The 57671-nt window shown below is 60.0% G+C and carries 54 protein-coding genes (1 of these 54 running past the window's edge); 11 read left to right on the top strand and 43 right to left on the bottom strand.

Annotation, left to right across the window (positions count from 1 at the left end; all coding sequences use genetic code 11):
- A partial coding sequence (locus tag VNM72_01685) for a carboxypeptidase-like regulatory domain-containing protein (protein ID HXF04109.1) occupies positions 1–2086 on the bottom strand: 2086 nt, incomplete at its 3' end.
- A 424-nt stretch (positions 2087–2510) separates the two neighbouring features.
- Here VNM72_01685 and VNM72_01690 point away from each other — a divergent pair.
- The gene (locus tag VNM72_01690) at positions 2511–3218 is read left to right on the top strand and encodes a helix-turn-helix transcriptional regulator (protein ID HXF04110.1); all 708 of its coding nucleotides are present in this window, start codon (positions 2511–2513) and stop codon (positions 3216–3218) included.
- 282 nt (positions 3219–3500) lie between these two features.
- Positions 3501–3710: a hypothetical protein gene (locus VNM72_01695; protein ID HXF04111.1), complete on the top strand. Its 210-nt coding sequence runs from the start codon at positions 3501–3503 to the stop codon at positions 3708–3710.
- A gap of 481 nt (positions 3711–4191) precedes the next feature.
- Here VNM72_01695 and VNM72_01700 read toward each other — a convergent pair whose 3' ends face one another.
- From VNM72_01700 to VNM72_01775, 16 genes are all read right to left on the bottom strand, one after another.
- A complete protein-coding gene (locus tag VNM72_01700; protein ID HXF04112.1) occupies positions 4192–5205 on the bottom strand; it encodes a tetratricopeptide repeat protein in 1014 nt (337 codons plus the stop codon).
- A gap of 96 nt (positions 5206–5301) precedes the next feature.
- A complete protein-coding gene (locus VNM72_01705) occupies positions 5302–5790 on the bottom strand; it encodes an HIT domain-containing protein (GenBank protein ID HXF04113.1) in 489 nt (162 codons plus the stop codon).
- 5 nt (positions 5791–5795) lie between these two features.
- Positions 5796–6125, bottom strand: a complete 330-nt coding sequence (locus VNM72_01710; protein ID HXF04114.1) for an HU family DNA-binding protein — start codon at positions 6123–6125, stop codon at positions 5796–5798.
- A 55-nt stretch (positions 6126–6180) separates the two neighbouring features.
- On the bottom strand, positions 6181–6507 hold the full coding sequence (gene cutA, locus VNM72_01715) for a divalent-cation tolerance protein CutA (GenBank protein ID HXF04115.1): 327 nt from the start codon (positions 6505–6507) through the stop codon (positions 6181–6183).
- 13 nt (positions 6508–6520) lie between these two features.
- Positions 6521–7261, bottom strand: a complete 741-nt coding sequence (gene bshB1, locus VNM72_01720; GenBank protein HXF04116.1) for a bacillithiol biosynthesis deacetylase BshB1 — start codon at positions 7259–7261, stop codon at positions 6521–6523.
- A 54-nt stretch (positions 7262–7315) separates the two neighbouring features.
- Positions 7316–8452 carry a hypothetical protein gene (locus tag VNM72_01725; GenBank protein ID HXF04117.1) on the bottom strand — a complete coding sequence of 379 codons (1137 nt, stop codon included), beginning with the start codon at positions 8450–8452 and terminating at the stop codon, positions 7316–7318.
- A 74-nt stretch (positions 8453–8526) separates the two neighbouring features.
- Positions 8527–9972, bottom strand: coding sequence for an AmmeMemoRadiSam system protein A (gene amrA, locus VNM72_01730; protein ID HXF04118.1), 1446 nt, complete (start codon positions 9970–9972; stop codon positions 8527–8529).
- Positions 9973–10061: 89 nt separating this feature from the next.
- Complete coding sequence (ftsH, locus tag VNM72_01735; GenBank protein ID HXF04119.1) at positions 10062–11939, bottom strand: ATP-dependent zinc metalloprotease FtsH; 1878 nt, start codon at positions 11937–11939, stop codon at positions 10062–10064.
- Positions 11940–12101: 162 nt separating this feature from the next.
- The gene (locus tag VNM72_01740; GenBank protein ID HXF04120.1) at positions 12102–12398 is read right to left on the bottom strand and encodes a hypothetical protein; all 297 of its coding nucleotides are present in this window, start codon (positions 12396–12398) and stop codon (positions 12102–12104) included.
- Positions 12399–12561: 163 nt separating this feature from the next.
- Positions 12562–14178 carry a DegQ family serine endoprotease gene (locus VNM72_01745; protein HXF04121.1) on the bottom strand — a complete coding sequence of 539 codons (1617 nt, stop codon included), beginning with the start codon at positions 14176–14178 and terminating at the stop codon, positions 12562–12564.
- Between the two features lie 100 nt (positions 14179–14278).
- Positions 14279–16927 carry an ATP-dependent chaperone ClpB gene (clpB, locus tag VNM72_01750; GenBank protein ID HXF04122.1) on the bottom strand — a complete coding sequence of 883 codons (2649 nt, stop codon included), beginning with the start codon at positions 16925–16927 and terminating at the stop codon, positions 14279–14281.
- Between the two features lie 3 nt (positions 16928–16930).
- On the bottom strand, positions 16931–17869 hold the full coding sequence (locus tag VNM72_01755) for a J domain-containing protein (GenBank protein HXF04123.1): 939 nt from the start codon (positions 17867–17869) through the stop codon (positions 16931–16933).
- A gap of 88 nt (positions 17870–17957) precedes the next feature.
- A complete protein-coding gene (locus VNM72_01760; GenBank protein ID HXF04124.1) occupies positions 17958–18440 on the bottom strand; it encodes a hypothetical protein in 483 nt (160 codons plus the stop codon).
- A gap of 31 nt (positions 18441–18471) precedes the next feature.
- On the bottom strand, positions 18472–20361 hold the full coding sequence (gene dnaK, locus VNM72_01765) for a molecular chaperone DnaK (protein HXF04125.1): 1890 nt from the start codon (positions 20359–20361) through the stop codon (positions 18472–18474).
- Positions 20362–20410: 49 nt separating this feature from the next.
- Entirely contained in the window at positions 20411–20653 is a 243-nt protein-coding gene (locus VNM72_01770; GenBank protein HXF04126.1) for a DNA-directed RNA polymerase subunit omega, read from the bottom strand.
- Positions 20654–20722: 69 nt separating this feature from the next.
- Positions 20723–21166 (bottom strand): Hsp20/alpha crystallin family protein, encoded by a 444-nt coding sequence (locus VNM72_01775; GenBank protein ID HXF04127.1) that lies wholly within the window; start codon positions 21164–21166, stop codon positions 20723–20725.
- A gap of 217 nt (positions 21167–21383) precedes the next feature.
- Here VNM72_01775 and VNM72_01780 point away from each other — a divergent pair, with 217 nt between their 5' ends.
- Together VNM72_01780 and infA are read left to right on the top strand one after the other, a co-directional pair.
- Entirely contained in the window at positions 21384–21869 is a 486-nt protein-coding gene (locus VNM72_01780) for a helix-turn-helix transcriptional regulator (protein ID HXF04128.1), read from the top strand.
- Positions 21866–22075 (top strand): translation initiation factor IF-1, encoded by a 210-nt coding sequence (gene infA / locus VNM72_01785; protein HXF04129.1) that lies wholly within the window; start codon positions 21866–21868, stop codon positions 22073–22075. The genes VNM72_01780 and infA overlap by 4 nt, the downstream gene beginning before the upstream one ends.
- 2 nt (positions 22076–22077) lie before the next feature.
- On the opposite strand, the gene VNM72_01790 is transcribed toward infA, so the two are convergent.
- Together VNM72_01790 and VNM72_01795 are read right to left on the bottom strand one after the other, a co-directional pair.
- Positions 22078–22830, bottom strand: coding sequence for a Sir2 family NAD-dependent protein deacetylase (locus VNM72_01790; protein HXF04130.1), 753 nt, complete (start codon positions 22828–22830; stop codon positions 22078–22080).
- Between the two features lie 39 nt (positions 22831–22869).
- Positions 22870–24123: an amidohydrolase family protein gene (locus VNM72_01795; GenBank protein HXF04131.1), complete on the bottom strand. Its 1254-nt coding sequence runs from the start codon at positions 24121–24123 to the stop codon at positions 22870–22872.
- Positions 24124–24480: 357 nt separating this feature from the next.
- Here VNM72_01795 and pncA point away from each other — a divergent pair, with 357 nt between their 5' ends.
- Both pncA and VNM72_01805 read left to right on the top strand, forming a co-directional pair.
- Positions 24481–25089 carry a bifunctional nicotinamidase/pyrazinamidase gene (gene pncA / locus VNM72_01800; GenBank protein ID HXF04132.1) on the top strand — a complete coding sequence of 203 codons (609 nt, stop codon included), beginning with the start codon at positions 24481–24483 and terminating at the stop codon, positions 25087–25089.
- A gap of 188 nt (positions 25090–25277) precedes the next feature.
- Entirely contained in the window at positions 25278–27086 is a 1809-nt protein-coding gene (locus VNM72_01805; GenBank protein HXF04133.1) for a 30S ribosomal protein S1, read from the top strand.
- Positions 27087–27483: 397 nt separating this feature from the next.
- On the opposite strand, the gene VNM72_01810 is transcribed toward VNM72_01805, so the two are convergent.
- Both VNM72_01810 and VNM72_01815 read right to left on the bottom strand, forming a co-directional pair.
- Positions 27484–28782: an aspartate aminotransferase family protein gene (locus tag VNM72_01810; protein ID HXF04134.1), complete on the bottom strand. Its 1299-nt coding sequence runs from the start codon at positions 28780–28782 to the stop codon at positions 27484–27486.
- Positions 28783–28785: 3 nt separating this feature from the next.
- Positions 28786–29622 carry a methyltransferase domain-containing protein gene (locus tag VNM72_01815; GenBank protein HXF04135.1) on the bottom strand — a complete coding sequence of 279 codons (837 nt, stop codon included), beginning with the start codon at positions 29620–29622 and terminating at the stop codon, positions 28786–28788.
- A gap of 94 nt (positions 29623–29716) precedes the next feature.
- On the opposite strand from VNM72_01815, the gene VNM72_01820 reads away from it, so the two are divergent.
- The 4 genes from VNM72_01820 (at position 29717) to thiE (ending at position 32538) form a co-directional block, all read left to right on the top strand.
- On the top strand, positions 29717–30214 hold the full coding sequence (locus tag VNM72_01820) for an NfeD family protein (GenBank protein HXF04136.1): 498 nt from the start codon (positions 29717–29719) through the stop codon (positions 30212–30214).
- Between the two features lie 29 nt (positions 30215–30243).
- The gene (locus VNM72_01825; GenBank protein ID HXF04137.1) at positions 30244–31254 is read left to right on the top strand and encodes an SPFH domain-containing protein; all 1011 of its coding nucleotides are present in this window, start codon (positions 30244–30246) and stop codon (positions 31252–31254) included.
- Between the two features lie 323 nt (positions 31255–31577).
- Positions 31578–31961 (top strand): hypothetical protein, encoded by a 384-nt coding sequence (locus tag VNM72_01830; protein ID HXF04138.1) that lies wholly within the window; start codon positions 31578–31580, stop codon positions 31959–31961.
- Positions 31903–32538 (top strand): thiamine phosphate synthase, encoded by a 636-nt coding sequence (gene thiE, locus VNM72_01835; protein ID HXF04139.1) that lies wholly within the window; start codon positions 31903–31905, stop codon positions 32536–32538. The genes VNM72_01830 and thiE overlap by 59 nt, the downstream gene beginning before the upstream one ends.
- Before the next feature lie 129 nt (positions 32539–32667).
- On the opposite strand, the gene VNM72_01840 is transcribed toward thiE, so the two are convergent.
- The 10 genes from VNM72_01840 to VNM72_01885 all read right to left on the bottom strand — a co-directional run bounded on the left by VNM72_01840 (position 32668) and on the right by VNM72_01885 (position 43379).
- The gene (locus tag VNM72_01840) at positions 32668–33831 is read right to left on the bottom strand and encodes a cytochrome c peroxidase (GenBank protein ID HXF04140.1); all 1164 of its coding nucleotides are present in this window, start codon (positions 33829–33831) and stop codon (positions 32668–32670) included.
- The gene (locus VNM72_01845; GenBank protein ID HXF04141.1) at positions 33828–34550 is read right to left on the bottom strand and encodes a hypothetical protein; all 723 of its coding nucleotides are present in this window, start codon (positions 34548–34550) and stop codon (positions 33828–33830) included. Before VNM72_01845 ends, VNM72_01840 begins: the two co-directional genes overlap by 4 nt.
- A gap of 172 nt (positions 34551–34722) precedes the next feature.
- Positions 34723–35397 (bottom strand): DUF1326 domain-containing protein, encoded by a 675-nt coding sequence (locus VNM72_01850; GenBank protein ID HXF04142.1) that lies wholly within the window; start codon positions 35395–35397, stop codon positions 34723–34725.
- A 298-nt stretch (positions 35398–35695) separates the two neighbouring features.
- Positions 35696–36685: a xanthine dehydrogenase family protein subunit M gene (locus VNM72_01855; protein HXF04143.1), complete on the bottom strand. Its 990-nt coding sequence runs from the start codon at positions 36683–36685 to the stop codon at positions 35696–35698.
- Between the two features lie 2 nt (positions 36686–36687).
- Positions 36688–38826 carry a xanthine dehydrogenase family protein molybdopterin-binding subunit gene (locus VNM72_01860; protein ID HXF04144.1) on the bottom strand — a complete coding sequence of 713 codons (2139 nt, stop codon included), beginning with the start codon at positions 38824–38826 and terminating at the stop codon, positions 36688–36690.
- Between the two features lie 3 nt (positions 38827–38829).
- Positions 38830–39453: a (2Fe-2S)-binding protein gene (locus VNM72_01865; GenBank protein HXF04145.1), complete on the bottom strand. Its 624-nt coding sequence runs from the start codon at positions 39451–39453 to the stop codon at positions 38830–38832.
- 36 nt (positions 39454–39489) lie between these two features.
- Entirely contained in the window at positions 39490–39981 is a 492-nt protein-coding gene (locus VNM72_01870; protein HXF04146.1) for a hypothetical protein, read from the bottom strand.
- Between the two features lie 64 nt (positions 39982–40045).
- Entirely contained in the window at positions 40046–41167 is a 1122-nt protein-coding gene (locus VNM72_01875; protein ID HXF04147.1) for a site-2 protease family protein, read from the bottom strand.
- A gap of 83 nt (positions 41168–41250) precedes the next feature.
- Positions 41251–41739, bottom strand: a complete 489-nt coding sequence (locus tag VNM72_01880; GenBank protein HXF04148.1) for a peptidoglycan-binding domain-containing protein — start codon at positions 41737–41739, stop codon at positions 41251–41253.
- Positions 41740–41807: 68 nt separating this feature from the next.
- On the bottom strand, positions 41808–43379 hold the full coding sequence (locus tag VNM72_01885; protein HXF04149.1) for a trypsin-like peptidase domain-containing protein: 1572 nt from the start codon (positions 43377–43379) through the stop codon (positions 41808–41810).
- A 585-nt stretch (positions 43380–43964) separates the two neighbouring features.
- Between VNM72_01885 and VNM72_01890 the strand changes: the two genes are divergently transcribed.
- Positions 43965–44741 (top strand): glycosyltransferase family 2 protein, encoded by a 777-nt coding sequence (locus VNM72_01890; protein HXF04150.1) that lies wholly within the window; start codon positions 43965–43967, stop codon positions 44739–44741.
- A 58-nt stretch (positions 44742–44799) separates the two neighbouring features.
- Here the strand turns inward: VNM72_01890 and VNM72_01895 are convergent, their stop codons facing one another.
- From VNM72_01895 to glnE, 12 genes are all read right to left on the bottom strand, one after another.
- Positions 44800–45615 (bottom strand): alpha/beta fold hydrolase, encoded by an 816-nt coding sequence (locus VNM72_01895; GenBank protein ID HXF04151.1) that lies wholly within the window; start codon positions 45613–45615, stop codon positions 44800–44802.
- A 192-nt stretch (positions 45616–45807) separates the two neighbouring features.
- Positions 45808–47976 carry a hypothetical protein gene (locus VNM72_01900; protein ID HXF04152.1) on the bottom strand — a complete coding sequence of 723 codons (2169 nt, stop codon included), beginning with the start codon at positions 47974–47976 and terminating at the stop codon, positions 45808–45810.
- Between the two features lie 17 nt (positions 47977–47993).
- On the bottom strand, positions 47994–49679 hold the full coding sequence (locus tag VNM72_01905) for a hypothetical protein (protein ID HXF04153.1): 1686 nt from the start codon (positions 49677–49679) through the stop codon (positions 47994–47996).
- Positions 49661–50146, bottom strand: coding sequence for a cyclic pyranopterin monophosphate synthase MoaC (moaC, locus tag VNM72_01910; GenBank protein HXF04154.1), 486 nt, complete (start codon positions 50144–50146; stop codon positions 49661–49663). Before moaC ends, VNM72_01905 begins: the two co-directional genes overlap by 19 nt.
- Positions 50131–51360, bottom strand: a complete 1230-nt coding sequence (gene glp / locus VNM72_01915; protein HXF04155.1) for a gephyrin-like molybdotransferase Glp — start codon at positions 51358–51360, stop codon at positions 50131–50133. Before glp ends, moaC begins: the two co-directional genes overlap by 16 nt.
- A 97-nt stretch (positions 51361–51457) precedes the next feature.
- A complete protein-coding gene (locus VNM72_01920) occupies positions 51458–52837 on the bottom strand; it encodes an 8-oxoguanine deaminase (GenBank protein ID HXF04156.1) in 1380 nt (459 codons plus the stop codon).
- 322 nt (positions 52838–53159) lie between these two features.
- Positions 53160–54533 carry an FAD-dependent oxidoreductase gene (locus VNM72_01925; GenBank protein HXF04157.1) on the bottom strand — a complete coding sequence of 458 codons (1374 nt, stop codon included), beginning with the start codon at positions 54531–54533 and terminating at the stop codon, positions 53160–53162.
- Positions 54534–54547: 14 nt separating this feature from the next.
- Positions 54548–55021 carry a cytidine deaminase gene (locus VNM72_01930; protein HXF04158.1) on the bottom strand — a complete coding sequence of 158 codons (474 nt, stop codon included), beginning with the start codon at positions 55019–55021 and terminating at the stop codon, positions 54548–54550.
- A complete protein-coding gene (udk, locus tag VNM72_01935) occupies positions 55018–55662 on the bottom strand; it encodes a uridine kinase (protein ID HXF04159.1) in 645 nt (214 codons plus the stop codon). Before udk ends, VNM72_01930 begins: the two co-directional genes overlap by 4 nt.
- Positions 55659–56516, bottom strand: a complete 858-nt coding sequence (locus VNM72_01940) for a purine-nucleoside phosphorylase (GenBank protein ID HXF04160.1) — start codon at positions 56514–56516, stop codon at positions 55659–55661. The genes udk and VNM72_01940 overlap by 4 nt, the downstream gene beginning before the upstream one ends.
- A gap of 185 nt (positions 56517–56701) precedes the next feature.
- Positions 56702–57172, bottom strand: coding sequence for a thioredoxin-dependent thiol peroxidase (gene bcp, locus VNM72_01945; protein ID HXF04161.1), 471 nt, complete (start codon positions 57170–57172; stop codon positions 56702–56704).
- A gap of 267 nt (positions 57173–57439) precedes the next feature.
- A protein-coding gene (glnE, locus tag VNM72_01950; GenBank protein HXF04162.1) for a bifunctional [glutamate--ammonia ligase]-adenylyl-L-tyrosine phosphorylase/[glutamate--ammonia-ligase] adenylyltransferase crosses the window boundary here: on the bottom strand, positions 57440–57671 show its final stretch. It continues 2666 nt past the right edge of the window; only the last 232 of its 2898 coding nucleotides appear in the window; the start codon falls outside the window, past its right edge; its stop codon occupies positions 57440–57442.

Here is a 57671-nt window from a genome sequence, read left to right on the forward strand (position 1 = left end):
GGCCCGGATAGTTGGAGGAAACAACAAATCCCGCCAGCGTTCCCTCGGCAGGCGGAGTGGCGACAGCCCGTCCGGTATCGAAGACGGCATTGCGGCCTTGATCCTCACCGAGATGACCCAACCGTTCATACCGCAGGCCCAAATTGAGCGTCAGCCGGGAAAAGAGTTTGAAATCATCCTGAATGTAACCGGCTGCTTCCCAGACGCGCCAGTTGCGGTCGGACAATCCGATGAAATCAACCGAGGCAATGATATTGCTGAAATCGGGCACCGGCGCCGGTCCTGTCCCATTACGTGCGGCATCCAGTCCCATGAGAAAGTCAGGCCAGCTCAGGAAATTGAGTTGCCCGACAAACCGGAAATCCCTGACGTTGTATTGAAGGCGGCTGACACTGCCGCCCAGACGAATCGTGTGACGTCCTTTCACCCACGAGAGTGAATCCTGAATGGTATAGGTGTTCTGGATATGTGTGATGGGACTCCCGCCACCGAGATTGCAGCAACCCGAAATGATGATGTAGGGCAAATCGTCATAAAAAGACGACACCGTCGCCCCAACGCTGGAATAACTGAAGGCCGAAGACTGCCGGACCCGACTGGCTACGCGATGAAAACCGACGACCAGCTCGTTGAAGAGGTTCGAACTGAGTGAGTAATTGTACGAGAGGGTCAGGTTTTGGAACCGTTGATACATCTGTTGAGGGAAGCCAGGCAGCGATCCCGCCGGCATCGTGACCCGTTGCGTCGAATCGGCGATGAAGTACCGGCCAGAGATCGTACCTCGGTCCGATTGGATATAGTCAAAATTGAACATCCCTTGATCTTCATCAAAGCGGCAGGGATCGGAGAAAACGGCAAAGCCGCGAGAATCCAGCGGGCGAGATGGATCAAGTCCTTGAGGCGTCGGAATGACGTAGCCACCATCCGGACGCTTCACCTGCAAGATTTTCAGCGCCACGGGGTTGATGTTCGAGCCATCAGCTTGAATCGTCGGACCGACCCCAAACTGAGTCGGGAAAACGCCGCGCCGGCCGGCAAAAAGCGCCCCGATGGCTGCCGGCGAGCGATCATCGGTAAACGGTGGAAGCAAGGCTGAACTGGAACACCCCGCAGCGGCTCCGTTTCTCTGCCGCGTCCCTTGATAAGACGTGAAGAAAAGTAGTTTGTCTTTTCTGACAGGACCTCCCAGAGTCCCTCCAAATTGATTCTGATTCAAGACGGGCTTTGGTTGACCCGCCAGGTTGAAGAAAAAGTCGTTGGCATTCAGCGCTCGGTTTCGGAAGAAGTGAAAGAGATTGCCATGGAAATCGTTGCTGCCGCTTTTGGTCACGACGTTCACATTGGCCCCTCCACCCCGACCGAACGCCGCATCGTAGAGGGCCGTCTGAACCTTGAATTCTCGAATGGTGTCGGGATTCGGTATGGCCACACCCCCAGAGGCGCTTCCAGCTCCCGCGAGATCGTTGATCTGAACTCCATTCATCTGAAAGTTATTGTCGGCTGTGCGTCCGCCGTTGGCGTGAACGTCTCCGGCAGCCCCGGAGAGGCCACTACTGCCGCGTCCCAGCTCGGTCGCATTCGTCACGTTGGTGATGATCCCCGGTGACAGTCCCAGGATCTGAGTGTAATTTCGCGTGACCAGTGGAAGATCCCTCACCTCACGTTCACTTGTCACCCGTCCCAAAGTCACCGACTGAATCTGCACTAACTCCTCGCCCGCTTCCACCGTCACCGACTCAACCGTCTCGCCCACATCAAGCTGAACGTTGAGCGTCGTCACCTCCGTGACAACCACTGCCACTCCGGTGCGTGTGGCCAGCTTAAACCCCGCTCGATTCACCTGGACGGTATATGAACCTGGCGGGAGCAAGGCAATGCGATAACTCCCATCGGGACCTGAGAGAACCGACCGCGTCTCTCCCGTTGACTCATTCGTCGCCGTCACAGTCGCCTCCGAAACGACAGCTCCTCGCGGGTCAAAGATGGTCCCTGCCAGTGCTCCCGTTGAAGCAGTCTGAGCCCAACCGGGACCCGGTGCGAGGACGGCAACAAAGAGGGAAGCGGCGAAGATAACCGTCCGTATCATGGTGTTTCCTCCCTATCTTGCTTTAACTATATGATGACCAACGTCAGTAACCGCTGCCTTCCCTAAGGATTGGCCGGATGTGCCATTATACCGAGAAAATTTTTCATGTCAACTGAAATTTACAAAATCTTTTGAAAAAACAGTTGCCTTCCCCCCAATCTGCCCGCAGGCAAGCGCCAGAGGCTTTCGGCCAGGGGATACGGGGATCCTCATTGAACATTATAACTCTCGATATTCTAAGTAATTGCACGTTACAGCCAACAGGCTTGAACTGATTGCACCGGAATCACCCAAGGGTGTCTAATGTAAGAGGGTAATCCACAGGGGGAATGTTACATAATTTTTGGCTCATACGTCAAAACACTTTGGTTCACTCAAAAGAAAAATTGACACCACCAGGCGGACTCCACTAGAATGGCAGGCGATGAATGCCGAGCAGAAAAAGCAGCTCCTTACTTTTCTGACATCGCTTGTGGAGGCTCTGGGGAAAGCTCTCGGACCGAACTGCGAGATTGTGCTTCACGATTTCGACCACCCGGAAAGCTCCATTATTGCCATCGCCAATGGACACATTACTGGGCGCAAGGTGGGAGACACACTCGATGTACTGGGGTTCCAGTTATTGCGACAGGGACCAACATCTGACCTGTTCAACTATCGAACGACCACCAAGACGGGGAAAGTCCTGCGATCATCCTCGATTTTCCTCCGCGACGAATCGGGCGAAATCTTTGGCTCGATCTGCATTAACTACGACATTTCGGGCCTGCTGAATCTTCAGGAATGGATAAACCGGGAGCTGCAGACGTCCGACGTTGTCCTGGATGAAAAGTTCGAGCACACGGTCGAAGAGGTGCTGGAAGCCCTTGTGCAAAGTGCTTTGGCAGCAACCGGCAAACCCATTTCTGATCTCACCCGCGAAGAAAAAATTGGTGTCATCGCTCATCTCGAATCCAAAGGGGCATTCCTCATTCGCTATTCCGTTGACCGGGTGGCCGAGTTGCTCAATCTATCCAAGTACACCATCTACAATTACCTGGATGAGATCAAGGCTCGCAGGAGCAGGTCTGAGACCACCGCTTCGCGCACGACGCGAAAAAACTCTGTCTCCTCGGCCGAGACAGGGACCTGATGCTTCGGGATTTCTCCCGACCGACACGGCAGCTTAACTGACCGGATCCGTTACAGGTCCCACCTTTGGCATACGCTCTCCGTTCAGCTCAATTGTCATAGCACGTTCCCATTCCAAAATAGCACGACGGATGGCAACCGGTGTGGCTCAAAGGCTTCGGGAAGCCACGGTATGTTTTGCTCGGGGAGTCGGGCCCAACCTCACCGGGAGCGACACCGCGCCCTCACTACAGGCAGTCCAATCCCAACTCCACCAGCACACGACGTAACAAGCGTCATGCGGATGGGACTGACTGGCCACGTTCGGCGCGTGGGGATTGCCAGAGGGGAGAAGCTGCGCCAGGTGGTGGAGCGGACCTCGACCTCTCTGCACCTGGGCACCGGATGGCCTGGATGGCCGGTTGTATTGCGCGCGGATGTCGGATATGAAGCAGGACTCGCTGGTGGGAGTGGTGCGAGAGAGAAAGCGCAGGGAGTGGAGGTGACGGTTTGAGCCATCGGGTGCAAAAGTCATGGCTGTGGGGAGATACCAAATTGCGGATTGGGAAATGCCGATTTTGGATTGATCAGTTCCGATTCCGTAGCCATTTATCCGCAGTTAATGGGAGTCTTTCAAAAGGCAATTGGTATGAGGGTGATTGGGCAACCGGCGTACTCTGCCGAACTCAACCCCATCGAACGAGTCAGCGAGGGAGGTACCGCCGCTTGGCGTGGAAGGCCAAGTGTTCGGGGATCTCGAGCGGAAGAAAGCCGCCATTGAGCAGCAACGGCACCACCGGGCCGCCGATCCGGAGCGGGTCAAAAGTCTGGCCGAGTGGGTCTGGATACAGGAGGCCGTCACACGCCTTTTTCCAAATGGCTGTTCGTTAGGCAACTGGTATAAGATCATCCCCGAAGGTTCGGGTGGCGAATCCGGTGATTCTCCGAAAGCTGGCCCACGATGGCGAGGAAGTCAAACTTGGCTCCTTCGCTCCTCAACGGATTTGGGCGCGCAGAACCTGCCGCATTTTTTCGATCCGCTCGCGGACTTCCCTGGCGTTGGGGGCGTCGGGAACTTCCTTGAGATACTGTTCCGACTGTTCAATAGCCCTGGCGAGGTCTTTCTGCCGGATGAAGAGATTGGCCAGATGGAGCCGGACGATGGAGACGGCCGGCGGCTCGCCGAGCGACAACGCTTTTTCCCATTCCGCCTGAGCTTTTTGCAACTCGTTCATCTGAAAGAGCGCCAGCCCCAAGAGCATCCGACTCGACCAATTGCCGGGATCCAGCTCGACCGCCCGCTCCAAGGAAGTTACGGCGTCGGCGAACGCCCGCTGCTGAAGGTAGAGCAATCCGATATTGATGTGGGGATGAGGAGCCTGAGGATCAATCTCCAGCGCCCGCCGGAATGTCGCCAGCGCCTCCGAGGAGCGGTTGAGCTTCATGTATTGCACACCGAGATCGTTGAGAGCCTGCACATAATGGGGATGTAGCTCCAGTGCTCGTTGGAAATGAGCGATGGCCTTTTCGGCATTTCCCCGGCGCGCCTCTTTGCTTCCCCGCTCGTATTCTTTTCGTGCCGCCTTGGGGACCGCCGTTGCCAGTGAACTGACCGACACCAGGCCAGCCTTCGGGCGGGAACGAGAGGCCGTTTCTTTCTCGCGCAAGAAGAGATTTTGAGTGAAGGTTCGGGAACTCCGCGAGAAAACTTCAATCCTCTCAACAGCGGTCTCGAATTGATTCGTCTCCCACACGACGATCTCATAATTGCCGTTGGGGACGAAACGAAACTCAAAGTTACCTACCGAGTCGGTGAAGGTCTCGGCAACAATGCTTTGAGCCGATGTTCGAAGAGTGACGCGCAGTGGACCTTCGGCAGGTGCACCGCTTGGCAGGAAAACGCGGCCCCGGATGGAGTGAACGGCGGCACTGCCGGGGACTCCCCGTTCCACCTGCCCCGACTGGGCCGCTGCCAGGCCACTGGCCGTGACCAGGAATACCACCAACATCCCGAAGGGTCTCATCGGTTTCACGCCTCCTGAATACAATCAGTGCGGCTCTTAGTACAATCGAGGCGTCACCGGAGACCTCACTTCGTGATCGGGTCACCCGGGAGGATGCGAGAAATGACGTTTGAGCTTCTCGTAAGTCCTCGGTAAGTCCTCCGGCAGAACGCGGGTTTCACCGATGACGGTGGTGAAATTGGTATCGCCAAACCAGCGCGGCAGGATGTGGAGATGGAAGTGATCGGCGATGCCCGCCCCGGCGGCCCGTCCGAGGTTCATGCCCAGGTTAAAGCCGTGCGGTCGGTAGACCTCATCGAGAACGCGGGCGCACCATTTCGCCAGATCCATCATTTCATCGGTCGTGCTCTTGGGGGCATCGGCAAACGACGCGATGTGGGCAAAAGGTGCGATCATCAGATGGCCGGTCGTATAGGGGTAGAGATTCATGATGATGAAATTCTCCTTCCCCCGATAAAGAATGAGAGCCGCCTCATCGCTGAGCGTTGGAGCCTGGCAGAAGACACAGCCGGTGACAGTTTCTGCTGTCGTGACGTACTGAAATCTCCACGGACTCCAGAGAAAATCCATCGGCCTTACTGATTGATGAGCTCCTTCAGCTCCTTGCCCGGTCGGAAGTAGGGCGTGCGCTTGGCCGGCACATCAACCGCTTCGCCGGTCTTGGGATTGCGACCGCGGCGGGGTCCGCGCTCACGGAATCGAAAGGATCCAAATCCGCGCAGCTCAATTCCCTCTCCGCGCTTGAGAGCGGAGATCATGCTTTCGAGGACCGTCTCGACGATGACCTGCGAATCTTTCCGTGCCAGCTCGGCCATCCGGGCGACTTCATCAATTAAATCGGCCTTGGTCATGGTCTTGCGCGCGCTCGGACGGCTCTCGGCAGGTTTATAGGCTTCACTCTCCATAACTCTCTTCTCCTTGAAAAAGTTGGCCAAAAACTAACAAAAACTCAGTGTCATATCAAGTCGGGGTCACGGACTCCCGGAGCCAGGCGAGATACGACTCCGCACCGGCCACAATGGGCAGAGCGATGATCTCCGGCACCTGATAGCTGTGCAAGGCGGTGACCGTCGCCCTCAGTTCGTCGAAGCGATCACGATGCGTTTTGACGATGAGCACCACCTCCTGATCCCGACAAAGCTCGCCCTGCCAGCGATAGACGGATTCGACGTGAGGAACGAGCGTCACGCATCCGGCCAGACGCCGATTCACCAACTCCTCGGCGATGCGCTGAGCTTCTTCGCGCGTGCTCGTCGTCATCAAGACGACCAAAAAATCATCGTTCATACGCGTTAGAGCTTCAAGAATACAGGTTGAGCGGGCGGGCGAGCAAGCGCACCGGATCATCCACGCCAAGCGCCTCCTTGACATAAAAGGCCTCGCCGTACTCAACATCAATGAGAGCGCCAAAGTAGCGATGGCGGGCCTCAATGCGACGCAGGAAGCTCTCCTGGCTCAATCGGGTTTCCGGTTCCTGATTTTGCGGGTCGTACAACTGGGAGCGATAGGCGCGGATCGCCCGCATTTTTTCCTCGAAGAACTCGCTGATGTCCACGATGAACGTGGGCGTCACCGTGCGCGGGAACAGAAAGTGAGCGATAGCGGAGGGCCGATGGCGTTCGAGCCCGCTCTCGGCATCGAACTTAATGAGTCCCGCCAGGTAGGCTGCCTGGCGGACAATGGCCGATGTGGCAGCGTGATCGGGATGCGGGTCTTCCCAGTAGTGCGTGAGGATCAGCGTAGGCCGATACCGGCGAATCGCCCGCACCACGGCCACTTTCGCTCGCTCATCGCACGTGAGGCGGCCATCGGGGAGTCCCAGGTTCTCCCGCACAGCCAGCCGGAGAATCGCCGTTGCTTCCGCCGCTTCCCGGGCCCGAATGTCGGCCGTCCCTCGCGTGCCCGATTCTCCCCGCGTCATGTCAACCACCCCTGTTCGATATCCCAGGGCTGCCAGCTTGATGAGCGTCCCCCCAATGGAAATTTCCGCATCGTCGGGATGAGCAGCGAACACGAGAACATCCACCCTTTGATCCGTCATCGTTTCACCTCACCGCACAATCTGACGAGCGTCCCGCTCTTTTGAACCCGTCCCCTAGAATCGCAGGAAGGCTCCCAGGCTACCGAGGGCAGCCAGTTTCTCCGCCGCCGGACCTCGAAGTTCCTCCACCGCTCCTCCCCTGGCGAGAACCCGCTCGATAGCCCGGTCGAGAAGATTGGGAGTGGCTTCGAGCGCGCCCCCGCAGTAGAGGCATGCATGAGTGGCCGCGTCCAGATAGAGGGCGCCACAGGCCGTACAGACGGAGCCCTGAAGCATCGAGTTCCTCGCATACAGGAGCCGCCAGACGCGCCCCTCCGAGACCGCCTGAATCGTATCCGCGGCACCGACGGTCGCATTCCCTCCTTTATGGGCCGTCGTCACCAGTTTCTCAACAAGCTCCAGCTCTCTGTTTCGCTCAGTCGCCGCCTCGATTTTCTGCACCTCGGCCAGAATGTCAGATACGGACGCGGTGATGGGAACCGAGATCGTCCCCACGACGCGCGACCGCAACGCCTTCGGCAGGACTCGCTGAAGCTCGCTCACGGCTTCAACCGTCCCGCCCAGCACTAACCGATCAAAGTGATACTGAGCCGCCAGCTCGGTCAGTTTTTCGGCGACGTTCTTGACATGACCGTGAACGTGTTGATCGTGGTGCCGCTGCAGGTTCTTCTGCGACCAGAGCCGATCGGTGCTCGTGGTCACAGTTCGTCGGGGCACCTCGTCGAAGACCTGATGATGTTCCTCGACGTCGCCGAGGTAGACGGTGAACAATCGCGCCCGTTCCTTATCCACCAGCACGACGCCATAGCGCTCATACTCATCGAGCGCCTCGACCAGCGGCTGATAGTACGGCGCAGGAGCGAACCGCGCCACCGAGGGAAGAATGATGGGAAGATCACGATCCCACCAGAATCCCCGACGGGAATCGCTGAAGATGACCAGACTCTTCTTCCGGGGGGTGTAGTCCCGGATAAAACGGAGAACCTTTTCCCGATTCGCTTCGAATTCCGAGCGAAGATGGTTGGAGATGTCCCGTTCAACCTCTTTGAGGAGCTGAGTCGCCGTTCGCTCAAATCCTCGATTGAGATTACCCGGCTTGGACTGATCCACATCAAGATAGAGGCTGAGGACGTGACCCTCGCCCTCAGGTCCGTAACGCTGGAGCATTTCCAGATCCCTGTATGAAACCATTGTTCCCTCCTAACGTCGGTTGCTCTGGATTCCGGAGGAGACACCGATCGGCCCGCTGGGCCGACAGGTGGTCCTTACTCCGATTTTTCCTTCAGCCGCTCCACCGTGAACCGCCAGTACGTCACCGGGGTGCCCGGTGGGATGCCCGCTTTGCGCAACGCCAGCTCGATCTGCCTCTCCACCGTCGTAATTCCCGGCAGATCGGGCAGGAGCAATCCCCTCCGTCCGTCGGCGCTCTCCACAATCAATCCGTAACGCGAAGGATCGAGATCGTTCGGGCCCGCGACCCGCTCCGGCGGGGACAGCACATCAACCGAAAAGACCAACCGATCGAGTTCATCAGCAGTCACCGGAGGAAATCGAGGGTCAGCCGTTGCCGCCGACACGGCATTGTGAATGACTTCCTCGACAATGGTCTTGCGCGTCGGGTGAATCGTTCCCACGCAGCCGCGCAATTCACCGTCGCGGGTCTTGATGCTGACGAAAACGCCCGACGGGCGCGCCCATCGTCCGCTGATGGGCTCCGGAGCCGGCATGATCTTTCCCTGAGAGAGATAATAGGCGACCGATTGCCGGGCCATAGCAGGCAGATCAATCTCCGGTTGGGCTGCTGCCGCCGGTTCAGGAGCGGGATCCAGGCCCGGCGACGCCGCCACGTCGCTTCGTTCCGTTCGATCGCCCTCGGCGGACGGCTCCTTTGATCCATTGTCCGAAGAAGAATAGTCGGCCAGTACGGCCGCCATGTAGCCGACGCCGAACGGACCCTCGTAGGAAAAGACCTCCGTGCGATGGAGTTTCCGGCCGATGGCGCCATAGGCGATGAGCAGCGAACGATAGATGTCCTCGCCGGCTTCCTCCCGCAGATCGGGATCAATGGCGAGAATCTTCTCGAAATCACCTTCTCGAAGAGCGGCGACGATGGCCTCGTCATAGAGATGGGCGCGTTCGCTGAACCCTGCGGGTGCATCCGGCTTCAGCCGATGACTCATGTCTCCACTGGCACAAATGGCCAGGCGGAGGTTCAATTGTGCAGCGGCATCAGCAATCGCCTCGCCAAAGCGGACATGCTCCCTCGCGGGCAAAAAGGAGAGTCCCACCACAGCTACCTTCGATGTCCACCCCGCTTTCACCAGATAGTAGAGTGGAACCATCGTGCCGTGATCGAGTCGCCGACCGGCGGGAATAAGCCAGAGGGGAATGTTTCGCTCCTGGCACAGAGCGGCCAGCCGAGACAGCAAGACGAGGTCATTGCTGATGGTGAACTCCACCTCCGGGGCGCCGAAATCCCAGAAGTCGCCTCGCAATCGGGGTCCACTATAGGCGCTGAATGAACGAGGATCCAGCGGTGCATGAGGACTGATGATGACGACCGTATCCGGTCCAGAAGCTACCAGCCGCTGCATCATCCGCTCAACGCCGCGGACCGTCGCCATGCACTCGGCCAACCGGTCGCCTCCGATCTCCGGGACGATAATTGGCGGATGCGGCGAGACACCGGCAAATACGACAGCCGATCTCATAGGCCTGACCTCCTTGTTGAATCTCGGCGAGCGGCCTGCACTCGAACCCCTGCACCAGCGTCGTCGGCCCCCTCCGGCGACGACCGTCCTCATCCCGCCGGGGGTTGTACATCCCTTTCCGAGGCGGATCCGGTCGGTTCTTCCGCCTCCTGCAGCAGTCGCATGAGTTCCGCCCGATCCAGCGTCTCCCGAACCATCAATTCCTGAGCAATTCGCACCAACGCTTTTTCTCGCTGCACAAGCAGCGACCGCGCTCGATCATACGCCTGGGCGATGAGCCGGTTCACTTCGTCGTCAATGATCTGGGCCGTCTCCTCGCTGAAATCTCGCTCCTCGGCCGCCGGCAGAGGACCGCGCAGAAACTGGCCGTCGAGCGGGCGTCCGAACGTTCGCGGTCCCAAGCGCGTGCTCATGCCGAAACGCGTCACCATCTGCCGGGCGATTTCGGTTGCCTGCTCCAAATCGTTATGCACCCCGGTGGAGGACACCCCGAAGATCAGTTCCTCCGCCGCTCGCCCGCCCAGAAGCACGGCCAGGCGATCCTCGAGTTCCGACTTGGTGTAGAGATAGCGGTCGTCCGCCGGCAGTTGCAACGTAACGCCGAGCGCTCCAATCGAGCGAGGGATGATCGTCACCTTGTGAACCGGATCGGCATGAGGCAGCGACAGCGCCACGAGCGCATGACCAACTTCATGATAAGCGACGCGTTCTTTGATGGCCGGAGACATGGCACGATTCTTTTTCTCCAACCCGAGCATGACGCGGTCAATCGCCTCCTCAAAGTCGCGCATCTCGACCGCCTCCGAGCCTCGTCGGGCGGCCAGAAGCGCCGCCTCATTCACGATATTGGCCAGATCGGCACCCACCATCCCCGGCGTCCGCGCCGCCAGCACGCGGAAATCCACATCGGCCCCCACGCGAACCTTTCGGGCATGGACCTTGAGGATCTCCTCACGACCGGTTATATCCGGGCGATCTACGATGATGCGGCGATCAAATCGCCCGGCCCGGAGCAAGGCCGGATCCAGGATCTCCGGTCGGTTGGTCGCCGCCATGATGATGACGCCCTTGGAGGAATCGAATCCGTCCATTTCGACGAGGAGCTGATTGAGCGTCTGTTCCCGCTCATCATGCGCTCCGATGAAGGCTCCCCCGACGGCCCGCATCTTGCCGATCGCATCGAGTTCATCAATGAAGACGATGCAGGGGGCCTTTTTCTTGGCCTGCTCGAAGAGGTCGCGGACGCGCGCCGCCCCCACGCCGACGAACATCTCGACGAACTCCGATCCCGAAATCGAGAAAAACGGAACGCCCGCTTCCCCGGCCACCGCCCGCGCGAGCAGGGTCTTCCCCGTTCCCGGAGGTCCGACGAGCAGAACGCCTTTGGGGATGCGCCCGCCCAGGCGCTGGTACCGAGCGGGACTCTTCAAAAAATCCACGATCTCGACGAGTTCAGCCTTGGCCTCATCCACGCCGGCGACGTCGGCGAATGTGACGCGCTGGTCGCTGCTGGTGTCGTAAATTTTCGCCTTGCTGCGGCCAAAGGTCAGGACGCTACTGCCCCCCTGCGCCAGCCGCCTCATGCCATAGCCCCAAATCGCTCCCAAAATCAGCAGCGGCAGCACCCAGTAGAGGAAGAACTGCTCCAGCCAGGAAGTGCGCTCAATCACCCCGGAGAATTTCACCTGCCGTTCCTGCAGTTCCTTCAGCAATGACGTCTCTTCTATGCCGGGAAGTCGAGTGGCGACCACCAGCCGATTCCCCTCCCGGAGGCGGGCGCGAATCTCACTCTCGCCGATCCAGACCTCCGCGACTTTGCCGCTCCGAAGGTGATCGAGAAGTTCACTGTAGGGAATCGGGTGAGGACGAGGAAAGGGGCTGAACTGCTGGAGCGAGATCAGCAGTCCCACCGTGAGGATGAGATAAAAGATGTTGAAGACCCACTTTTGTCGCGTGGTCTTATCCATCGTTCGATTCCGACACCGAGATCGCGCCCGACAAGCACTCCCCCGGAGTCAAGGACTGCACGCCGTCACTCGAGCTAATGCGTTGCCCGAAAGCCGGTCGGAAAAGCCGCCCCGCGAGGATTCCTTTCAGCGCCACTGCCGGCCTCTCACGCGGCGTTCACCTTAGGCCGCCTTGCGAAACTCCGGCTGACCGAACAGCTCTTCTTCGGTGATCTCGCGTCCGGTCTCTAAATCGGGATCGGCGCTATCAACGAGGAAATAGCGTCGGTTGCCGGGAATGCGCCGTTCGATCCATTGGCGATTGAGAACGGCCGGGACGTAAACGATCAGATCGGGATTCGAATTTTTACTCCGTCGGACTCCCAGCTCGCTATCCCAGACGGCGATATAGGTGTGGCCTCCTCGCTCGAGGGTCAGGATGTCACCGTTGGCCCGTCGCAGGATGTAATAGGTTGCCATCGCTTGCCCCCTCCATCGCCTGAGATAATTATGGCCATCACCGAATCGAGACTTCGCGCGGTGACGACGATCACCCGCCCGCTGTCCAACCTCAAATCCTCGTGAGAGAGGAACCCGAGGCGTCTCGGGCTCCTCCTCCCTGATACGCGAAGCGACATATCGCTCAACCGCGCGGGGCGATGTCCACATAGCCAGTGCTGCCTGAGCGCGAGAAGTAGACGCGCAGCAGGGCCCGCCGTCGCCCGACCCGCGAGACAGCCTGACGAAACGCTTCCACCGATGTCACCGGCTGCCGATTCACTTCAATGATCACGTCGCCGGGTTGCAATCCGACTTCGGCCGCGGGGCTGTCCGGGTCAATATCGCTGATGATCACACCGGTGATGCTTCGAGGAATATCAAAGCGATTGCGCAGCGAGGGCGTCAGCTCATCCACGGCGATTCCACTGAGCGTATTCCCGCTGTCATTGGATTCCGGCATGCGGCTCACCCGCTCCGCCGGTCGCTCACCAAGCTCCACCGTCACTTTTTGTTCGCGCCCGTTACGGATGAGCGTGAGCGTCACCCGCGTTCCCGGCGGCGTCAATCCCACCATGTTTTTCAGGTGATCGGCGTCGTTGACGCGCTGTCCGTTGAACTCAATGATGACATCGCCGTTGCGGATTCCCGCGCGATCGGCCGGTCCATCCGGCACGACATTTCCCACGAGTGCTCCCCGGCGATCCTTCAACTCGAATTGCTCGACCATCCCTTCGGTCAGGTTCTGGATCTCCACTCCGAGATACCCGCGAACGACCTTGCCATACTTGAGAATGCGGTCCATCACCTCGCGGGCCATATTGATGGGAATGGCGAACCCGACGCCGGCATTGGCCTGTATGCCGCGCGTGAAGATGGCCGTGTTAATGCCGATCAACTCGCCCCGCATGTTGACCAGAGCGCCACCGGAATTCCCCGGATTGATCGCCGCGTCCGTCTGAATGAAATCGCCATACTCGGCAATTCCCAGGTTTCCGCGACCGGTCGCGCTAATGATGCCAAAGGTGACCGTTTGCTGTAACTCCCGCCGAAACGGATTCCCGATGGCGATGACGAAATCGCCCACCTGCACCCGCGACGAATCACCCAGGGTGATGGCCGGAAGCTTCTGGGCGTCAATCTTCAGCACAGCGACATCACTTTGAGGATCCGTTCCGACGACGCGCGCTTTGAAAACACGCTGATCGGCCAGCCGCACGGTGACCTCTGTCGCTCCCTCGACCACGTGATTGTTGGTCAGAATGTAGCCATCCGGACTCACGATCACGCCCGATCCGAGCCCTTCCTGCGTATATTCGCGGGGTTGACGGGGAGTGCCGAAAAATCGGCGGAAGAAGGGATCGTCGAAAAAGAAATCAATCCCTTGAGATCGCACCCTTGACTTGGTCTCGATGCTGACGACGGAGTCGCGCACAGCCCGGACGACCGGGCCGAGACCTTCGGTGAGCGATACGTTGCCCATACTGGAGCCGGAGGCCACGGGCGCACCGCTGGCGAGATAAATGGGCACGCGGGAATCGTTGCGAGGAAATGGCGCCCAGGACGTCCACGCCGTGAGGATCGAGCCCATCACCGCACCAATGAGAAGCAGGAGAGTGACTCCCGCCCCCAGGCGCACGCGCCGATCTCTCAGCCACCATCCGGGGGACCACCCCCGGCGACTCGAGGCAACCGTGGACCGGTCGAACTCGGCCGCAGTCGGTTGTAGCGAAGCGTCGGGTTTGACATTCATCGTTTCCATGTTTCACTCCTTCCGTCATCGAAGAATTTCGGCCAGCTCCTCCGATGCGATTGGCTGCCGGCCCTTGATGTTATGACGTTCTCCCGCACACCCGATCGGGCTATTCGCTGGCGACCGGAGCGGCGGCCCGCTCAGTCGAAAAGACCAATCTTCCGCCGTCATAATCCACCGTGACACGGGAATTATCGCGCACCTCTCCCTGCAAGACCAGCTTGGCCAGAGGATTCTCCAGCTCGCGTTGAATGACCCGCTTGAGCGGACGGGCCCCGAAGACCGGATCGTACCCGACGCGCGCCAGCCACTCCCGGGCGGCATCGGTCACGTGGAGCGCGATCTGCCGGTCACTCAGCCGCTGCTGCAACCGGCGAAGCTGAATCTCGACGATCTCTTTGAGATGGTCCTCGGTCAACGCATGAAAGACGACGATCTCGTCCACCCGGTTGAGGAACTCGGGCCGGAAGGTTCGCCGAAGTTCCGCCAGAACCGTCTCCTTCATCCGCTCGTACCGATCGCCGCTGGCGGCGCCACGATATTCGAGGATGAGATTGCTGCCGATGTTGGAGGTCATGATGATGATGGTGTTCTTGAAATCAACCGTGCGACCGTGACTGTCGGTCAGCCGCCCATCGTCGAGAATTTGCAAGAGCAGATTGAAGACATCCCAGTGGGCCTTCTCGATCTCGTCAAAGAGGACGACCGAATAGGGACGCCGTCGAACCGCTTCGGTCAATTGCCCGCCCTCCTCGTAGCCGACGTAGCCGGGCGGCGCTCCGATCAGGCGAGCGACCGAATGCTTCTCCATGTACTCGGACATGTCAATGCGAATGAGCGCCCGTTCATCATCGAAGAGCGACTCGGCCAGCGCGCGGGCCAGCTCCGTTTTCCCCACGCCGGTGGGACCGAGGAAAATGAAACTGCCGATGGGCCGATTGGGATCTTTCAATCCGGCGCGCGCCCGACGCACGGCCTCGGCCACGGCGCTCACGGCTTCGTCCTGGCCGACGATCCGGCGATGCAGTTCCTCCTCCAGGCGGAGCAACTTTTGAATCTCCCCTTCGAGGAGCTTGCTCACCGGGATGCCCGTCCAGCGACTGACGACCTCGGCGATGTCTTCCTCATCCACTTCTTCCTTGAGTAATCGCGTTCCCCCGCGCTGCTCGACCAGCTCGGTGAGGGCTTTCTCGCTCTCTCGAATCTTCCTCTCCAGCTCGACGAGTCGTCCGTACTTCAATTCGGCCGCCCGATTCAGATCATACGCCCGCTCCGCTTGTTCGATGAGGATCTTCGTCTCCTCGACCTGCTCACGGAGCTGGCGAAGATCGGCGATGATTTTCTTCTCCTGCTCCCATTGAGTTTTGAGCCCATCGGCCTGGACGCGCAATTCGGCCAGCTCTTCTTCGAGCTTGCGCAACCGTTCCCGCGAAGCGGCATCCGTCTCCCGCTTCAATCCCTCGCGCTCGATTTCCAGTTGCATGATGCGCCGGAGGATCTCGTCCAGCTCCGACGGCATCGAGTCAATTTCCGTACGCAGCCGCGCGGCCGCTTCATCCACCAGATCAATGGCTTTATCCGGGAGAAAACGATCGGAGATATAGCGGTTGCTCAGGACGGCGGCCGCGACCAGAGCGGAATCCTTGATCCGCACGCCATGATGCACCTCGTAGCGTTCCTTCAGGCCGCGAAGGATCGAGATCGTATCTTCAACGCTCGGCTCCCCCACGAGGATGGGTTGGAAGCGTCGCTCTAGCGCGGCATCCTTCTCGATGTACTTGCGGTACTCGTCCAGAGTGGTCGCGCCGATGCACCGCAGCTCGCCGCGCGCCAGCATGGGCTTGAGGAGATTTCCCGCATCCATCGTGGCTCCTTCCGCCCGACCGGCTCCGACGACCGTGTGCAACTCGTCAATGAACAGGATGATCTCTCCCTGCGACTCCTGAACCTCGCGCAAAACCGCCTTGAGCCGTTCCTCAAATTCGCCGCGATACTTGGCCCCGGCGATCAATGCGCCCATGTCGAGCTGGACGACCCGCTTGTGTTTGAGCCCTTCGGGGACATCGCCTCGAATGATGCGCTGAGCCAGTCCTTCAACAATCGCCGTTTTCCCCACGCCGGGCTCACCGATGAGGACGGGATTGTTTTTCGTCCGGCGGGAGAGAACCTGCATCACCCGACGAATCTCCTCGTCCCGTCCGATGACAGGATCGAGCTTCCCCTGACCGGCTAACTGCGTGAGATCGCGCCCGTAGCGTTCGAGCGCCTGATAGGTCGCTTCGGGCGTGGGACTGGTGACGCGCTGCGTCCCGCGAATTTGCAGCAGGGCTTTCATCAAACGATCGCGCGTCAGACCCGCCTCAGCGAGAATACGGCCCGCCGCTGTCGCTCGCCCCTCCTCCACCATGGCGAGGAGAACATGCTCGACGCTGATGTACTCGTCGCGGAACTTCTTCGCCTCATCCTCGGCCGCCACAAACAACCGATTGAGTCGCCCCGTGAGATAAACCTGATCCGGTCCGGCGGCCGGTCCGCTCACTTTCGGCCAGCGGGCCAGTTCCTGCTCCAACCGGGTGATCACCTGAGCCGGATCAACGCCCGCCCGTTGCAGGATCGTGGGAGCCAGACCACCTTCCTGCTGCAGCAACGCGAGCAACAGATGCTCCACGTCAATGTGCTGATGGCTATAGCGAGCGGCGATCGCTTGAGCCGCACGAATTCCATCCTGAAGCTTTTCCGTCATTCGGTTGATGTCCATAGGTTACTTCACCCCATTTGATCGCGGATTGAACTTCGATTCCCGAGCCAACTGCTCGAAGAGTTTCCGTTCGGCGGCCGTTGGACGCGGCGGGACGACGATCTTCACTTCGACGTATTGGTCCCCCCGGCCTCCCCGACGACGCGTCAGACCCTGACCGCGCAGCCGGAGCTTTTGCCCCGTTTGCGCTCCCGGAGGCAGACTTACCTCCGCCATTCCATCGAGCGTCGGCACGAGAATTTTCGCTCCCAGGACAGCCTCCCAGGGCGTCACCGGCACCTCCGTGTACAGATCATCGCCGGAGACTTTGAAGATGGGATGCGGCTGGAGTTTCACCCGGAGATAAAGATCGCCCGCCATACCTCCGGCCTGTCCGCCCTGGCCGGCAAGCCGGATGACAGAACCATCGCGGACGCCCGCCGGAATCTTCACTTCCAGCGACTTTCCCGTCGGGAGCGTTAAGCGTCGCGTCGTTCCCCGATGAGCTTCTTCGAGCGAGAGTTCAATCTCCATCTCCACGTCAGCAGCGCGACTTCCCCAGCGCGTTGTTGTTGACGGCCCCGCGTGGCGTCCTGCCGGGCGACCTCGCAACCCACCAAAGAGCGTCTCAAAGAAATCGCTGAAGCCGCCGGGCATACCGGTGAAGAAATCGAAATCGCCAAAATCGAGGCGAATCCGCTCCCACCCCGGCGGAGGCGTGAACTCGCTGCCCGCTTTCCAGTTGGGGCCGAGGCGATCATAAAGCTCCCGCTTTTTCGGATCGCCGAGGACCTCGTAGGCTTCGTTGATCTCCTTGAACTTCTCCTCCGCCGCCTTGTCACCGGGGTTAACGTCCGGATGGTACTTCCGCGCGAGCCGACGGTAAGCCGCTTTGATCTCTTCCTGGCTGGCTGTCCGTGGCACGCCGAGGATTTGATAGTAGTCTTTGTAGGTGACGGCCATCGCCTTCGATCACCCAGCACACCGTGGTTGAGAAAGTCAACTTGTCAACAACGCCCCTCCACGCACAGGGAGAGGATCTGGCCCTTCATTATCCTCGCCAGCTCAGCATCTGGATCAACTCCGAACGAGCCAGATTCTCCTCCCGGCGAGCGGCACTCAGCTCCGCCACCGCCCGCTGGTACTGTTCCCGCAACTTCTCCGGGACACGAGGTCCGGCATCCCGCGCCTGACAGTTCAAATCGCGGACCCGTTCGAGCGCCTCCCGGACCCGCTCGCGAGCCGCCAACAACCGCCGCATGAGACGGGCTAACACCTCCTGCCGCGTCTCGTAGCGGTAGGCAGCCTCTTCCTCCTCTTCCTCATACCCCTCTTCAGGAAGGTAGGCGGACTCCGCAGCCACTTCCTGAGCAACGGCCTGAGGCTCCTCCTCGACGTACTCCTCGACGGCTTCCTCGCCGTAGTAGTCGGCGTCGTCGTAGGGTTCGAGCGCTTCCGTGTAATCCTCGAGCGGCGCCGGTTCGACCGGTGCGACTTCCGGTTCCTCAACCTGATTTTTCTTTCGTCGTGGCATTCGTGATTTTCCCTCCTCTCTTGTTGAAATTTCAGTTGCTCGGCTTAAATTCGGCATCAATGACATCATCGGACGATGTGCTGGAACCGGACGATCCCGAAGCTCCCGCACCTGCCGATGTCGCTTGACTATAGGCAGCCGCTGCAATCGCATGAGCGACCTGCTGGAGGTCGGACGTCAGTTGACGAATTCGCTCAATTCCCGCCTCCTCTTTGATGGCCTGACGAATCTGGCTGATGAGATCTTCGGCGCGAGCGCGTTCGTGAACCGGAACCTTGTCGCCCAGGTCGCGCAAAGTCCGCTCGACCTGATAGGCCAGACTGTCGGCTTGATTGCGCGCCTCGACCAGCTCGCGCTTCCTCTTGTCCTCTTCGGCATACATCTGAGCGTCCCGGATCATGCGCTCGATCTCTTCCTTGGAGAGCTGGGTCGAGCCGGTGATGGTGATCTTTTGCTCCCGACCCGTCGCTTTATCCCGCGCGGTCACATTGAGAATTCCGTTGGCATCAATGTCGAAAGTCACCTCGATCTGAGGGATGCCGCGAGGAGCCGGAGCGATTCCCTCCAGCCGGAACCGACCGAGCGTGCGATTGTCCCGAGCCATCTCGCGCTCTCCCTGAAGAACGTGGATGTCCACGGCCGTTTGATTGTCCTCAGCAGTGGTGAAGATCTCCGTGCGACGGACGGGAATCGTCGTGTTCCGCTCGATGATGCGGGTCATCACACCACCGAGGGTCTCAACGCCGAGACTGAGCGGCGTCACGTCGAGCAGCAAGACTTCCTTCACCTCTCCGGCCAGGACGCCCGCCTGAATCGCTGCGCCAACAGCGACCACCTCATCGGGATTGACCGATTGATTCGGCTCCTTGCCCAGCAGCCGACGGACGAGTTGCTGGACGGCGGGCATGCGGGTCGCTCCTCCGACGAGGATCACCTCGTCAATCTGATTCTCGGACAATTTCGCATCGGCCAGGGCTTGCTTGACCGGTCCCACGCATCGCTCGACGAGATCGGCCGTGAGCTGTTCGAATTTCGAGCGCGTCAGCTTCATCTCCAGGTGCTTCGGTCCGTACGCATCGGCCGTGATGAAGGGAAGACTGATGGTCGTCTCCATCACCGACGACAGCTCGATCTTCGCTTTCTCCGCCGCTTCGGTCAGCCGCTGCAGCGCCTGGCGATCCTTGCGCAGATCAATGCCGTGCTCGCGCAAAAATTCTTCGGCCATCCAGTCAACGATCCGCTTGTCAAAATCGTCCCCGCCAAGATGCGTATCGCCGCTGGTGGCCTTCACCTCGAACACCCCATCTCCCACCTCCAGGATGGAGACATCGAAGGTTCCGCCTCCCAGATCGAAGACGAGGATCGTCTCGTTCTTCTTCTTGTCCAGTCCATAGGCCAATGCCGCGGCCGTCGGTTCGTTGATGATTCGCAGCACATTCAGACCAGCGATCTTGCCCGCATCGCGCGTGGCTGAGCGCTGGGCATCATTGAAATAGGCCGGCACGGTGATGACGGCATCGGTGACCTTCTCGCCGAGGTAGCGCGACGCCTCATCGGCCAGTTTCCGCAAGACCATGGCGGAAATCTCCTCGGGGGCGTAGAGCTTGCCCATCACCTCAAACCGAACAGCATCGTTCGGCCCGGGAACGACCTTGTAGGGGACGTTCCGAATCTCGCTGGTGACCTCGGTGTAGCGTCGCCCGATGAACCGTTTCACCGAATAGAGGGTGTTCTCCGGGTTCAAGATCGCCTGACGCTTGGCGAGTTGCCCGACCAACCGCTCGCCCGTCTTGGTGAAGGCGACGACCGATGGCGTCGTCCGCCCCCCCTCGCTGTTGACGATCACGGTCGGTTTTCCTCCCTCCATGATCGCCACCACGGAGTTTGTCGTTCCTAGATCAATGCCAATTGCCTTCGCCATCGTGGTTCCTCCTCACTGAGGTTGATCTCCAAGGCCCTGACCGGAAGCCTCACGTCGCCCCTCGCGTCGAACGCGACTTCCGGCTCACCGGCTTCTCACTCGCGGGCCTCTCATAGGGAATTCTGTCGTGAATGAGTTCCTTGAAGGCTTGATTTATCGCCCAGGAAACTCCCGGAGCATCCTGGTGCCGCACCAACTGCTTCGCTCGCTTGGAAACGAGCGTGCAGATTAAATAGCGGCTGTCCATTTTCGCAATAGCCTCCTCGACGAGCTGTTCTCTCGTGTCAGCCATAACTCACTCCTCCTACTTTCGTCCTCCGACTCGGTTATATCCCCGCGCCTTGCAGGCCACCCTGAGCCATTATACATGATTCCCCTCCCCAGTCCGAACCGGAATACGACGGCGTCGCTTGGGCACCCGCAAAAGCAAAATGCCATCGTTCAGCTCCGCGCTGATCCGGGTGGGATCAACATCTTCGGGAAGCAGAAAGGTCCGAGAAAAATCCCCATACGGCCATTCAATGTGACGCAAGCGCGCCTTCTGCCATGGCCCCACCAGACGGCGGCCGTCAATGGTTAACTTCCTCCCTTCAACCTTAACCTGAAGGGATTCCCGGTCAACTCCGGGAAGGTCAACCATAACGGCCATCTCCTCGTCCCCAATGAAGATATTGGCAGGAGGGGAAAATCCTGCAGTATCCGACTGCACCCGGCGCTGTGACACGCCGGCGAACCACTGATCAGTCCTCACAAGCCGTACGCTTGCGAGATCCTCGACCGGATGAATGCTCTGAACTTTGACCATCGCTCGGCACCTCTACACGCTGATCTACTTAAGCCGATCTGTAGAATAAAATATGAGTCCCATTTTGTCAATATGAGGACGAAAATTTTCATCCCTCGAAGCCCAAACCAATGGAAGCTCTCCGATAAATAATGAAGCATTGCTCCGACTAAACTTGACAAAAAGAGACTCACATATTAGCATAAGGACGGCCTTTCGAGATGGGAGGTGCCAAACAATGCGGGGCGTGAGCAAAAAGCGAAAAGAAAAAGGATACACCATTAGCGCCGTGGCCGAAGCCTATGGGATTCACCCTCAAACTCTTCGGCTCTACGAACGCCATGGCTTGCTCAAGCCGTCCCGCTCCAAAGGGAATACCCGCTACTATTCGGAAGCCGACCTTCGCTCCCTGGAGCTGATCCTGACGTTGACCCGAGATCTGGGCGTCAATCTCGCGGGTGTGGAAGTGATTCTCAACATGCGGCGGAAGATGGATGCCTTACAGAAGGAAGTGCAGCGATTCATCGAGTACTTACGGGCGGAGGTTGGAGAACGATTGGCCAATCAGGCAGCCGCCAAGTTTGCGCTTGTCCCCCTGGGACAGACGCCGATAGTCACGATCGAGGAGGACCGGTCGGCGATCTTCGAGGGAGATGCGACCCTAGTAGAGGAAGACAATCATACATCGAAAGGAGGTGAGATCTTATTAGCAAAGAAGACATGATTCCTGTTGACGCGACCGTCATCGAGGCGCTCCCCAATGCGACATTCCGGGTGAAGCTCGATGGCAATGGTCACGAAGTTTTGGCCCATCTCTCGGGCAAAATGAGGAAGAACTACATTCGAGTCCTGCCGGGAGACCGAGTTCAAGTAGAGCTGTCACCCTACGATTTAACACGCGGACGGATCACCTACCGGTACAGCAAGTGACGTCATTCCCCTGTGATGAGGTCCCACTGGGCGGCGAGGGCTGTGCAAAATTCGCTAAGCTCGATGTGAAGGACCACGTCGGCGATGTCATCGTAAGGTGTGGGCTCGCGGTTGACGATGATAATTTTGGCACCTGCCTCTCGCGCCCGGCGGGGAAGTTCCGCTGCTGGATAGACAACCAACGACGAGCCCAGAACCATTAAAAGATCACATTGTGCGACGACCTCGAGAGCGCGAGCCAAGACCTCTCCTGGGAGCGGATCGCCAAACAGCACGAGGTCGGGTTTGAGGATGCCGCCACAGCCACACCGTGGCGGAAGATCTTTCGGGTTTCCCCGAGCCAGCACCTCAGCCAGACCGATGCTCTGCCCGCAACGCGTGCACCGGCACTGCCGATAGGTTCCATGAAGCTCAATGACGGAAGTGGAACCGGCCGCCTGGTGAAGCCCGTCAATGTTTTGCGTGATGATCCACCGGAGTTTCCCCGCCTGTTCCAGGCGAACGAGAAGCCGATGCGTCTCCGTCGGACGGGCCGCTAGCAATGAGGGAAGAAGCGTGAGGGCTGTTTCGTAGAACTTTTTGGGGAACAACCGAAATCCCCAGGCGCTCAGACGCGCCATCGCCTGGGGATCACTCCATAATCCCGTCGGGCTCCGGAAGTCGGGAATACCGGCATCGGTACTCACGCCCGCTCCGGTCAGAGCTGCCGTCCGGGATGACTGCCGGATCAGTTCGATGGCACGAGTGATCGTCATCGGCTCATCCAATGAGTCTCGTCCGCATCGGCCGCAACATTACCCCGCGAGGCGGTTGAGAACGAGCACTCCATCATTAATCACCACGAGAATATCTTGAAGAGCTGTAATATCAGCCAGCGGATCGGCATCAACGACGACGAGATCGGCTTCGAGTCCAGGTCGGATGGTTCCGGTGCGCTGGTCTATTCCCAGACAGGCGGCGGCAACCGATGTTGCCGCTCGTATGGCTTCAAGGGGCGGCATTCCGATAGCAACGAGTTCAATCACCTCATGAGGCATCCGTCGAATGGAGGCAGGACCGTAGCCGGTGTCGGTCCCGGCGATGACTCTCACTCCCATTTTCCAGGCACGCGCCGTCGTCTCGCGCACGCGAGGCAGCATAGCCCGTCCGCGAATGGCCAGCAGGGGATTGTCATAATCGCCCCCGGGATCGGTCAGGTCAACGACCGTTGCGATTGTCGGAACGAGGCAGGTTCCTCGCTCCTTCATCAGAGCCAGCGTTTCTGTGCTGAGATAGGTTCCATGTTCGATTGTTCGCACGCCGGCGCGAACAGCCGCCCGCGCCCCCTCATCGCCATGAGCATGTGCCGCGACAGTCCGACCGAGTCGCCGCGCCTCTTCCACAGCAGCAACGAGTTCTTCTTCTGAATAGACGCGCTTTCTCGGATCCGTCTCCGGCAATCCCGCTCGTTCTGTGGCCATGATCTTGATGGTGTCCGCTCCCCGCTCAATCAACGCGCGAACCATACGGCGCACGTTCACTGGTCCGGTGACGCCCGACATCAGGTCATTCAGAGTGGGGAGGTCAAGGAAGAACTCATCTGCCGGTCGGGGTCGAACATGGTATCCGGAAGCAATAATGTCGGGAAGATCTGCGACGCCGGCTCGATGAAGCTCACGCAATCCGACATCCACAAAATGGCTCACTCCAAGCGATCGCGCCGTCGTCACTCCCGACCGCAGAGCTGTTCGCGCTGCCGCCATCGTCCCGATATGCACATGAGCATCAATGAAACCGGGTAGCACCCATCGTCCCTTGAGATCAATGATTGTCGCCGAGGGAGGGATCTCGACGGTCCGGGTCGCGATTTGTTCGATTCGCCCCTGACGAATGATGATCGTCGCGTCACGAATTGGCTCGCGGGACTCCCCATCAATGATGTTGGCGTGGGTGAGAACGAGGACCGGTTGCTGTTGCGCCTGCTGGTCCGGCAACCGAGAACTCGTCACCCCGAGGATGAGACAGGCTACGAGTCCAGTGATGCTTCTACATCGACTGGTATTTTTCATATCCCCCACCTCCTGAATCCCGATTGCTTTTACGTCCTCGGCCATAATCGCTTCTCTCCGAGCTTTCACTCGGATGGCCGCTCATGAAGCGACAGAGGGCGGCGAGTCGAATCTTTTTCTCCACGTCCACCTATGCGAGTTGAACGGCTCTACTCGACGGCGGCCAATTCTATTTCTCATGGACGGCGCGGGTCAAGACCATTGTGTTGGAGGAGAGCCCTTTCCATCTCTTGAATTTTGAACGCGGTTCCTGGTGACCTCGCCGATACGCTAAAATACAAATTCCGGCGTGCGATGTTCCGCCGGGCGTGTCGGTCGGAAACGACACCCCGGTGCCGACGAGGAGGGGAAAAGGTCATGGCGACAAAAGCGGCACTGGTCATTGTTGATGTACAGAACGATTTCTTACCGGGAGGATCCCTCGCGGTCCCGCAAGGGGATGAAGTGATTCCAGTCCTCAATCGCTACATCTCTCTTTTCCGGCAACGGCACCTCCCGATCTACTTCACGCGTGACTGGCATCCGCCAGAAACGCGCCATTTCCGGTCCGGAGGAGGGGTGTGGCCGCCGCATTGCGTTCAGGGAACGGTGGGCGCTGAGTTTCATCCGGAACTTCATATTCCATCAGATGCAGTGATCATCTCCAAGGGAATGGACCCTGAGGAAGACAGCTACTCTGCTTTTCAAGGCAAGACGGCCGAGGGGATGGATTTCCTCGATGAGTTGAAACGGCGTGGGATTGACCATCTTTATGTCGGAGGATTAGCCACGGATTATTGTGTACGCTTTACGGTCCTCGATGCACGACGCGCCGGTTTCGGCGTCACCGTTTTGGAGGATGGCATCCGGGGCGTGGACCTTCAGTCGGGCGATTCGCAGCGGGCGTTGGAGGAAATGAAGGGAGCGGGAGCCCAGTCGGCTCGCTTTGAGGATGTGAGCCGGGAGCTTTCACGAGATGAGGTTTAACGCCGAATCGAGCGAGGGGGCGAGGGCTTCCCTTCTCAGTTCGGAGGACGATCGAAAAAACTTCAGGGACGTGGGGACGGTTCCCCTCTTCGAGGCCTCATTGTGATAAAAGGTGAGCGGTTTCACCGTTGCTTGACAATCGAGAAACCGAGGTTGTACATTTGGCGCCTGCAATAAGGTGGGTTTGAGTGAGAAAACCTGAGACAATCCACCTTAAACGCGAAAAATTGAACGAACGAGGGATTTCGGGAATGGATGTCAATAATATGGAGCACGCCGCAGGAGATGCGCAGACGCTTGTTTCCTCTCCTGCTCCCACGGAATCTGACTCTCCCGCTTCAGCCGAGACCTTCGGGGCCCTTCTGGGAGCCTATGAAGAGCAGGTGACGCTGACTGTCGGTCAGCTTCTCACCGGCAAGGTGATCACCATCAACGAGGACATCGCGGTCATTGACATCGGGTACAAGACCGAAGGAACGGTCCCCGCTGAGGAGCTAAAGCAAGCCGTTCAGGAAATCGGCGTGGGCGATGAGATCCCCGTCCTGGTCAAACAGGTCGAAAGTCCCGATGGCTACGTCAAGCTCTCCTACGTGGAAGCTCTCCGCAAAGTCGCCTGGGAGATGGTAGAGGAAGCGGCGAAGACGGGGACTCCGGTCAAGGGTCGAATCACCGAACGCATCAAGGGCGGTCTGAGGGTCAACCTCGGTGGATTGGACGCCTTCTTGCCGGCCAGTCAGGTTGACCTTCGTCAGGTGCGCAACTTTGAATCCTGGCTTGGTAAGAATATTGAAGCCAAGGTCATCAAGATCAACAAGCGCCAGAGGAATGTGGTGCTGTCCCGCCGCGCGATTCTCGAGGAGGAACAGAATCGTCGCAAAGCGGAGATCCTCTCCGAACTCGAAGAAGGTTACATCGTCGAAGGGAAGATCAAAAGCTTCGCCGATTATGGGGCGTTTGTGGATCTCGGCGGGGTGGACGGACTGCTCCACATCACCGACATCTCCTGGAAGAAAATCAGCCACCCGAAGGACGTTTTCACGGTGGGAGAAGTCGTCCAGGTCAAGATCCTCAAGCTGGACCGGGAATCGGGGCGCATCAATTTAGGCTACAAACAGCTCATGCCGGATCCCTGGGATACGGTGGCCGAGCGATTCCCGCCCGGATCGCGAGTCGCGGGCAAGGTGACGCGCCTGACCAACTACGGCGCCTTTGTGGAAATCGAGGATGGAATTGAGGGTCTCATCCACATCTCTGAGATGACCTGGGACAAACGCCCTAAGCACCCCTCCAAGTATGTCAAAGTCGGCCAGGAGGTGGTGGTCGAAGTGCTGCAGGTGGATACGCCCAACCGGCGACTCAGTTTGAGCCTGCGGCAACTGGAACCCGACCCCTGGAAGCTTTTTGCTGAAACCCATTCGGAAGGCGCCCGGGTTCGGGGCCGCGTCCGAGGATTGGTTGATTTCGGAGTTTTCGTCGAGGTCGAAAGAGGGATTCAGGGATTGGTTCACATCACGGACCTCTCCCGACGGCGCGTCAAGCACCCGTCGGAAATCGTGAAGAAGGGTCAAGAAGTTGAAGCAATCGTCAAAGAGATTGATCTGAACGCCCGACGGCTCAGCCTCTCGATGAAGGAGCTGGAACCGGATCCGTGGCAGGAGTTTTTTGAACAGCATCGCACCGGTGACATCGTCAAAGGCCGGGTGGTGCGGTTCGCCACCTTTGGTGCCTTCATTGATCTGGGCAACGGTGTGGAAGGACTCTGTCACATCTCGGAGCTTGCCGACGAGCATATCGCCAAGCCCGAAGAGGCCGTCAATATCGGGGATGAGCTGGAGTTTCGCATCCTCAAACTCGATCCCGCGCAAAAGCGCATCGGCCTCTCGGCACGAGCGGCCCGCAAAGGAAGCGAGCCGACATTCGTCTTGGGTGAAGATACGGGTCGCATCGCCAGCCTCGGTGAGCTGACGCAACTGGGCAAAGAGAAAATCGAAGAGTGAGCAGCTCTTGATCGAGGGCCTTCGCCTAGGACCAATCGCACCTGCGGTTGCGGACGAGCGGGATTCTTGGCATTCCATCTGGATTCTTCACGGAGCAGGGGCGGCGGAAAAAAGTTAGCGGGGCTTTCGACTCGGCGAAGCTGGCCCTACGCTTTTTGAAAAAATTTTTCCGCTCAGGCAACCAACCAACCGGGCAGGGAATCCAAGCAGGCGACCACGTACCACCACGAATACCTCCTTAGTTTGGGTGGGGTGAGCCAAGCGACCTGAAAGCGGCTCACCCTTTTTTCTTTTTCATCGGCGAGGATCCTCTTCATAAAATCGTAGGGGATCGAGAAAATTTTGCGTCAGACCGTCCACGTGCCGGCCTGATGCTTCGCTCAACTGCCCCGCCCGGTCAGCTTCCCTCAGCGACGATATGGAAGGCGGCGGTTAGAGCCGCAACCAGCTCATCAATGTGATCTCGCGTGGCCGTCAAAGGGGGGCCGATCCGAATGACGTTTCCATACAGACCGCCCCGGCCAATGAGGACGCCTCGTTTTTTCGTTTCCTCAAAAACACGGCGCAGGGCCTCGGGATTGGGCTCCTTTGTCTTAGGATCTTTGACCAGCTCGATAGCCTGCATGAGTCCCATCCCGCGCACATCCCCGATGACCTGGGGGTAGGCCTCCCGCAAAGCCTCCAGTTGCTCGCGCAGGTAGTCGCCAACGATACGGGCATTACGGGGAAGATCCTCCCGCTCGATCACTTCAATGGTGGCCAATGCCGCCCGACACGAGACGGGATTTCCACCGAAGGTTGAAAAGGTGAGCGTGGGATAGGCATCTGCGATCTCCGGCGTGGCAATAGTGACTCCGATGGGAGCGCCGTTGGCCAGTCCTTTGGCGAAGGTCATGATGTCAGGCTGCACGTCCCAATGCTCGATGCCAAACATCTTATCGCCCGTTCGGCCCCATCCCGTCTGCACTTCATCGCAGATAAAAATCCCCCCATATCGGCGGATGATGTCCACGACGACCTTGAAGTATTCTTTCGGCGGGACGATGAATCCGCCAACTCCCATGATGGGCTCGGCGATCAGAGCAGCGATCTTTCCCGAGGTCGTCGTTTGAATCAACTCTTCGACATCTCGTGCGCAGGCGATGTCGCAGGAGGGATAGGTGAGTTTGAGGGGACATCGGTAGCAATAGGGAGCCAGCGCGTGCACGACACCGGCAATGTACGGTGTACCCACCCGCCAGGGCGATTGACCCGCGACGCTCATCGTCAGTGCCGACCGCCCGCTGTAGCCATGACGGAGGGCGATGATCTCCTGCCGTCCGGTGTAGAGGCGGGCGAGAACCAGGGCTGTCTCGTCGGCCTCGGTGCCGCTGTTGGTGAAGAAACTTTTTTGCAACCGTCCGGGAGTAAGCTGGGCGAGCTTTTCGGCGAGGTCCGCCTGGGGACGGTTGATGTACAATGTCGAGGTATGGGAGATTTTTGCCACCTGATCCTGGACGGCGGCGACGACGGTCGGGTGAGCATGTCCGACACTCACGGTCAACACGCCACCGAAGCAATCGAGGTAGCGATTCCCCTGATCATCCCACACGTACATCCCCTCGCCCCGTTCGAGGATCAGAGGCTCCTCGTAGTAGAGACTGACGCAGGGAAACAGGTAGTCCTTTTGTTTTCTCCGAAGCTCGTGATCGGTCATCGTCTACCTCCGGGGGCGTTTCTGCCCGGCCATCATTCCGTAGACCAAGGTACCGTGGAGAAATGCCGATTGGATCGTGGCAAATGATTCAACGAACCGACGGATGGAAGGGCTGGCCCACGGAAGAAGCCATCGAACCAGGGGATGTTCTGTCCGCCGCCGACAGATCTCCCAGGTTTTGACGATGCGGTCGGTTGCGTTTTCGGTGACGAGGATCTCGATTCCCGCTTCGCCAAGCCACTCGCCATACTCCGACATTGTGGCGAGTGAGGGGCAGAGGAACCCTCGACAAACCGGCTCGATGAAGTTTCGCTCATCCTCAGCCGTGAGATTTTCCCCTTTCATCCAAGCGCACAAGGCCAAAATTCCCCCAGGAGCCAACCAGCGGCTACAGCTCTGGAAGAACCGGCGCTTGTCTTCCAGGTGTTCGCTGCACTCGATGATCCAGATGACATCGAAGGACGCGTCGGGCCATGTCTGCTTTTGCACATCGCCCCGGTGGATAGTCACCTGGCGATGGAGGTTTTTCCGTCGTGCGCGATGACGAGCCCACCAGGCCTGAATCGGGCTGAGCGTGATGCCCGTGACCTGACAGTGATAATTTTCGGCGAGCCACAAGGCGGCTCCCCCAAAGCCGCAGCCGACATCGAGGACGCGGGCCCCATCAGGAATCCGGGCCAGCGCAGCGAGTCTCTCGATAAGTTTCACCTGAGCCTGCGATTCGGACTCCCCATCCTCCCAGTAGCCGTGATGAATATGTTCGCCCCAGAGAAGCCAGTAGAAGAGGGCGAGCTGGTCGTAGTGGGCCTGAATATCCCGTGCTGTCAGGCGGTCACTCATGGTGACGCGCTATTGTATCTGAGATCAGGATAGACAACAACCGGAGCCGGTGTGCTAGAATATGCCCGCCTTTTATGGAGGGAAGGAACGGTCTATGAACTGGGCTCCCTACCTCTGGTTCATCGCCGGGGCGCTTTTCATCGTGGCCGAGCTTTTCACGTCGGGATTTGTTCTCGTCTGGTTCGGCATTGGTTCCCTTGTCGCCGGTCTGATGGCGGTCCTTCATCTGGGGATTGGCGCGCAGATGATGGCCTTTTTGGTCGTTTCCTCGTCACTGACGATTGCCTCGCGGACCATCTTCGAGAGATTCTTCATGCGACGGGCTCCCGGCAAGAACCTTCGGACGGGGGTCGAAGCCCTTCCGGGGCAGATCGGAGTCGTCGTCGAGCCCAGTCGCGGCGCACTGAACGAAGCCGCGGTGAAAGTCTTCGGGGCGATCTGGACGGCTTATCCGGCGGCCGGGGAACTGCCCTTGGATGTCGGAGAGCAGGTGGAGGTGGAGCGGGTCGAGGGAGCCACGCTCTATGTGCGAAGGGTCTCCCGCGAGCTGCCCTGGCGGCAGGAAACATCGAACCGTCACCTCTCATCCTGACCATTTCTGGGGGAAAGGAGAAACAGCTTATGGACATTCTTCCGGGACTTGACACGTTTGTGCTGGCGATCTTCATCTTCCTGGTTTTCATCATTGCTCTTCGAGCGATCCGGATCGTTCCTCAAGCGACGGTGATGGTGATCGAGCGGCTCGGAAAGTTTCATGGTCTGGCGACGAGTGGGTTGAACGTGATCGTCCCCCTCATTGACAAACCGCGAGGGGTTTACTGGACGAGGATGAAGCCGGGCCTGACGACGATTGATCTGCGCGAGCAGTTCATTGATCTCCCTCTCCAGCCGGTGATCACCCGTGATAACGTGACGGTCAATGTTGACTCCATCGTCTATTTTCAGATCACCGATCCAATCAAGGCCGTCTATGAAGTGGCGGATCTCACCGGCAGCATCATCCAGCTCACAATCACGGCGATGCGCAATGTCATGGGAGAGATGGATCTCGACCATACCCTCAGCTCACGGGAGATCATCAATTCGAAGCTGCGCGTGATCCTGGACGAAGCCACGACCAAGTGGGGAGTGAAAATCACGCGCATTGAGGTGAAGAACATCAACCCGCCCGAAGACATCCGTGTTACCATGGAGAAGCAGATGACGGCGGAACGAAACCGGCGGGCGCTTGTGCTTCAGGCGGAGGGAGAGAAACAAGCGGCCATCGCTCGCGCCGAGGGCGAAAAGATGGCAGCCATCACCAAGGCGGAAGGAGAAAAGGAGGCGGCGATCCTGCGTGCTGAAGGCGCGGCCCAGGCCCGATTGCGAGCCGCAGAAGCGGAGGCGGAAGCGATCCGGCGGATCACCGAAGCGCTCGGTCATCTCGGCGATCCGGCCCACTACCTCATCACGCTGCGGTACGTGGACTCGCTGAAAGAAATGGCCGCCAGCCCGAACAGTAAGGTCATCTTCATGCCGGTGGAGACTTCCAGCGTCATGGCCAGCGTCGGCGCCCTCAAGGAAATTCTCAGCGAAAAAGCCGAGAAAGAGCCGCTTCCTTCGTCCCCCGCGCCCCTTCGGTCGCCAGCATGATAACGACCGGAGACTGCCACGGGAGGCTACTTTAGGAGGAGTTCGATACATCGTGTGTCACCTTTGCGGAGGCAGGGTCGAAGCCGGGACTTGCGCGCAGGAGGAGAAATTTCACCGCGCCGCTCGACTGGCATCGAGAACTTTACGGAATGTCCTCGCGTGACGTACATTCCAGGAGTTCCGGCGACTTTCTCCATGCGCAGGGGGTCGTTATCCTCCCGGAAGGATCCGCGCACGTGTTTGACGACCCTTCACTCTATATGGTAGCCTGCTTTTGAACATGGACAGACCGGATGCAGAAGGACCATCCGACACGAGGTAACATGTCGGCGCGAATCACAGTGATTCTCTATATCCTCGTCTACTTCGAACTTGGAGCTGTGCTGATCATCTCTCCCTGGACGCCCTACTGGAACGACAATCTCTTTCTCGCCTATCTCGTTCAGCGAACGGGATCGCCGCAGCTTCTGGTGACAATGAACAGCGTCTGGCTGCGGGCCTGTGTGAGTGCTCTCGGCGTGCTCAACATCATTCTCGGACTGATCGAGGCGTTTCGCTATCGAGACCTTGTCCGCTTGATCGAGCAAGGAAAAACCAAGCCCTCCCGATCCGCCGAACGGCCTTCGGCATCCTCCCGAGCCGTCACCGATGACCAAGCGACCGACAGTCCCCTGGATTTACCTGATCACCGACCGGAAGGCGTGTAAGAATCAGGACCTGCTCGCACTCCTCGAGCAGGCGGGCGAAGCGGGCGTTGATCTCATTCAGATTCGAGAGAAAGACCTGTCAGCCCGCGCCCTCGCTGACCTTGTTCAGGCGGTGCGCCAGCGGTTGGCGTCGTCCCCGACGCGCGTGCTGGTGAATGATCGCGTGGACGTTGCGCTCGCCTGCGGAGCCGATGGCGTGCACCTGACGACGCGATCCCTGCCCACAGCCGTTGTGCGGAGGCTCGTCGGTCGGGATTTTCTCATCGGCGTCTCCACTCACTCGCTGGAAGAGGCAGAGCGAGCCGAGAACGAAGGAGCCGACTTCATCGTCCTCGGACCGGTTTTCTCCACGCCGTCAAAGCAGGATTTCGGTCCCCCGCTTGGACTCGCGGCATTTGAAGAGATTGCCCGCCGAATCACCATTCCCGTCCTGGCCATTGGAGGGATCACGCTCGACAGGGCGCCCGAGGTCATAGCCCGTGGGGCATCCGGAATCGCCGCCATTCGCCTCTTCGCTCAGGCGGACTCGGTCGCCGGAGTCGTCGCCGCACTCAAATCATCCCGGCCCTCACTCTGAGGGCAATACCAATCGCCTTTTGAAAAGCCCTCAGGCGGATACCCGGTCACGGGATCAGTCCCCAATCCGCTCCTGCCCGGTCCGCAAGGGGTAGAAGAACCGATACGGGAATTGCCCGGTGTCACTGAGTTATCTTTGAGATCGGCCCATTTCGCTCGGCGTGGGCGTTGGTTGACGAAGTTCCGGGCTGGTGAGGGATTTCAAAAACTCGATGAGGTCGCGTTGTTCGTTCTCGGTGAGGCTGATCGGATGAAGATCCCAATCACGGTAAGGATTATCCCGCCCACCTTGCATGTAGAACCGAATCACCTCCTCGAGAGTGGCGGCGCTGCCGTCATGAAAGTAGGGAGCCGTCAGTTCGACGTTTCGTAAGGAAGGAGTTTTGAACGCCCCGATGTCCAGCGGATGACCGGTGACGAGGAATCGCCCGAGCGACGATCCGCCGGGTTCTCCCTCCAGACTCTTCAGGTCAGCGGGGGAGAGGGGTTTCCCCAGCATCCGACGCACTCGCTCCACCAGAGGAAGAAAGGCGGGATCATTCACTGCCACTCCGGTGTTGTGATAAAGCTGGTCGGTGAAAAAAGGAAAGGCTGTATTCACGAGATGACAGGTTGCGCAGCGTGCCTTGCCTCGAAAGAGAGCCAATCCACGACGGGCCGCCTCGCTCAGAGCGTCGGTCTCTCCCGCCATGAATCGGTCAAATGCCGAATTCCCCGCGATCAGCGTTCGCTCATAAGCAGCGATGGCGCGAGCAATTCCCTCGCTCGTCACTGTCGAGCCGAACGCCTCGCGAAATTGTCGGACATACTCGGGCACGGCTCGCAGTCGAGCGACGACATCGTCCACAGACGCATTCCCCATCTCATCGGGATGAACGAGCGGAAGCAGCGCCTGCGCTTCGAGCGAAGGAGCCCGTCCATCCCACAACTGACCGGCGTGAAACATCGCGTTGATGAGCGAGGGCGTATGACGCTTTCCCGTCCGCCCGCCGATCCCCACAGCTCGGGGTCTTCCATCGGTGAACGCGCGGGCCGGATCGTGGCACGTTGCGCAACTGATCGTTCCGTCGGCAGACAATCGAGGATCGAAGAAGAGCTGCCGACCCAGCTCCACTTTCTCCGGCGTCACCGGATTATCCCGCGGGATGAAATAGGCCCACACCTCCAACGGGATACCCAGGGGAGCCTTCTCAGCACGTAACGGTCGAGCCAGCAAATGAGGGATCAGAACCAGGAGACAGAGGGCACCCATGGCGATCCCCGGACGACCGACGCTTCGTTCGTTCCCCTTCATTGCTCAGCGATCCCCTTGACGATCAAGGCAACGAGACGATCCGCTCCAGAGGTCGTTTTCAACCTGACGGCAACAATCACACGATCCGCTTCGCCAACGGTCACCGAGGGAAACTCCTTCTGTCCCTCCGCCGAAGTGAGGCTGAGGGAGGCGGGATGGTTCGTCCCGGCAGCACGGGCGCTCATCTTCACCAATTGCTCGAAGGGAATTTTGGCTGAGGCATCCCGGTCATCGGCTACCGGGACGAGCAGAAGAAAATCACGGTAAGGGGAGATCCCCATGTGATTTCCGTCGGCCGGATGAAGCGCGTAGCGCAGCGTGTAGATGCCCGACTTGATGGCCTGTCCGCGAAAATCGTTCGTCGCCTGAGCAAAGGAAATAACGCCGATCAAGGTTGATTCAGCCCATTCCGTGTACAAGGTTCCGGGAATGTCGGCCTTCGCTTGTACGGGCACCTCCCGGCGAAACCAGATATCGCAATAGACGCTCCCGTCGGCGAGTCGAATGCGGTACCCGCGCTCGTCAAGCACAGCGCGAACGGATTCCGACACGCTCGGATCGGTGAGAGGACCGAGAGGTTCCAGCTTGACGGTCTGTGCCGGAAAGCCGGGGGCGAGAAGCACCAGCAGGAGAATGCACGTTCCGGGCCATCTCTTCCACAGAGCTGACAGGAAGGAAGGCCCGGGCAAGCTGCGGGAAGCCGATCTTTTTTGTTTCATCCCTCGTTCAATCCCAGGTTCGCGTGCCGCCTCATCTGCAATCCACCCGCGCCGCAGCGGCAGTGGTCAGACGCACCCACACGATTTTTCCAGAAGGGACCCGGCTGCCCCTGTTATCTGAGTCCCTTCATCTTTCCCCAGAGAAGAGAGCCCGCATCGAGCCCGGCCCCGATTATCGGGCAAAACTTCCGACAAAAGCGCTTCGCTTCTCGTGGCGTAACCAGACGACGCCCAAATCTGGTCCCTGATAGCGATCCACTGTTGCGACGGCGGGCATCGCGTGAGACATTGGAGCGAGCGGAGGATAGTAGATCACTTCGTTTCCGCAGAGATGATCCTTGTCGCTGAGCGCGCGCGTTTCCACCACAGCTCGCGATCCTGCCCGAAGGACGACTTTGCCGTAGTGACCTCCTTCGTGATCAACGAAGAAGGTGATGGGTGCCGTCTCGACCCGAAGGATGTCGCCGAGCAAGGGGCCGGCCATCGCCTGAGCGAAGCGAACGAGGGCCGTCTGTTGCTGCGGACGCGCGCGTTCGTCCACGATGACGACGGCCTTGGCGGGATAGGGGGTCGTCGTCGGATCACCGAGCGTGGCGCTCGCTTTGACGACGCCCACAACGGTGAGTCCGTCCAACGGAATGCCCTCCCACTGTCCGCGCTCGACGTGCCAGGCTAAAATGGCGTGATCGCCCGAGAGTCCCATTTCCGCATTGGCATAGCAGGGACCGGTCCACACGTCGGCGCTGCGCGTCTCGACATAATCGCCGCGAATCTGCTGGCCATAGACAGCAGTTCCGCCCAGAAAGAGGAGAAGGGTGACGATGCTTCCCCTGAGACCTCGCCGCATGGATTTCCCTCCTTTCCAGCCTCCGTGAAGGTCGGGAGCCCGTAGAAACAGGCCCCGCCGGATGCCGGAGGCTAGCTGATTTTGCCTGTTCCAAAGCATGGCCTTTCCCGTGACGAGCAGCTTACCGGATCAACCGCTTGCCCGTCAGGACCTATCACCGTCTGGGTAAAGATACACCAGTAGAGACCATCCCGGCTAGGGAACGTCACTTCGCCGGGAGCCGGTTGGACGAAGCGGTCCTTCCAGCAGAGATGAGGACACAGGTCCTCCAGCGTGACCGTTGCGAAGAGTGGATCACTCATCGTGCACCTCCTCGGGCCGCCTGCACGAGGGCCCGTTTGACGGCAACGCGGGCGAGTTGAATCTTGTAGGCATTTTGGCTCAGAGGCTTAGCCGGAGCGACCGCTGCCCGCGCGGCTTCATCGGCCAGCGCATCGCTCATCGTCTTGCCCACGAGAACACGCTCGGCCTCAGCCGATCGCCAGGGAACCGGCGCGACGTGCCCCAGAACGACGCGCGCCGACTCAATGCGCTGACCGCTCATTCGGAGAGCAACCGAGGCCGTTGCCAGCGGCCAGTCGAGAGCCTCCCGTTGACGCACCTCATAGGTGGCACTCACCAGATTGGTCGGCGGCGGGATGAGGACCTCGGTGACCAACTCGTTGGATCGAAGATCGTATTCGCGTTCGGTCTCGGATCGCGGCGCACGATAAAACGCCTCCAGGGGAACTTCTCGCGCCCCGCGCGGGCCGAAGATACGAACCCGCGCGCCGTAGGCGATGAGCGCCGGGGCTAAGCTGGAGGGATTGACGAAGTAGGCAGGGCCGTCGGTGCCCAGGATGGCGTGATAGCGATTATCTCCCTCGAGCACCAGCGAACGGCCGGATTCATCGCGCGCCAAAAGTCCGAAGCCAGCGCGAAAATACCAGCAGCGGGGCCGTTGACAGAGGTCTCCGCCGACGGTGCCCCTGTTTCGGATCTGTGGACTCCGTACGCCCTCGGCTGCCGCTACCAAGGCGGGATACCGGCGGGCTTCAGGGTGATCAAGCAATTCCTGGAGCGTGACCAGTGCGCCGATGCGCAGTCCCCGGCTGGCGCTGTAACTGATCCCTTGCAGCTCCTTGATCCCCTTGATGTCAACCACTCTCTTCGGCCGCACGATATCATCCTTCATGAGCGCGAGCAGATCGGTTCCACCGGCGAGAATTTCCGTATCGCCCCAGGCGCTCGCCAGCAGGGCGACGGCTTGTTCCTTCGTTGTCGGATGGGCATACTCGAATGGACGCATGGTTAACCTCCCTTCTTCTCCAGCGCCTGGAGAACGCGATCCGGCGTCATGGGCAGGTAGGGGACGCGCACGCCGATGGCATTGGCCACAGCGTTGGACAGGGCCGCTCCCGGCGAAATCACCGGCGGCTCTCCCAAACCGATGACGCCACGTTCGTCGTACCCTTTGCCCGTCATCATGTGAACGACCAGTTCACCGATGTCGCCAATGCCGGCCAGCTTGTAAAACTCCATGTTGGGATTGAGCATCCGTCCGGTGATGCGATCCATGATCTTCTCCTCGTAAAGCGAGTAGCAGATGCCCTGGATCATCGCGCCGTAGCACTGGCTTTCGGCAGCTTTCATATTGATGATGAGGCCACAATCCTGGACGCAGACCATCTTGTTGACCTTGATGATGCCGGTCTCGATATCCACCGACACATCGGCCATCATCACGCCGCCCACACCGCCTGAGGTCAGCGTCCCCGGTCCTGGATTCCGACCGCGCACCGACAAGGGCATGCCTCCGAGTCGGGCGCAGGCCTGCTGCCAGGGGAGCGAACGGGAGGGATTATTCTTCACGCGAATCGTTCCTCCCACCGCTTCGAGATCTGCCGGTGCAGCCCCCAGCACCGGAGCCACTTTCTCGAAGATTTGGTCGAGTGCATCGAGGGCGGCCCGTCGGGCAGCCGAGCACACACCGCCGACGGTCGTACTTCCTCCGGATGGGCCGGATGCCGGGAAGCGATTATCGCCGATCTCGACGGTGACGGCCGACAGGGGCAGTCCCAGCGTATCCGCGATGACAACGCCGATTGCCGTGCGGGTTCCCGTCCCCAGATCCTGCGAGCCAAGTTGCACCCGAACCGATCCATCCGGCTGGATCGTCAGATCGCATTCGCTGGCATGACCGAGACCTCCCCACGTGTGGATCGAGAGACCCAGGCCGCGCTTGATCGGTCCGGAGGTTTTATCTCCGCGTGGGTGCCAGTTCTTCTTCCAGCCGATCAAATCGGCAGCGATGCGCAACTCCTCACGATAAATCTCGGCCCGCTGGCCGGTCAACGCGATATTTTTGAGAAACAGATCCAGCGGATCCATCTGAAGCGCCGCCGCCAGATCATCCAGGGCTGCCATGGTAAGAAGACATGCCTGCGGGTGATTCGGTGCACGCCAGGCGCGCGCCGGGCCAATATGGTTGAGAATGAGGGTGTGCTTTTTGCGGAAGTTGGGAATGGCGAAGATGTAGGGGATCTGCTGCAGCGGTGACGCGCCGGCGGTAGGCCCCGCCGTTCCCCAGGATTCGGATTCCCAGGCCAGAATTGTGCCATCGCGCTTGGCGCCCACTTTGACGCGACCGTAAACCGACGGACGCGCGCCCGCGACCATTAACTCGGCGTCTCGTTCGAGCATAATCTTGACCGGCTTGCCCCCGGCTAATTTCGACAGACGGGCACCCTCGATGCCCCAGCGATCGGGGCCGAACTTGCTTCCGAATCCTCCACCGATATGATCCTGGCGCACGCGGATGTTTCCCGCCGGTATCTCCAGAGGCGCCGCCATCTGAGCGGCAATCCCCGATACGTTTTGCGTCGAGATGTGGACGAGCAGATTATTTTCCCCCTCCCACTCAGCAATGGAGCCGTGAGGTTCCAGGCAGCAATGGGTGATGACGGCCATCCCGTAGGTGCCCTCGGTCACAACATCGGCCTCGGCGAAGGCCGCATCAGGGTTACCTCTGGTTTCTTCCCCGGCGGGCCGAACTTGATCACCGGCCGCCTTCAGGTCGTGATCAACAACGAAATGTGGCAGCTTTTCATAGACGACTTTGATGGCCCGGATAGCATCTTCGGCGGTGGGTTCGTCCACAGCCGCCACGGCGACGACTTCGTCTCCCGCCCAGAGAATCTCCTTGCCGGGTTCCTGAATGATCTTCACGGCCTTGACGCCCGGCATCTTCTCGGCGGCGCTGGTATCAATGCTGACGATTCGGGCATGCGCATAGGGACACCGGAGGATCTTCCCGTAGAGCATCCCCGGACGATTCACATCGTAGGTGTATTTCGCTCGGCCCGTGACTTTGTCCGGCCCGTCGAGGCGGTTGTGGCGTTTGCCGATGAGACTGCGTTTTTCCGGTTCAGGCCATTTATACTCCGCCATGGCTCATCCTCCTTTCTGCATCCGCGCCGCCTGCATCACCGCGGCTTGAATGCCCACGTATGTACCGCAGCGACAGAGATTGCCGCCGAGTCCCTTCCGAATCTCCTCCGGCGTCGGATTGGGGTGCCGGTCGAGAAATGCTTTGCAGGCGACGACAAACCCCGGCGTGCAGAAGCCACATTGCAGGGCGTCATTATCCACGAAGGCCTGCTGAATCGGATGCAAGCTGCCGGCTGCTGCCAATCCCTCGACGGTGGTGATGGCGTGGCTCTGAGCTTCGATGGCCAGGATGGAACACGCATAAACCGCCTTGCCGTCGAGCAGCACCGTGCAGGCTCCGCAGGTCCCCCGATCGCATACCCGTTTGGCCCCGGTCAGATCGAACTCCTGACGCAAGGCATCGAGCAAGGTCACCCGTGGTTCCAACTCCGCCGTGAATTTTTTACCGTTAATGGTGAACGTCATCGGGACCTTCCCCGGTCCCTGAAGGGCAACGGGAGCGCCCGCGACGCGGATAATGCGGGTCCCCATCACCAGAGGAACCGAGAAGGAAATTCCCGACACCTTCAAGAAATCGCGTCGAGAGATCCCGACGCTCTCCTTGCGAATCCGATCATCGTCGCGCATCGTCCACTCCTTTCCGCCAAGTGGCCCGCGAAACCTTTAGCGGTCCGGCACCGCCACTTCGCGCAACTCAAGTGGAGCCCCGCAGCAGGGACAGCGTCCGGGAACCGGTTCCGTGATGCTGCAGGTCTCACACACGTAGGACAACTCAAACTTCCGTCCGTCGCGCAGCCAAAAAACGCGAATGAGTTCCAACTCTCCCGCGGGATGCTGGACTGCCAAAATCTCCAGCTCTCGCCGACGTATCCTCTCATCGCGGAAGAGGGCGACCGCACGATCCCCCGAACGAAACCCATAGACGCGCCCCTCGGTCGTCCTGAAAATAAACTGATGAGGGGCAGACGCACCGGGCTTTTCCTCCACATGCCCTCGAACGATGATGCGTCCGCTCGAGGGAGAGGTCATCTGAGTCATGAAACCGGGAGTCGAAAAGACACTCAGGATGAGGAGTACGATCCCCCAGGACATTAGCCAGCGGAAGGGCCATACCGATCCGGCCGTCCCGTTGGTCCTTTCGCTCGCTAAACGCACGATATCCTCTCCCCGGTGCGTGTCAGAGTGCGGGGCCAATACTATCAGAGGCCCGAAAGATATGTCAACGCATCACCTTTCGGATGTCGCCGAGCGTGAGATAGCCGATGATGAATCCCTGATCATCGAGAACGGCCGCTGACCCGATGCCGTTCTCGCTGAGAGTGAGATGGGCTGTCACCAGTGACGTGTGAGGGAAAAGGAAGAGTCGCGGATTGACCGGCTGCATCACATCCCAGACTTTCAGCGTCGGCCAGCGATCGCGGGAAATGCTTTCGAGTCTCTTCAGCGCCAGGATGCCATGAAGCCGACCGTCCGGGGACACGGGAAAGGTCAGGCTGCGACAGTGGGGGAGAATATGATCCACCACCTCCTGAACTGTTAAATCCGGTCGGAGCCGGGTCGGCGGTTCAGTCATCACATCGGCCACAGTCAGTTGCTGAAGCGATTGCATGGCGCGCAGATGGCTCAGGCTCTGGGCGGCGGCGTCCTTGAGAAAGATCCCGATGAGAATGGCCCACGATCCGGCGAAAATATCGGCGCCGGTCTCGGCCCGCAAGCACCAGTAGATTCCTAATACCAGCAGCGTGTAGGCAATGGCCTGCCCCGACCGAACCGCCCAACGACTGGCCTCCCAGGGGTCACCGCGAAGATGCCACATCAGCGCGCGGAACACGCGCCCTCCATCCAGCGGAAATCCCGGAAGCAAATTAAAGAGGGCCAGGATGAGATTGGACAACGCCAGATAGTTGGTAATAAGCGCCCCCGGACGCGAGTCGAAGACGTAGATGCTCATCTGATTGAGAACGAAGAAGAGAACGGCGTAGAGGAAACTCGTTCCCGGTCCCGCGATGGCAATGCGCAATTCGGCTCCCGGCGACGTGACATCCCGCTCGAATCGCGCCAGGCCCCCAAACAGATGCAACGTGATGTCACGAATCCGAATCCCTTCGGCTCGCGCCACCAGCGCATGACCGATTTCATGTCCGAGAACGGACAGAAACAGGAGAATCGTGGCTGCCGAACCGAGAATCCAGTATTCGACCGGACGAAGATGATGAAGATGGCGCGGCAGATAAAGCGCCGACATCGCAAACAAATGGAGGATGAAGATCGGGAACCAGCCGTAGCTCAGCCGGATGGGAATATCGAAGAGTCGCGCCACTGTGATCGGTTTGAGCCGCACGGTTGACGTTCGATCTTACACCGAGCCGCTTGCCGGAGGGGAAGTCCTCCGCCGTTATGTTCCGGCGGCGGTCGCGACCACCATCACGGAGTCCGCACGCGGCCGTTGCCCGGCGGTCGCGCGGGGATCGCTTCTCCGGAGTCAGCGGCCGAAGCCGATCCGTTTGGTCCCGGCTTGAGCCCCAGCCGGCGGAGCGCGAGAGCCGTGGGATAGCCCGTGATATCGAGATTCTCCGCCTGTTGAAAGCGTTTCATCGCGTTCACCGTTTCGGCGTCATAAACTCCTGAGGGCGGGCCTTCGAGGTAGCCTCGCGCAATTAGCGCATTCTGAATCTCCAGCACCCTCTCGCGGGGAATTCGCGCTCCCGGCACAATCGCCACCCGACGCGCGCGACGACTACGCGCGGACCGAGGCGATGATCGGGACGATTTTCCCTTCGGCGTCGCCACACGACGCAGGGTTGACTTCTTGGCCTTTTGTGACGACGGAAGGGGTCGAGACTCCATAACCGGTACCAGAAGAGCGAGCACAAGCATCACACCTATCACCCTGGCGAGCGTTCTTCTTCTCATCGCACCACCTCCCACCGACCAATGCGTTTCCTCCCGCCGCGGCGCAATCAGGACGACGAACGAATCGGTTAGGGCACCGTGCCGGAGAGAATATCCCGGGATGGTCCCCGGGACCGACTCGGACGAGCGATGACGATCACCACATCATCGCCCGATTTCAACCCGTCAAATGCACGCTTGAACTCATCGGGTCCGGTGATCTCCCGACGATTCATCGTGAGAATGACATCACCGGGAAGCAGGCCGATTTCTTCGGCGAAACTTCCCTCCTCGACTTCGGAGACGAGCGCCCCTTTCGCTTCCTGAAGGTTGAGAGATCGAGCGACGTGCGGAGTGACCGATTCCAGTCGCGCCCCGAAGCTGGGCTTGACCCTGGGTTCATCCTTTCCTCGTCCCCCTTCCTCTCCGGGCGCTGGGGGAGTCGTGCCGGATTCCCCTCGTTGAGCGATGGAGGGGCGCATCCCCAGCTTCACGCTGGTGACGTATTCCTTGCCGTCTCGAATGTAGGTGAGCCGAACGGTGCGCCCGGCCTCCGTGCCGGCGACCCGTCGGGTGAGATCCCGACTATCCTGAACGGGTTGGCCTTCAAAGGCGATGATGATGTCGCCGGTGCGCAGGCCCGCTTGCCCCGCCGGACTGTCATCGCCGATGACATTCTGAACGAGAGCGCCTCGAGGCTCCTTCATCCCGTTGAGTCGCGCCACCTGCGGCGTCACCGGCTTGAGCCACACACCGAGATAGCCGCGTGTGACCCGCCCGGTGCTGACCAATTGATTGTAAATCTCTACGGCCAGAGTTGACGGAAGAGCGAAGCCCACGCCGTTAAACGTTCCCGTGTTGGTGGGGATTTGCGTGTTAATTCCCACGACCTCGCCAAAGAGATTGATCAGCGGTCCGCCGGAATTTCCCGGATTAATCGCCGCGTCCGTCTGCAAGAATTTCTGGAACTGACTCAGCGGCCCATCGGTCACCCGATCTTTTGCGCTGATGATTCCCGCCGTCACCGTCTGTTCTAATCCGAAGGGGCTGCCAATGGCCAGGACCCAATCGCCCACTCGCAATCGGTCGGAATCGCCAAGCTTAGCGGCGGGCAACGGCTCGCTGGCAGAGATCTTGATGACGGCCAGATCCGTTTCGGGATCCGTCCCCACGACCTCGGGGATGAAAGTTCGACCGTCTCGCAGCTTGACGCGAATGGTCGTGGCTCCTTCAATGACGTGGTTATTGGTGAGAATATAGCCCGATGGATCAACGATGACGCCCGAACCGGTCCCGCGCCGTATCCCATGAGGAGGCCGACCGAAGAAATCGAACACGTCACGACGACCTGAGCGACCGGATTCCGTCTCGATGTGAACGACCGCCGGTTCGACCATTCGAGCGACCTGGGCGAAAGCTTCTGACAGGGCCATGGCCGTGGCAATCGGTCCCGTGGCGACAGCTTCCGAACTGCTCACCTTGATGAGATGACCGCTCTGGCCGGCTGATGCTCCACCCGATACAACGACTCCGATGCCGATGCCCACGAGCAAAGTGACGACCAGAGCCACCGGCATCACCCAGGATCGCAAGCGCACTGCCGACGGCGTCTCCATCGGCACAACGACCGAACGCTCAGACATTCCCTCTTGTTCGTCCATGTCACCCTCCTACTCAGTGCTCCAGACGGCCATCATTATAACAGAACCCGCGCACGACCGGCACGCAATCCCTACGGACAATAAGGCGCCATCAGCAGCGCTCACCTCGCAAGAGAGGTCAAGGGTCGGAGCGAAGAAATTTCTCCCGCAATGCTTCCCCTCCCCCGCTTGCCCACCCGATCCTCACGGGCCTTTTTATGGATTAGCGAGTGATGGCAGGCGCGGCAGTAAAAATGAGAAATTGGCCGATTATCTGGGTGATCCGTAAGAAGGCATTATTCGCCCGGACTACCTCCCAACCGCTGCTTTTGAGAGCGAGGCGAAGGCTCGCCCGGCCACGAGTCGGTTCGGCTCGCGCTCCGTCGCTTCGATAGCTTGCCCCAGCCCCGCGAGTCCGGGAAAAACAGTTCGTTTGACGCTATCGCACATTTTCATCCACAATCACGCGGTGATGACAGGGGAATCGCCCATGAACGGGATATTCGCCACAAACGAGAAAAATCTGGCAGCGCCCGCCTGTCGCCAGCTCAAGCGGGCACGCTGGAAGCGTGCGCTCCCAGGGTATTTTCAGGGGAGGTCACGGTCATGAAAATCTCGGTCACGGTGATCACATTCAACGAGGAGGATCGCATCGCCGATGCTCTCGAATCGGTCAGTTGGGCCGATGAGATCGTCGTGGTGGATGCCGGTAGCACCGATCGCACGAGGGAGATCGCGCGCCGGTATACGGATCGCGTTCTCATTCACCCCTGGTCGGGATATGCGGCCCAGAAACAGTACGCCGATTCTCAAGCGTCGCATGAGTGGATCTTCTCCCTCGATGCCGATGAGCGCGTGTCACCGGCGCTGCGCCGTTCGATCGAGGCGGTGAAGCGCGAGGGCCCCCAGCATGATGGTTATCGGGTGGCTCGCCGCGCCTGGTATCTGGGGCGCTGGATCGCACATGGCGGCTGGTATCCCGACTATCAACTGCGGCTTTATCGGCGAGATCGCGCCCGGTGGGTCGGAGACTTCGTCCACGAATCGGTGCGCGTCGAGGGCCGCGTCGGACGGCTCGACGGTGATCTCTGGCACCTCACCCGCCGCAGCCTCAGCGAACATCACGAAGTCCTCGGACGTTACACCACGCTCGCGGCAGAGCAGGACGCACAACGTGGCGTTCGCGTCGGCCTCGCACGACTGCTTTTTCAACCGGCGCTGACCTTCATCCGCAGCTATCTTCTCCGGCAGGGCTTTCGTGATGGTGTTCCCGGATTGATCATCGCCGGGTTTGCCGCCTACTACGTCTTTCTCAAATATGCCAAGCTCTGGGAGAAGCAAAATCTTCCTCAAGGATGGGGAACGCCTCCACCGCCTGAGTAACTTCCGAGCGCCGCCGCCCGCCCGGGCCCGCGCGAAGACGGATCGGTCCGGTCCGATCTCACATCGGGTGCTGCCGAGAGACGTCGGAGATAAAATCGGCCACTGCTCGATTGAACGCCTCAGCTCGTTCGATGAAAAAGGCGTGGCCGCCCCGCTCGAAGATCGTCAGGCGGGCTCCGGGAATACGCGCGGCCAGACGTCGTGAATTCTCCGGGGGGATCAAAACATCTTCGGCGGCCGTGATGACGAGCGTGGGAGCTGTAATACGCGCCACGCGATCCTCCGCATTGAAGCTCATCACGGCCTGAACCTGACGCCGGAATGTTTCTTCCGACACGGGATGGGTGAGCCGCAACTGAATGACCATCTCAACGACATCGGGATGGGCAGCGATGAACTCGCGGGTGAAAGCGATCTCCTGCCCCTGGCGGATGCGCTCTTCACTGTTGATGTCGGCCGGGGAGAGGAAAAACTTCAACACCTCTGGCGACGCGGGAACATGATTGGGGCCGCCAAAACTCGTACAGGCCAGCACCAGCGATCGCACGCACGCCGGATGTCGCAAGGCGAGTTCCTGAGCGATGAACCCACCCATGGAAGCCCCGACGATGTGAGCCGACCCATAACCGAGGCCTTCAATCAAGGCAGCCGCATCGTCAGCGAGCATCTCGATGGTATAAGGAGCCTGACTGTCACCGGACGAACCGATCCCCCGGTTGTCGAAGACAATTGTCCGAAACTGCTGGGACAACGACGGAACCTGACGGAACCACACCCAGTGTCCCACGCCAAAACCGGCAATAAACAAAAGCGGTTCGCCCTTTCCCTGAACGTCATAGTAGATTTCCACATCGTTGACGGATATTCTCGGCATCAGTTTTTCCTCCGGGTCATCAGCATGGACTCATGGGCTCCTTTATCGGAGTCGGTCGGGGAGCGAGGACGGCTCCCGAGAGATGCTGGAGAAGGGAGCGCAAACCCTCCCCCCGTCGTCCGACGGCTGAAAGGTCCGCGCCACATTTTTTTCAAAGATCCCGGACCACACGGTGAGAGCAACTCGGTCCGATCAGTTGGAGGGTGGCGGTGTCGGTGGCTGTGGCGTCAGCTTGCGAATTCGATGATTGAAGGTATCGGCCAGGATGAGGTTCCCCTGAGGATCGAGCGCGAGCGCCGTGGGGAAATTGATCGTCGCGAGAGCCGCTCCCAACCCATCGCCACCGAATCCTGGCGTCCCCGAGCCGACGAACGTCGAGATATTGCCCGTCGCGTCCACCCGGCGAACGCGATGATTGGCCGAATCGGCGATGAAGACGTTCCCCTTTGCATCAGCGATGAGACCGAACGGGGTGTTGAGTTCCGCCGCTCCTGCCGCCCCGCCATCTCCGCTGAAAGCCGGAGTTCCCTTCCCCGCGAAGGTCGAGATCTTCATCGTGGAGAAATCAATCTTCCGAATTTTGTGATTGCCCGTGTCGGCGATGAGGAGATTTCCATCCTTATCGAAGGCCAGCGCCGCCGGCGTATGCAGTTGTGCTTTGTCCGCCGTATCGTCATCGCCGCCGGACCCCCGCTCGCCCGTTCCGGCCACAGTCGTGATGATTCCCGATGCATCAACCCGACGGACTCGATTGTTTCCCGCATCGGCAATATAGAGGGTGCCCATCGCGTCCACCGCCACGGCCAGGGGAAACCGGAGTTGCGCCCGCACCGCCGGTTGACCATCGCCGGAAAATCCCGGCGTGCCGTTGCCAGCGACCGTCGTGATTCGACCCCAGGGATCAATGCGCCGAATGCGATGATTATTGGTATCGGCGATGTAAAGGTTTCCCTGCGGGTCAAGCGCCAGTCCCCGAGGAAAATTCAATCGAGCTTCAATCGCAGGTCCTCCATCTCCACTGAAACCGGATTGCCCCGTCCCCGCAATGGTCGTGATCGTGAGAGTCGTTCCATCGGAGCCCTGCGACGCGACCACCTTCCGAATCCGATGATTGTTGGTATCGGCGATGTAGAGCGTTCCGGCGGAATCGCTGACGAGGCCGTAGGGGAGATTGAGAAGCGCTGCCGTGGCCGGCCCACCGTCGCCGAGCCCGCCGCCGGCTTCGGTGCGCACGATGGCGCTGGCATCGAGCGAGCGAATTCTCTGATTGCCTAAATCGGCGATCAGGAGCTTTCCGTCAGGCGCAAGGGCGAGCGCCGCCGGAGCGTTGAACTGTGCGGCGAGGGCCGGTTGGCCGTCTCCCCCCATGCCGCGAATACCGCTGCCGGCAACCGTTGTGATGATCCCCGAAGCATCAATCCGGCGAATGCGATTATTGCCCGTATCGGCGATGAGCAGGTTACCCAGGGTATCGAACAAAAGACCCAGCGGCGCATTCAACCCGGCAGCCGTCGCCGGTCCACCGTCTCCGGAGAAGATGGGGAAGCCCGTCCCGGCGACCGTCGTGATTTTTCCCGCCGAGACCCGGCGAATGCGATTGTTGCCCGTATCGGCGATGTAGAGATCACCGGTGCTCGACACGGCGACGGCAATGGGTGTGTTGAGCCGCGCTTTGGTCGCATCTTCGCCATCGCCGGCAAATCCTTTGATTCCGTCACCGGCGATCGTCGTAATTCTCAGCGTCCCATCAATCTGACGAATGCGGTGATTGCCCGTATCGGCGATGTAGATGTTGCCCGAGGCATCAACGGCGATTCCGCGCGGACCGTTCAACTGCGCATCTTTGGCCGGCCCTCCATCCCCGGCAAAACCGGACGGCCCTGATCCGGCGAGAGTGTTGATGACGACTTTGTCTTCCATCTTCTCCAGCCGGCGAATGCGATTGTTGCCCGTATCGGCGATGAGGAGATTGCCGTCCTTATCAAAGGCCAGCCCGCGCGGAAAGCGGAGCTGCGCCAGCTCGGGCGGGCCGCCATCACCGGAGAATCCCTCAACGCCCGTTCCCACCACCGTGGTGATGGTGCCGTTCGGATCAATCTTTCGCACGCGATGATTTTCGGTATCGGCGATGAAGATATTTCCCATCGCATCAACGGCGAGGGCCGACGGTCCGGCCAGACTCGCCACCCGCGCCGGAAGGCCATCCCCGATGCCTCCCCCCACGATCGTCGTGATGTTGAAGGTGGTCGGTTGCTCTTCCTGAGCCGAAATCGGACGCCGTCCCGACGCGAACACGATGAGACAAAAAATCACCGTCGTCGTCAGACTCGTTCTCACGAGTGATGCTCGATCACTCCTCATTGCTCACCCCTCCCCGTTCAGAGGCGAAATCCGAAGAGCACAAACACCGCTCCGTTATTGAATTTCGTGGCGGCGCTGGCATTGGGCGCACTGAGCAATAAATCCACACGGCCATCGGCATCCACGTCCCCGAAGGCGACGAAGGCCCCCAATTGATCGCTGGCGGCAGCGCCCAGGATAAAAGCATCCGGTTGAACCATCGCCTCACCGCCGACGTCGAGCGTCGTGCCGCTTGTGCGAAGACGCCCATCGAGGAAGATGTAGACCTCACCGGATTCAGCGCGTTCGTTCTTGTCACCATCAGCGGTGGGAGCACCGATGAGCAAATCCGGGAGCTGATTTCCGTTGACATCACCGACGGCGAGCGCCGTTCCCATTTCGTCTCCCGCTTCGGCGCCGAAGATGCGGACATCGGCCGCCGGACCCGCCTGACCGAGGACATCGCGGACCGCACCGGTCTTCATCTCCGCGCCGCCGAAAAAGATATAGACCTCGCCGGCGCTCGCCCGCTTGGCTTCCGGACCGTCGGCTTGAACGGCACCGACGATGACATCATCCGCGCCATCGCCGGTGACATCGGCCACCAGAAGGGTGAAGCCGAAGAGATCTTCCTTGACTCCTCCATAGAGGATGACATCCGCGCCCTGGGGTGTCGCCGATGCGAGGTCGCGCACGCCGCCGCGCCGAAGATCAGGACTGCCGAGAACGATGTAGACTTCGCCCGCATTCGTGCGTTCGGTGTTGGGCCCGTCACCCAGAGGGGCGCTGACGACGATGTCGGGGAGCCGATCTCCATTGACATCTCCGACGGCAACCTGAAATCCGAAGAATCCGAGAACGCTCGGCCCCAGGATCACCAGATCGGCGCCTTGAGGGGGACTTGCCGCCAGATCACGAAACTGGCCGCTGGTCATCGTGCGCCCGCCAAAGAGCGCATAGATGGTGCCTGCCAGAAAGCGCGTCCCCTGGGGGGAAGCATTGGCCGAGGCCGCCACGATATCCTGAATGCCGTCGCCGGTGAGATCGGTCAGAGCCAGCGAGGAACCGAGATGATCTTCGGTTTCTGCGCCGAAGATGATGAGGTCGGCGCCGGGAGCCACGATACCGGCCATATCGCGGCGCGTTCCCGGCACGAGATGCGGCCCGCCATAAATGACGTAGATGCGCCCGGCGTGCGTCCGCGCATCCGGCAACCCCGCTGCTCGTGGGGCCCCGATAATGATGTCGGCAATTCCATCCCCCGTGACATCACCCGTCGCCAGAGATACGCCAAACCGATCATCGCTCTCCGCACCCACAATCACCACGTCGGCTCGCGCTGCCAGATCAACCGTACGACTGGTCGCCAGATCAATTCCTCCGAAGACGACGTAGACCGCCCCCACATCGAACCGGACGTTCACCGCATCGTTGGCCAGAGGCGCGGCAGCCACCACATCGGGCAACCCATCGCCGTTGACATCGGCGATGGAGACCCGAGCGAGTTGATCGCTGCTTATGGCCCCGGCAATCGTCAGGCTGACGGTGCCCGCCGTGGACAGGTCAATCTTTTTGGGCTGCGGCGCTTCCTGAGCCCGAACCGACAAAAACCGTGGTCCAGGCGAAAGGAGAACCAATAAAAACATCACCGGCAGCGTCCGAGCGACTCTCGCTCGACGCAGCTCCCGCAGGGGGAAGAGAGGGGTTACGTCTTGTCGTGGCATCTGACAAAATCTCCCGATCGTCCACCGGTCTTCTTCTCCAGTTGAAGATCGGTGATGGTCATGGTCTTATCAATCGCCTTACACATATCGTAGACGGTCAAGGCCGCGACGGCAGCGGCCATGAGGGCTTCCATCTCCACGCCGGTTGGCCCGGTCGTCGTCACCGACGAGAGGATGGCCACGCCATCATCCCGGAGCTGAAGCTCCACATCAACGTGCGTGAGCAGGAGCGGATGGCACAGAGGTATCAATTCGGCCGTCCGCTTGGCCGCCATGATTCCCGCCAGCCGGGCCGTTTCCAGGGGATCGCCTTTTGGTGTTCGGCCAGTGCGAATAGCCTGCACGGCCTCCGAAGACATGTGCACGAAGCCGCTGGCCTGCGCCGTGCGCACGGTGGGCGGTTTGGTCGTCACATCCACCATGCGGGCGCGACCTTCGGCATCAACGTGTGTCAGCTCACGGCGCATGATGTCCCCGGCAAAAGAAGCGTCCGGCAGATCGTCCCCTGTGAGAGCATCATGACCTCCTCCGGCACAACGATCAATGCATTGGCCGAGACGAAGGCGACGAAATCCGAGCTACCGCCCCAGCGCAGCGGGTGCACGCGGACCTCACCGGATTCAATCGTGAGCCGCCCCGGCAGATAACTCCGCCGATCAGGGGCGCGTCGCACATCGCCGAGGAGCCGGGCCTGGACAACGGGCAGAAATCGCTCACGCGCTCCCATCATCTGCCGCAGCGCCGGATAAACGAAGAGCAAAAACGTCACCGCCACCGACACCGGGTTCCCCGGCAACGCGAAAACGGGTTTGCCTTCCAGAAGGGCAAACACCGTCGGCTTCCCCGGATGCACGCACACTTTCTCGAAGAAAATCGTCGCCCCCAGCCGACCCAGTGCCGCTTTCACCAGGTCATAATTGCCCATCGAAACGCCGCCGGTGAGGACGAGAACATCTACTTCTCGGAGAGCACGGGCGATGATTTCCGCCGTAATTCTCTCATCGTCAACGACCATGCCGAAGCATCGCGGGCACGCTCCGGCGAGTTGAACATACGCGGCGACGGAGAAACTGTTACTGTCACGAATCTGGGAGGGGGAGGGCACGACATCAACGGGAACAAGTTCGGATCCCGTCGAGATGATGCCCACCACCGGGCGACGAGCCACCGTGACGCGAGCGCAGCCGAAGGAAGCGAGCACGGCCATCTCGGGCGGGCCGATCACCGTTCCCGATCGGAGAACGACATCACCCCGCCGCGCTTCGCTGCCCCGCGAGGTCACATTCTCACCGACGCGCACGGGCTGCCGAATCGTCACCCAGGATTCATTGGCGTCGCACGCTTCGATCTTTTGCACGGCATCGGCTCCAGCAGGCAGAGGAGCACCCGTCATGATCCGCACGGCCTCGCCGGAATTGACCGTCCCGGTGAAGGATGAACCCGCCGCCACTTCGCCGATGATGCGCAATCGAGCGGGAACCGTGGTCGCGTCAGCAGCCCGAAGGGCAAAACCATCCATCCGCGCGCGATCAAACGGCGGCATGTCAATATCTGCGACGACATCCTGAGCGAGCACCCGGCCCGAGGCCTCGCCAAGCGGAATTTCCTCGAGCGAGTGCGTCATGATCTTCTCCGAGATGATCGCCTGCGCCGCCTCAACGGAGATCATGGCCGAAACCATAGCAAATCAAGCGGGTCACAGCAAGTCAGACGGCCGTGCCCGCTTCCCCTGCCGTTGCGCCGATCGCGCTCATCGTGTCTCCGTTTCAGCACTCGCGTCATCCGAAGCCCGCCCGGGATAAGAGCTGACGGGCTTTCTTTCGATGGGCCTGGACGATCAGGGGGAGATCAATTGTCAGAAGTTGCCCTTCGGAAACGACGCGACGTCCGTTGATGATGAGCGTCTCCACCGGAGTGGGATGACACAGGACCAATGCCGCCACCGGATCGGCCGCTCCCGAATACTCCAGGCGATTGAGGGAGAAAACCGCCACATCCGCGACGTTGCCCGGCACGAGCCGCCCGATGTCGTCACGGCCGAGGCAGCGCGCGCCACCCACCGTGGCCAGCCAGAGGGCCTCGTGGATGGTCATGGCTTTGGCTCCATAACCCAGACGGGCGAGCAACACGGCCTGCCGGACTTCGGCCAGCATGTTCGAGGAATCATTCGAGGCGCTGCCGTCCACACCGAGCCCGACGGGACATCCCGCGTGACGAAGCTCCTTCACACGGCAGAGCCCGGAGCCAAGACGCATGTTCGACGTCGGACAGTGGGCAATGCCCACGCCCGCCCGGCCTAATCGGAGAACCTCTTCATCGGTGAAGTGAATCCCATGCGCCAGCCACACGTCCTCGCCCATCCACTCCAGCTTTTCCAGATAGTCGAGTGGTCGGCAGCCGAATCGTTTTTGGCAGTAGGTCTCTTCATCTTTGGTCTCGGCCAGGTGAGTGTGAAGACGAACCCCCAGGGCGCGGGCCAGTCGGGCGGTCTCGCGCATCAGCTGCGGGCTCACGTTAAACGGAGCACACGGAGCCAGAGCGACGCGCGTCATCGCCCCCGGGCGCGGATCGTGATAGGTCTCAACCACCCGCTGACAGTCCGCCAGAATGGTATCGTCATCTTCGACCACGGAATCGGGAGGAAGCCCGCCATCCTTCTGACCGAGACTCATCGAACCGCGCGTGGCGTGAAAGCGCATGCCGATCTCCCGCGCTGCTTCGATCTCCACATCAATGAGGCGCGTCCGCCCGCGCGGAAAGAGATAATGATGATCCGATGTCGTCGTGCATCCCGAGAGCAAGAGTTCGGCCATCGCCACAAGGGCGCTCAGACGAACGGCCTCCTCATCAATGTGAGCCCAGACGGGATACTGGCTCACCAGCCACTCGAATAAGCCCGCATTGAGCGCCGGAGGAAAGGCTCGCGTCAGCGTTTGGAAGAAATGGTGATGGACATTGATCAATCCTGGCGTAACGACCCTGTCCCGGGCGTCAATCACCTCGTCATCCTCGGTCAGGGCGACGTCTCCCTGGCCAACCGCGCGAATCCACCCCTCCTCGATGACCAGGTAGCCATCGTGAATCACCTCGCGCCCCGGTTCCATTGTCACCAGAGCCTGCGCGTGGCGAATCACAAGCCTGCGATGTCCGCCGGGCATCGTGTCACCTCAGGAAATACTCAAGAGCCACCATACCAAGAAAAACCCTGACGCGCCACCAGCGGAGCCGGAATTTCCCGCCGCGCTGGTATCAGCGCCCTCCCATCGCGGCAGATCCCCCCACCAGCAATGGAGCCCGTGCTGCGAAAAACGAGGGCAAAGGCGCAGCGCATAACCCCGGCGATGGCACGGCCTTTCTTCGCCTCTTTCGAGGCACGAAGATGGGCTGGGGCCGACTCTCTTCGGCCCGCCGTTTCGGGTGTCTGAGAGCAACATCGAGATTCTGGAAGATCAACATCGGAGCGAGCGATGGAGCGGGTGGCTATTGCTTGAGCGCCGCTCCCACAGCAATCAGGATCGGATCCCAGACGGGAGCGAAGGGAGGAGCGTAACTCAGATCGAGATAGGCCATCTGTTCCAGCGTCAAGCGCGCGTGAAGGGCGGTGGCGAAAACATCAATGCGCTTGGCCGCTCCCTCCCGACCGACGATCTGCGCCCCCAAAACCCGATGGCTCTCTTCATCAAAGACAAGCGCGATCGTCAGCGGCGCGGCTCCGGGATAATATCCGGCGCGCGAGGACGCCGTCACCGTGACGGACCTCGCCTTGAAGCCGCTTTTTTGTGCCTCGGCCAGAGACAATCCCGTTCGCGCCACTTCCAGATCGAAGACCTTCACCACGGCCGTTCCCACGACGCCGGGAAACGTCGCTCGCCGACCGGCGACATTGTCCCCCGCGACCTTCCCCTGCTTATTTGCCGCCGGACCGAGAGGTATCCAGGTGGGCCGTCCCGTCACCAGATGTTTTGTCTCCGAGCAATCGCCGACGGCGTAGACGCCGATGACGTTTGTCTCCTGGCGGTCATCAACGGCGATGGCTCCCGTCGGCCCCAGCGCGATTCCCGCCTCGCGGGCGAGATCCACATTGGGACGAATTCCGACACCAATCACCACAAGATCGGTTTCGATGCGCTCTCCCTGTGAGGTGATAACCTGTCGCACACGTTGCGCGGCATCGCCGTCGAAAGCGAGCGCTTTCGTCGCTAACAGTAACCGCACCCCTTTGGCCGCCAGCTCCTCCTCGATGAGTCGGCTCACGTCCGGTTCCGTCAACCCGCCGAGCACGCGGTCGAGCGCCTCGATGAGCGTCACCCGAAGACCTCGCGCCACCAGCGCCTCGGCCATTTCCAGGCCGATATATCCCGCTCCCAGAATCACCGCTCGCCGGGGCTGCTCCCGAACGAGCATCTCCTGAAGGCGCAGGCCATCGGTCAGACTGCGGAGCACGAAAATATTTTGCAGCTCGATGCCGGGCAGCGGCGGACGGAGGGGAACGGCCCCCGTCGCAATGACGAGGCGATCATAGCCAATTTTGCTCGTCTCACCCGTCTCCCGGTCACGCGCGATCACCACACGTTCGCCCGGGCGAATCTCGACGGCTTCCGTGCGGGTGCGCACGTCAATGCCACGCTGCTGGCGAAAATAGTCCGGCGTGTAGACGATGAGTTGTTGATAATCGGGAACCACGCCGGCGATCCAGTACGGCAGGCCGCAGGCTCCGTAGGAAACGAAGCGATCCCGTTCCAGCACGATGACGTCGAGATCGGGATTCACTCGCTTCGCTCGCGTCGCCGCCGACATGCCTCCGGCGACGCCGCCGATGACCAGAATCCGCCCATCTGATCGGGATCTCGTCATAGGGAGAGATGTCCTCACTCGCGACCGGGTTCTCCCAGCAGGTGGCGATCGAAGGGTGCGGGCAGGAGGTCACGGAGGAGGTGCGTCTGCCGCTCGCCTCGCAAATTGGCGACGATCACCACCAGATCGGGGGAGAATTCCCACAGCACCTGGCGACAGGCTCCGCAGGGAAACGTCAGCTCACCGGTGTCGGTGACGACGGCGAGTTTGCGAAAGTCGCGGATCCCTTCCGAGAGGGCCTTGAAGAGAGCGACGCGCTCGGCGCAGATAGTCAGGCCGTAACTGGCATTCTCGACGTTGCAGCCGGTGATGACACGCCCCGACGCCGCCAGCACCGCTGCTCCCACGGCAAACCCGGAGTAGGGCGCATAGGCTCTCTGCCGGGCGTGCATGGCCTGTTCGATCAGTTCGTCATCAGTCATCGGTTTGCCTTCGCACTCCCTCGCCACCGAATGCTTCGGCCGTCGCCTCCCCATGGTTTTTCTCATCGCCGCGCGTCCTCGACCAGATGCCCCGCGCTCACCGCTGCCAGGTGAGACTTGATTTTCTCGATGATGAGATCAATGCCCACCTCGTTGTAACCGCCTTCGGGGATGATGATGTCAGCATAGCGTTTGCTCGGCTCGACGAATTCCAAGTGCATGGGGCGCACGGTGCTGAGATATTGCTCGATGACTGACTCCACTGTGCGACCGCGCTCTTGAATATCGCGCACGAGCCGCCGAATGAACCGGATGTCGTCGGCTGTATCCACGTAAATCTTCAGGTCCATGAGCGAGCGCAACCGGGGATTTTCAAAAACGAGAATGCCTTCAACGAGGATGATCGGCCTGGGTTCGATGCGTCGGCGCTCGGGCGTGCGCGTATGGACGGTGAAGTCATAGACGGGTTGTTCGATGGGTCGTCCGGCCCGCAACTCCTCAATATGCGCGATGAGCAAATCGTTATCCAACGCATCGGGGTGATCGAAATTCATCCGATGGCGCTCAGCCAGCGGCAGATGGCTCAAATCCTTGTAATAGGAGTCCTGCTGGAGATAGACGACCTTATCCCGACCGACGGCATCGAGAATGCGCAGGGCGACGGTCGTTTTCCCCGAACCGGTACCACCACAGATTCCGATGATCATGCGAGTCTCACGACGATGCGCCGGAGCAATTCCGTCAGCATCGGCCCCACGCGTTCGGCGGCTTCCAGAACCTCCTCGTGATGGAGCGGGCGGTCCAGCACACCCGCTGCTGGATTTGTAATCACCGAGAGGCCGAGCACCTCAAGCCCCATCTGGCGGGCGACAATGACTTCGGGAACCGTTGACATTCCGACGGCGTCCGCGCCCAGCGTGCGGAGCATCCGAATCTCGGCAGGCGTTTCGTAGCTCGGTCCGCTCACTGCCACATAGACGCCTTCCTCCAGAGCGATTCCCGCCTCCTGCGCCGCTTCCCGCGCGATCTCACCGAGCGCCGCCGAATACGCAGAGGTCATATCGGGGAAGCGCGGCCCGAACCGCTCGTCGTTCGGTCCCCGGAGCGGATTGACTCCCATCAAATTGATATGGTCGCGGATCAACATGAGCGAGCCGGGCCGAAACTGCCGATTGATCCCCCCAGCCGCATTCGTCACGATCAATCGGCGCACCCCCAGCAGTCCCAGAACGCGCACGGGAAAGGTGACCTCGTTCAGATCGTACCCCTCGTAATAATGAAACCGGCCCTGCATCACTACCACCGGAACCCGGTCGAGAACGCCGAGGGCCAGTTGCCCGGCATGACCGATGACGGTCGCGCGCGGGAAATGAGGGATCTCACGGTAGGGGATGATCACGCGCTCGGCCAGACTATCGGCGAATGCGCCCAAGCCCGATCCCAGGATCACCGCCACCTTCACCTCCCGGTGACCCGATCGCTCCTTAATGACCCTGGCGGCTTCGCTCGCGCGCTCGTAAAGAGGAGCCGATGTGATGCTCTCGTGCGACATCTCCGGCATGCAGTCTTCTCAGCGATTGAACGGCAAAAGATACCTTATCGCAGCCGCCGGAGCCGGTCAATGAGGACTCCCCTGCCCGACTCACGTCCACGCGGCGTGATCGCGGTCACCTCCGGCTCGTACCAGCGGCAGGAACGTCGTCTCGCCCTCGGATGACGTTGGCCGCGCAAGAGGACGGCGCGTGATCAGCCCTGAAGCTGCGATAAATCCCTTAACACTTCCTCCGCGTGTTGATCCGGCTTGACCGAATCATAGACCCTGGCGATTGTTCCATCAGGGGCGATGAGGAAGGAGATCCGGTGCGTTCCCTGATATTGCCGCCCCATGAATTTCTTCGTTCCCCACGCGCCGTAGGCTTTCACGACCTCTTTCTTCTCATCGGCCAGAAGGGGGAATGGAAGTTTGTACTTGGTGGCGAATTTCTCATGGCTTTTGACGGAATCCACGCTCACGCCGAGGACCTCGGCGTTGCGAGCGCGGATCTCGGAGTAGACATCGCGGAAGGCGCAAGCTTCTTTGGTGCAGCCCGGCGTATCGTCTTTGGGATAGAAGTAGAGCAGCAGCCATCGCCCGCGATAGTCCGTCAGAGAGTGGATTTTTCCCGTTTGATCGGGCAGTGCGAAATTGGGTGCGGGGTCTCCGGGTTTCGGTTTCATCCTCCCTCCCTTGAAAGATGATCTCTCAACGGATGAAGGGCTCCAACGGATCACTCATCCGTTGGCACCTTTCATCCGCTGGCAAACGTATTTTCGTCGTGGCATGGGTGAGCACATGGACGATTCCTCGGAAAATGACCACGCATGGGCAGGGATCGTCTTATCCCTCCGCGCCCATCCGTGTTCATCCGTGGTGGGATTTGGAGTGCAGGCTCGTGCTCCCGCTGCGCCCTCGCAGGGGAGACATCTCTTCGACCGTCATGATGTTCATCGAACCAGAGCATCATAGCTAGCCCGAATTTCGCGTCGGTGCCGATCGTGGGTCTGTTCCAGTTCCAACGGCGAGGCGTATCCGAGGAACGTCGCCAGATCGGTCAGTGCCGAGCGGTTTGCCGGAAGCGTTTCCGTCGGGCGGTCGAACAACAGCCGCAGGGCATGATCGAGGCGGCGCAAAAACAAGTAGCCCGCGTAGAGCGCGCCATGATGGGCCTCCGAGAGG

The sequence above is a fragment of the Blastocatellia bacterium genome, from assembly GCA_035573895.1.
Lineage (GTDB): Bacteria > Acidobacteriota > Blastocatellia > HR10 > HR10 > DATLZR01.

Excerpts from the sequence above, each read along its gene's own strand:
- VNM72_01810 (HXF04134.1), bottom strand. The coding sequence starts at position 28,782 with ATGACCGATCACGAGCTTCGGAGAAAACAAAAGGACTACCTGTTTCCC.
- VNM72_01905 (HXF04153.1), bottom strand. The coding sequence starts at position 49,679 with ATGCCACGACAAGACGTAACCCCTCTCTTCCCCCTGCGGGAGCTGCGT.
- VNM72_01820 (HXF04136.1), top strand. The coding sequence starts at position 29,717 with ATGAACTGGGCTCCCTACCTCTGGTTCATCGCCGGGGCGCTTTTCATC.
- VNM72_01775 (HXF04127.1), bottom strand. The coding sequence starts at position 21,166 with ATGGTCAAAGTTCAGAGCATTCATCCGGTCGAGGATCTCGCAAGCGTA.
- VNM72_01850 (HXF04142.1), bottom strand. The coding sequence starts at position 35,397 with ATGCGGCGAGGTCTCAGGGGAAGCATCGTCACCCTTCTCCTCTTTCTG.
- VNM72_01840 (HXF04140.1), bottom strand. The coding sequence starts at position 33,831 with ATGAAGGGGAACGAACGAAGCGTCGGTCGTCCGGGGATCGCCATGGGT.
- VNM72_01755 (HXF04123.1), bottom strand. The coding sequence starts at position 17,869 with ATGGCCGTCACCTACAAAGACTACTATCAAATCCTCGGCGTGCCACGG.
- VNM72_01710 (HXF04114.1), bottom strand. The coding sequence starts at position 6,125 with ATGGAGAGTGAAGCCTATAAACCTGCCGAGAGCCGTCCGAGCGCGCGC.
- amrA (HXF04118.1), bottom strand. The coding sequence starts at position 9,972 with ATGAGATCGGCTGTCGTATTTGCCGGTGTCTCGCCGCATCCGCCAATT.
- clpB (HXF04122.1), bottom strand. The coding sequence starts at position 16,927 with ATGGACATCAACCGAATGACGGAAAAGCTTCAGGATGGAATTCGTGCG.
- VNM72_01930 (HXF04158.1), bottom strand. The coding sequence starts at position 55,021 with ATGAGAAAAACCATGGGGAGGCGACGGCCGAAGCATTCGGTGGCGAGG.
- VNM72_01885 (HXF04149.1), bottom strand. The coding sequence starts at position 43,379 with ATGGACGAACAAGAGGGAATGTCTGAGCGTTCGGTCGTTGTGCCGATG.
- VNM72_01695 (HXF04111.1), top strand. The coding sequence starts at position 3,501 with ATGGGACTGACTGGCCACGTTCGGCGCGTGGGGATTGCCAGAGGGGAG.
- VNM72_01920 (HXF04156.1), bottom strand. The coding sequence starts at position 52,837 with ATGCCCGGCGGACATCGCAGGCTTGTGATTCGCCACGCGCAGGCTCTG.
- VNM72_01690 (HXF04110.1), top strand. The coding sequence starts at position 2,511 with ATGAATGCCGAGCAGAAAAAGCAGCTCCTTACTTTTCTGACATCGCTT.
- bcp (HXF04161.1), bottom strand. The coding sequence starts at position 57,172 with ATGAAACCGAAACCCGGAGACCCCGCACCCAATTTCGCACTGCCCGAT.
- VNM72_01865 (HXF04145.1), bottom strand. The coding sequence starts at position 39,453 with ATGCGCGACGATGATCGGATTCGCAAGGAGAGCGTCGGGATCTCTCGA.
- bshB1 (HXF04116.1), bottom strand. The coding sequence starts at position 7,261 with ATGACGGATCAAAGGGTGGATGTTCTCGTGTTCGCTGCTCATCCCGAC.
- VNM72_01760 (HXF04124.1), bottom strand. The coding sequence starts at position 18,440 with ATGCCACGACGAAAGAAAAATCAGGTTGAGGAACCGGAAGTCGCACCG.
- VNM72_01770 (HXF04126.1), bottom strand. The coding sequence starts at position 20,653 with ATGGCTGACACGAGAGAACAGCTCGTCGAGGAGGCTATTGCGAAAATG.
- VNM72_01855 (HXF04143.1), bottom strand. The coding sequence starts at position 36,685 with ATGCGTCCATTCGAGTATGCCCATCCGACAACGAAGGAACAAGCCGTC.
- infA (HXF04129.1), top strand. The coding sequence starts at position 21,866 with ATGATTCCTGTTGACGCGACCGTCATCGAGGCGCTCCCCAATGCGACA.
- VNM72_01745 (HXF04121.1), bottom strand. The coding sequence starts at position 14,178 with ATGGAAACGATGAATGTCAAACCCGACGCTTCGCTACAACCGACTGCG.
- VNM72_01895 (HXF04151.1), bottom strand. The coding sequence starts at position 45,615 with ATGCCGAGAATATCCGTCAACGATGTGGAAATCTACTATGACGTTCAG.
- VNM72_01740 (HXF04120.1), bottom strand. The coding sequence starts at position 12,398 with ATGGCAACCTATTACATCCTGCGACGGGCCAACGGTGACATCCTGACC.
- VNM72_01725 (HXF04117.1), bottom strand. The coding sequence starts at position 8,452 with ATGGTTTCATACAGGGATCTGGAAATGCTCCAGCGTTACGGACCTGAG.
- thiE (HXF04139.1), top strand. The coding sequence starts at position 31,903 with ATGACCAAGCGACCGACAGTCCCCTGGATTTACCTGATCACCGACCGG.
- VNM72_01700 (HXF04112.1), bottom strand. The coding sequence starts at position 5,205 with ATGTTGGTGGTATTCCTGGTCACGGCCAGTGGCCTGGCAGCGGCCCAG.
- VNM72_01900 (HXF04152.1), bottom strand. The coding sequence starts at position 47,976 with ATGAGGAGTGATCGAGCATCACTCGTGAGAACGAGTCTGACGACGACG.
- glp (HXF04155.1), bottom strand. The coding sequence starts at position 51,360 with ATGGTTTCGGCCATGATCTCCGTTGAGGCGGCGCAGGCGATCATCTCG.
- VNM72_01795 (HXF04131.1), bottom strand. The coding sequence starts at position 24,123 with ATGAAAAATACCAGTCGATGTAGAAGCATCACTGGACTCGTAGCCTGT.
- VNM72_01845 (HXF04141.1), bottom strand. The coding sequence starts at position 34,550 with ATGAAACAAAAAAGATCGGCTTCCCGCAGCTTGCCCGGGCCTTCCTTC.
- VNM72_01940 (HXF04160.1), bottom strand. The coding sequence starts at position 56,516 with ATGCCGGAGATGTCGCACGAGAGCATCACATCGGCTCCTCTTTACGAG.
- ftsH (HXF04119.1), bottom strand. The coding sequence starts at position 11,939 with ATGGATAAGACCACGCGACAAAAGTGGGTCTTCAACATCTTTTATCTC.
- VNM72_01815 (HXF04135.1), bottom strand. The coding sequence starts at position 29,622 with ATGAGTGACCGCCTGACAGCACGGGATATTCAGGCCCACTACGACCAG.
- VNM72_01780 (HXF04128.1), top strand. The coding sequence starts at position 21,384 with ATGCGGGGCGTGAGCAAAAAGCGAAAAGAAAAAGGATACACCATTAGC.
- VNM72_01830 (HXF04138.1), top strand. The coding sequence starts at position 31,578 with ATGTCGGCGCGAATCACAGTGATTCTCTATATCCTCGTCTACTTCGAA.
- VNM72_01925 (HXF04157.1), bottom strand. The coding sequence starts at position 54,533 with ATGACGAGATCCCGATCAGATGGGCGGATTCTGGTCATCGGCGGCGTC.
- pncA (HXF04132.1), top strand. The coding sequence starts at position 24,481 with ATGGCGACAAAAGCGGCACTGGTCATTGTTGATGTACAGAACGATTTC.
- cutA (HXF04115.1), bottom strand. The coding sequence starts at position 6,507 with ATGAACGATGATTTTTTGGTCGTCTTGATGACGACGAGCACGCGCGAA.
- dnaK (HXF04125.1), bottom strand. The coding sequence starts at position 20,361 with ATGGCGAAGGCAATTGGCATTGATCTAGGAACGACAAACTCCGTGGTG.
- VNM72_01790 (HXF04130.1), bottom strand. The coding sequence starts at position 22,830 with ATGACGATCACTCGTGCCATCGAACTGATCCGGCAGTCATCCCGGACG.
- VNM72_01705 (HXF04113.1), bottom strand. The coding sequence starts at position 5,790 with ATGGATTTTCTCTGGAGTCCGTGGAGATTTCAGTACGTCACGACAGCA.
- VNM72_01880 (HXF04148.1), bottom strand. The coding sequence starts at position 41,739 with ATGAGAAGAAGAACGCTCGCCAGGGTGATAGGTGTGATGCTTGTGCTC.
- udk (HXF04159.1), bottom strand. The coding sequence starts at position 55,662 with ATGATCATCGGAATCTGTGGTGGTACCGGTTCGGGGAAAACGACCGTC.
- VNM72_01825 (HXF04137.1), top strand. The coding sequence starts at position 30,244 with ATGGACATTCTTCCGGGACTTGACACGTTTGTGCTGGCGATCTTCATC.
- VNM72_01890 (HXF04150.1), top strand. The coding sequence starts at position 43,965 with ATGAAAATCTCGGTCACGGTGATCACATTCAACGAGGAGGATCGCATC.
- moaC (HXF04154.1), bottom strand. The coding sequence starts at position 50,146 with ATGCGCCGTGAGCTGACACACGTTGATGCCGAAGGTCGCGCCCGCATG.
- VNM72_01860 (HXF04144.1), bottom strand. The coding sequence starts at position 38,826 with ATGGCGGAGTATAAATGGCCTGAACCGGAAAAACGCAGTCTCATCGGC.